The organism is Rhizobium sp. M1 (genome assembly GCF_002531805.1).
Lineage (GTDB): Bacteria > Pseudomonadota > Alphaproteobacteria > Rhizobiales > Rhizobiaceae > Rhizobium > Rhizobium etli_C.
The window spans coordinates 1-54,168 of the sequence record NZ_NWSW01000036.1 but is presented as its reverse complement, the minus strand read 5'-3'; the positions used below and the strand labels follow the sequence as shown (position 1 = coordinate 54,168).

Here is a 54,168-nt window from a genome sequence, read left to right as displayed (position 1 = left end):
TGGCGCGGCTTGCTTCCTCGTCGCGTCGCGCGCCGCCGAAAGCGGCGTCGAACTGGCCGGCATCGAGCGCCTGGCGCAGGCCCTCGGTCTTCATGATGTCGGTGAAGGCGGCCGAACCATGGGTGAAGGGCGTGATATTTTCGGCCGCACCGCGCGGATTGATATGCTCGATCAGGTCGAGGTCATACTTCTTCGCGGTCTCGTCGCGGAAGGCGATCATCTCGCGGAACTTCCAGCCGGTGTTCACATGCAGGAGCGGGAAGGGCACTCGGCCGGGATAGAAGGCCTTGCGCGCCAGATGCAGCAGCACCGAGGAATCCTTGCCGATCGAATAGAGCATGACAGGACGCTCGAATTCGGCCGCGACCTCGCGGAAGATATGGATGGATTCGTTTTCCAGCGCCTTCAGATGCGGGTCGAGCGGCGCCTTGGCGCTCTGCGGGTTGCTGAGTTCCGTATCCGGACGGCTATCGGGCATGTCTTACTCCAGGCTATCGGTCGTTTGCGGCTGCCCGCAAACAATTCTTTGATGTTGGCTTTCCCAAAGGCTGCGGCGGTCGCCGCGCCCTGATTGGGAAAGCCGTGAGGGTTGATTACTGCGCGGCGATCACCGAAGCCTCTTCGGCGACATGCAGGCCGCATTCGCGCTTTTCGTCCTGCTCCCACCACCAGCGGCCGGCGCGCTCCGGCTCGCCGGGCTTGATCGCCCGCGTGCACGGCTCGCAGCCGATCGAGGGATAGCCGCGGGCATGCAGCGGATTGACCGGCACGCCGTTGTCGGAAACGAAGGCCTTGATCGCCTCGGTGTCCCAATCGGCGAGCGGATTGACCTTCACGAGGTGCCGTTCGGCGTCATATTCGGCAAAGGGCGTCTCGGCGCGGTTGGCCGATTGGCCGCGGCGCAGGCCGGTGATCCAGATCGTTGCACCCTCGAGCGCGCGCGCAAGCGGCTTCAGCTTGCGCACGCCACAACAGGCATGCCTGGCTTCGACGCTCTCGTAGAAACCGTTGAGGCCGTATTTGGCTGCATAGGCGTCGATATCGGCCTTTTCGGGTGTGAAGCGCTGGATGTGGATGTCGTACTGGGCTTCCGTCTCTTCGATCAGCGACAGCGTCTCGGCAAACAGCCGGCCGGTCTCAAGCGTTGCGATGTCGATCGGCAGGCGGTGCGTGCCGATCTCGGCGCTGATCACCTGGTCCTCGATGCCGAGCGAGGTGGTGAACACTACGCGCCCGCCAAGGCCCGCCACCAGCGACAGGCGCCGGGCAAGGTCGAGACCCGCCAGCTTGTCGTTCAGCGCCTCGGCTTCCGCAATCGGCCCTTCTTCCGCAATCGTATTGTCAACAGTCATGGGAATCCTGTCCTTTGTTGAGCAGGAGTATCGCAGTTCGCGCATGCATCGCACAGAAAAAGGGATTTCGAAAGCTGCGGCCGCAGGAGCAAATATCTCTCCGAAGCTGCCGCAATGCAAAAAAACAGCCGCCCGGGGGCCAAAGTCCCCGCCGACAGCTTGTATGTCTACAAAAATAGTAGAGTTACACGCAGCCTGTCAATTCGAAATCTGAAGTGATGCCGAAAAAGGTGCGGAAGGCGGGGTTTTGGCGTAGATTGCAAGGGCTTGGCCGAGCGTAAAAAACAAGGCCAGAAATGCTTGTCCCTCAAGGCTTTCTCTAGCGCGTTCAAATTCCGTTCATGCTGGTTGTGCCATAGAGGCGAATGTACTCGTGAAGCGGCGCGGGATTGCGCGCCGCCTGTGTGTGTCGACGGTCTGAGATGATTACGCAAAAGGCGAAATATGCGCTGCGGGCGCTGACGGTTCTGGCGGATGCCGATGCCGACGAACCGGTGATGATTTCCGATATCGCCGCGCAGCAGAAAATTCCGAAGAAGTTCCTCGAACAGATCCTGCTTGACCTGAAACATCACGGCATCGTCGTCAGCCGCCGCGGCAAGCAGGGCGGTTATCTCCTCCTGAAACCCGCCCACACGATCACCTTCGGCGAAATCCTGCGCATCATCGACGGTCCGATCGCGCCGCTGCCGTGCCTGTCGATCACCGCCTACCGCAAATGCGACGATTGCGACGGCGAACAGACCTGCGAAATCCGCCACGTCTTCGCCAAGGTCGCCGACGCCACCCGCAAGGTGCTGTTCTCCACGACCATCGCCGATGCCGTCGGACCGAGGCACGGCGCCGAAGTCACCCGGTTGCTCGCCTGATCGACGTCCCTCGCTTCTTCCTGCAATTCCTTGAAATGCGCGATTGTTCAAGATGACGCGCGGTCGCGCCGCGCGTCATCGCGAGTCTGCGGGAATTATCTCGAGCTACGGCCTCAGACCTCCGATCGTATAGCCGCCATCAACGGTGATCTCTTGTCCGGTGACGAATTGGGCATCATCGGACAGCAGCCAGGCGACAGTCCCTGCTATATCCTCTGATGTCCCGTTTCGCCTGAGAGGTGTGTGGGCCGCCAGGCGTGCGGCAAAAGCCGGATCGATGACATCGTCCGCCATCGGCGTCAGGATAATACCTGGATTGATGGCGTTGACCCGGATGTTTCGAGGCCCTTGCTCCACCGCCAAGGTCCGCATCATGGCAAGCAACGCCCCCTTCGTGCTTGCATAGGCGCCCGCACCCGGCATCACCCCGCCCGCCGTCCACGAGGCATTGATGAGAATGCTGCCGCCTTCCAGGAAGGGCAGGCAGTGCTTGATCGTGAAGAAGGTGCCCCGAAGGTTGGTGCCGATCAGCACCTCGAAATCATCTGCATCAGTCGCTGCCAGGGGTTTGAATTCGCCCAGAACCCCGGCATTGGCGAAGACGGCGTCCAGCCGTCCGAAGCGTGCGATGGTCTTCTCGACGATCGCCGCTACTGCTGCATCGTCTGCGATATCGCCGGCAATCGCGATTGCCGCACCGCCCGATGTCTCGATCTCGAATAGCAACTGATCGAGCGGTGCGGGGCGCCGACCGACGAGGACGAGATTGGCACCTTCCGCCACCAAACGAAGCGCGGCGGCCCGCCCCATACCCGTTCCGGCACCCGTGATGAGAACCGTTTTGCCCGTAAACCGGGTCTGCGTCATGTCATGCTCCTTGAATGAATTGCGACATGGCGGTTGTAATTACGGCGCTGTTTCATGATAATACGGGAAAATATAGATACATTTGAAAGAAAAATTATCGAATGGGCCTTTTCGCTCGATGCAGGTATTCGTGACAACGGTGCAGGAAGGCTCGATGAGCGCGGCATCGGCAAGGCTTGGCATATCGCCGGCAATGGTCGGCCAACACGTGGCCGCGCTGGAGGAGCGGCTGGGTACCCGCCTCCTGAACCGAACCACGCGTCGCCAGAGCCTGACGGATTTTGGCAAGACCTATGTCGAGCAGTGCCGCGATATCCTGGAACGCGTGGCCATTGTGGATCAGGATGCGGAGGCATCGCAGACGAAGCCGCGCGGGTTGCTGCGGATCACGGTGCCGACGACTTTCGGGGCCGAGGTTTTAATGCCGGCATTGCAGCGTTATCGAGAGCTCGCCCCTGAGGTGATGCTGGATATCACGTTGACGGATCGCAACGTCGATATCGTGGAGGAAGGTTTCGATGTCGCGATCCGCATCGGAGACTTGCCCGACAGCCGCCTGATCGCACGTCATCTTGCGCCTTACCGAATGGTGATTTGTGCCTCACCGGATTACCTCGCTCGACATGGGCATCCTGGCCATCCAAGCGCGCTTTCCGGCCACGAAACCATCGGCTTTACCCCGGCAGCACGCTCGCCATGGAGGCTGTCGAAAGGCAAGGAAGAGGTCGAGGTCGTGCCCAGAATGTCGATCACCGTCAATAGTGGCCAAGCCGTGCGCATGGCCGCTAGGGCCGGTTTGGGTGTCGTTATGCAGCCGGCCATTCTGCTCGCTTCGGATATGCAGGCCGGCCTTCTCGTTCAGCTCTTCCCCGATTGGCATCTGCGTGAGCGGCCCATGTCACTCATCTATCACCGGGATCGGCGCATGACCCCACGCGTGAGAAGCATCATCTCATTCGTCGTTGCAGAATTCGGGGCAGAATCTGAGGGCCAGGCGGATCGCCTGGCGGAATGACATCATCCATGGGATCGGCGACGCATAGGCAGGACTTCTCTTTCTTCAAGATTTGGTGAAATGCCTTTTCTCGCCGCTGCGATGCTCCACCTGCCTGTTCATTCGGGTAGGGAGAAGATCCATGTTTGCATTTTCGACAAAGCATCTGCTGGCCGCCGTCGGTCTGTCGGCTGCCCTTGCGACGAGCGCTGCCGCTCATCACGGCTGGTCATGGGCCGAGGCGGACCAGATCGAGCTTCGCGGCACCATCGAGAAGATTTCCATGGGCGGGCCGCATCCGACGCTCGATGTCGCGACCGCCGATGACGGCGTCTGGCGTGTCGAGCTCGGCAATCCGCGCCAGACGGAGCGCTCCGGCTTCGTCGAGGGCGTCGCCAAGCCCGGCGATCAGGTGATCGCCCTCGGCAACCGTTCGCAGGATCGCAACGAGAAGCGGATGAAGGCCGTGCGCATCACCATCGGCGACAAGCGCTACGATATCTATCCCGATCGCATCCGGACGAACTGATCCGTCGTGATCGCCGTTCTCGAATGGCTGTCGGCCACGATGCCCGCGGTTGCGCTCCGGCGCTCCGCAACCCTCTACATGTTCGTCTATGCCGGGCATATTCTGGCGATCGGCCTTCTCGTCGGCGCCATCCTGCCGCTCGATCTCAGGCTCGCCGGCTTCTTTCGCAAAGTGCCGGCGGAGATCATCGCGCCGTTTCTGTCGCGCGCGGCGGGCATCGGCCTTGCCGCGGCCGTCGCCACCGGCTTCTGTCTCTTCAGCGTGCGGGCGGTCGAATATGCCGCCAATCCCGCTTTTCTCGCCAAGCTCGCCCTGATTGGGCTCGGCCTTCTCAATCTCCTTGCCGTCCAACTCGGGCAAGGGTGGAAGACGCTCATGACAACCGGCCTGATCCGGCCCGGCCTGCGCTTCTCCGCAGCCCTGTCGGCGGCAACCTGGATCGCCGCCCTATTGGCGGGGCGATGGATCGGATTTCTCTGAGGATATCCTCGATATGAAACGTCGCTATAGCAACTTGCTATCGCGGGATGATTGGGCTAAATTTGGCATAGCAAAATGCGATGGACGCTATTCCGGTTTATGCACGTCATCACACAGAAAAAGATCTGGGAGGCGAAAGACCGATGGCCTCAAGCGGCCAATGCTCTGGATACTTGGTATCGACTGATGAAGGCGGCGGAGCCGACAGACTTCGCCGACATGAAATCATTGTTTCCGGCAACAGATAAAGTCGGACAGCATCACGTATTCGACATTGGTGGCAATAAGATCCGCCTGATCGCGGTGGTGCATTACAAATTCAAGAAGATCTATATTCAGCGGATTATGGATCACGCGGAATATGACAAAGGAGCATGGAAGGGTTAGGCCGATGAGCGCACTTGTAAAACTCGTAAGCGAGCACTGGACGCATGTGGCTCCTCTTCTTGCCATGCCGATCAACGAGGCTGAGTATGATCGTCTGGTGGAGCAGCTTGATGAGATTCTCGCCGAAGTGGGTGACGATGACGATCATCCTTTGGCCTTGCTTGCGTCTCGCATGGCGGACCTTGTTGAGGCCTATGACGAGCAGAACCGGCCGATGCCCCCCGCGACCGGAGCCGATGCACTTCGTTATATTATGGAGGAGCGGGGCCTCAGCCAGTCCGAGGTGCCGGAAGTCGGCGCTCAGTCTGTCGTTTCCGAGATCCTCAGCGGGAAACGGCAAATCAATCTCAGGCAGGCGCGCGCGCTGAGCGAGCGATTTCTCCTGCCTGCATCAGTCTTTCTCTCGCTCTGACAGACGCTCACAGCGCTCAGCCGAGTTCCTGGGCAAGTCCGATGAGAAGCCCTTCAGGGCCACGGATGTAGCAGAGCCGATACGCGTCCTTGTACCGGACGACTTCGCCGACGAGCTGTGCGCCGCGGCTGCGGAGCCGTTCGAGCGTCTCGTCGATATCGTCGACGGTGAACATGGCGCGGAGGTAGCCGAGGGCGTTGACCGGGGCGTTGCGGTGATCCGCGACGACATCAGGCCTGAGGAAGCGGGAGAGCTCGAGCCGGTTGTGTCCATCCGGTGTGCGCATCATGGCGATCTCGACATGCTGATCGCCCAGTCCGGTCACGCGTCCGGCCCATTCGCCTTCGATCGTGGCCCGCCCTTCGAACTCGAGGCCGAGTTCGCGAAAGAAATCAATCGCGCCTCCAAGATCTTCGACGACGATTCCGACGTTGTCCATCCGCTTGAGCGCCATGTTTCCAGTCTCCCGAGTGTCGTTGCAACCTACAGGGTGTCGTCTGGTCTGACAACGGACGCTTGATCAGGCCCCGCCATCACCGGTCGCTGACCGCCGCCCTTGGATTGACCCAGGGTTCCTGGTTCGAGCGCGCCAGCGGCTGCTTGCCGAGAATGTGGTCGGCGGCCTTCTCACCGGTCATGATCGACGGGCCGTTGAGGTTGCCGTAGGTGACGTGCGGGAAGATCGAGCTGTCGGCGACGCGTAAGCCATCGACGCCGATCACCCGGGTCTGCGGATCGACCACCGCCATCGGATCGTCCTTGGCGCCCATCTTGCAGGTGCCGCAGGGGTGATAGGCGCTCTCCAGATGCTCGCGCAGGAAGGCGTCGATCTCTTCGTCGCTTTGCACACCTTCTCCTGGCTGGATCTCTGCCCCGCGATAGTCGTCGAAGGCCGCTTGCCCGAAGAGTTCACGGGTCAGCCGCACGCAGTGGCGGAATTTTTCCCAGTCCTCGGCATGGCTCATATAGTTGAAGCGCAGCACCGGATCGGCCTTGGGATCGGGCGAGCGCAGCGTCACGCTGCCGCGCGATTTCGACAGGTTGTAGCCGACATGCACCTGGAAGCCATGGCTTTTGGCGGCCGCCTTGCCGTCATAGCTGATCGCCACCGGCAGGAAATGGTACTGGATATCGGGTTGCTTCAACCCCGGTGCCGAGCGCAGGAAGGCGCAGGCCTCGAACTGGTTGGAAGCGCCGAGCCCACCCTTGGACAGCAGCCATTGCGCGCCCGCAACGCCCTGCCAGAACCAGGGCAGCCAGGAATAGAGCGACACCGGCTTGGTGCTCACCTGCTGGAAGTAGAATTCCATATGGTCCTGCAGGTTGGCGCCGACGCCCGGCCGGTCGGCCTTCACCGCGATGCCCATCTCTTTCAGATGCTCAGCCGGGCCAATGCCCGACAGCATCAGCAGCTTCGGCGAATTGAAGGAGGAGGCAGAGACGATTACTTCGCGGTTGGCCCTGACGACCTCGATCCTGCCGCCGCGTTCGATTTCGACGCCGGTCGCCCGGCCGTCCTCGATGATGATTCGGCGCGCCACACCGTAGACGATCCCGACATTGTCCCGCTTCAGCGCCGGTTTCAGATAGGCATTGGCGGCAGACCAGCGGCGGCCGGCAAAGATGGTCTGCTCCATCAGCCCGAAGCCTTCCTGCTTGCTGCCGTTATAATCCTCGGTCGTCTCGAAACCCGCCTGCTTGCCGGCCTCGATGAAGGCGCGGAACAGCGGATTGGTGAAGCCGCCACGCTGGACATGCAGCGGCCCATCGGTGCCGCGCCAGCCTTCCTCGCCGCCATGCGAATGCTCCATCCGCTTGAAATAGGGGAGAACGTCGGCATAGGCCCAGCCGCTGGCGCCAAGCTCCTCCCAGCGGTTGAAGTCCTCCGCATGGCCGCGCACATAGACCATGCCGTTGATCGAGGAGGAGCCGCCGATCACCTTGCCGCGCGGCGCGGTGATGCGCCGGTTGTTGAGGTTGGGTTCCGGCTCGGAAAGATAGCCCCAATTATAGCGCTTCATGCTCATCGGCCAGGCAAGCGCCGCCGGCATCTGGATGAACGGCCCGAAATCGCTGCCGCCCGCCTCGATGACGAGGACGGAATTCTTGCCGTCTTCCGACAGGCGATAGGCGAGGGCGGACCCCGCCGAGCCCGAGCCGATGATGACGAAATCTGCTTGCATGGTCCTGTCTTTCTCGATTTGCCCTTCGGCCGGCTGTTTGTTCGCCGCGCCTGCCCCTCATCCGGCTGCCGCCACCTTCTCCCCGCGCGCGGGGAGAAGGGATCATGCCGCAGCCTTTCCGTCCCCCGTGGGCCGTGCGTCTGGCACGTCCCCTCTCCCCGTCAGAACGGGGAGAGGGTTAGGGTGAGGGGCAGGCACGGCTGTTACTCAATAAGGCGCCGCCACCGGCCCCATGCCGACGTAAACCGTCTTCAGCTCGGAATAATGCTCCAGCGCCGCCAGCGAATTCTCGCGGCCGAAGCCGGATTGTTTCGAGCCGCCGAAGGGGATCTCGACAGGGCAGAGATTGTAGGTGTTGATCCAGAGCGTGCCGGCCTCCAGCCGGTCGACGACGCGGTGGGCGCGGGTGAGGTCGGCGGTGAAGACGCCGCCGGAGAGGCCGAATTCGCTGGCATTGGCGCGGCTGATCACCTCGTCCTCATCGTCGAAATCGAGCACGGACATCACAGGCCCGAAGATCTCTTCCCGGGCGATGGTCATCTCGTCGGTGACGTCGGCAAAGACGGTCGGCTGCACGTAATAGCCTTCGCCGGAGACGTTGTTGGGAATGCCGCCGCCGGCAATCAGCGTGGCGCCCTCGGCCTTGCCCTTCTCGATATAGGCGATCACCTTCTCGCGCTGCGCCCAGGAAACCATCGGGCCGATCTGCGTCGCCTCGTCCATCGGATCGCCGATCAGCATCGCCTCGGTGCGCACCTTCAGCCGCTTCAGGAACTCGGCCTTAACAGCCTTCTGCACGAAGACGCGGGTGCCGTTCGAGCAGACCTGGCCGGTCGAATAGAAATTGCCGAGCATGGCCCCGCCGACCGCCGAATCGAGATCGGCGTCGTCGAAGACGATCAGCGGCGACTTGCCGCCGAGCTCCATCGTCACATGCTTGAGGCTGCCAGCCGCCGCCGCCGCCACCCGGCGCCCTGTTGGCACCGATCCGGTCAGCGACACTTTGGCGACATCGGGATGGTTGACGAGCAGCGGCCCGGTGTCGCGGTCGCCCTGGATGACGTTGAAGAGCCCCTTCGGCAGCCCCGCCTCGTGCAGGATCTCGGCGATCTTCAGGGCGCCGAGCGGCGTGTTCTCCGACGGCTTGAACACCACGGCATTGCCTGAGATGAGCGCCGGCGCGCCCTTCCAGCAGGCGATCTGCTGCGGATAGTTCCAGGCGCCGATGCCGACGCAGACGCCGAGGGGGACACGCTTGGTATAGGCAAAATCCTGGCCGAGCGGGATATGCGAACCGTTGAGCCCGGCTGGTGCTACGCCGCCGAAGAATTCGAAGGCGTCGGCGCCCGAGGTCGGATCGGCGACGATCGTCTCCTGGATCGGCTTGCCGGTATCGAGTGTTTCCAGTTCGGAAAGCTCGCGGTTGCGTTCGCGCATGATATCGGCGGCGCGTTTCAAGATGCGGCCGCGCGCCATCGGGCTCATCGCCGCCCATTCCGGCTGGGCGCGCTTGGCCGCGGCGATCGCCTTCTCGACGATCGCAGGCGTTGCCGCGTGCAACCGGGCGATCACCTCGCCGGTGGCAGGATAGAGGCTCTCGATGACGGTGCCGTCGCTATCCTCGATATATTCGCCATCGATGAAGTGCGAGGCTTTCGGCTGGGCTTTCATGTCATTTGTCCCTAGGTGGTTCGATGTGGTCGTCCCTTCTCCCCCTGGGGGAGAAGGTGGCCCGCGGGGCCGGATGAGGGGGCGGCAGTCTCGGCCTTTCGGCCATTCGCTCCGGCGTCGGAGGCGCTGGCCAGAAGCGCGTTCACATAATCCTCCGTCAGCGCGATCGAGGCTTCGATGCCGATCGGCGCCGATTTCAGACTTTGCCTGATATAGAGCCCGTCGATCATCGCCGCAGCGCCCTCGGCGACACGTTCTGCGGCATCGGCCGGCAGTAGCGCCTTGAGATCGGCAAGCAGGTTGGAGCGCAGCCGCCGGGCATAGATCACCAGGAAGCGGCGCGTCTCCTCCGAGCGCTGCGCCTCAGCATAGAAAGCGAGCCAGGCGGCGATCGTCTCGGGCGCGAACTGGTCGGCATGGAAGCTGACGCGGATGATGGCCGAAAGCCGCTCGCGCGGCGTCCGCGCCGCCTTCAGCGCCGCCACCGTGTCGCGGCGCAGCTGCCGCAGCAGCGAGCGGATCGTCTCGATCAGCAACTGCTCCTTGCTGCCGAAATAATGATGGGCAAGGGCTGGCGACACGCCGGCCTGGCGGGCGATGTCGGACATGGTGACGGCAAGCGAGCCGTGATCGCCGATCACCCGCAGCGCTGCGTCGACAAGCGCCTTGCGGCGCACCGGCTCCATTCCGACCTTCGGCAAAACCGCCAACTCCCCTGAAATTTCAGCGAAAGCGCGTCGCGTCAAATATGAAGCATGCGACGCGCTTCAGCCCCTTGTTTTGATGCATGCGCTGTCCCGGAACCGCTGCACACGTCCGGGCGACAGGCAGTAGAGTATTTTTGATTGACTGATCAATCAATAAAAATCTTTCGCGTCTGACGCTGGTTCGGATCTTTTCGCGAGATTTTGCTGCAACATATTCAAAATCATCCGGGAGGTGCGTTATGACAGATGTCTTTGACGGAGTGCCGAAATCCCAGCTGCAGTCGAAATGGCTCTGGTTCGTCGGCCTCGGCGTGCTGCTCTTCGTCTGCGGGCTGATCGCTCTCGGCAATCTGATGCTCGCGACCGTCGTCTCCGTCTATTACGTCGGCATGCTGATGCTGTTCGGCGGCGTCATCTATCTCGTCCACGCCTTCCAGGTGCGCGGCTGGGATCACGTGCTCTTCTGGGCGTTGAGCGGCCTGCTCTATGTGCTGGCCGGCATCTGCGCCTTCGTCAATCCGATCCTGACATCGGCGGCGCTGACGCTGTTTCTGTCGCTCGCTCTGGTCATCGCCGGCGTCTTCCGCACCTGGGTCGGCAGGCGCATGAAGCCGGCCAAGGGCTGGGGCTGGATCGTCGCCAGCGGCGTTATCACCGCCCTTGCCGGTTTCGTCATCGCGCTCGGCTGGCCGGTCAACAGCCTTTGGGTCCTCGGCCTGTTCCTGGCTGCCGATCTCATTATCCAGGGCTGGACGATGATCGCCTTCGGCCTCGGCATCCGCAGCTGAAAGCTTTTTGATATGCCTGTTTTGACAAGGACATGACAGGGGATTAGACTGAAGGGGTTATGGACCGATCGCCAGCCGCGGGCGGTCCTCCAGCGATCGCCGCAAATGGTCATGCGTCCCCCAAAGGCAGGGTTCTGCCTGAATAAAAAAGGGAGGAAGTTCATGCCGATGGTCACCGTTTCCATCTCTCCGCAACAGGCAGCGGGCATCCGTGCCGCCGTCGATAATGGCGGCTACGCCTCGAGCAGCGAGGTCGTCCGCGAGGCGCTGCGCCTCTGGGACAGCGCCCGCAAGCTCGGCGAAATCAAGGCCGATCCCCTCGATGACGAGAGCGTTGCCTCGGGCGGCAGGTGCGTCGCCGACATGTTTGCCGATCATGAGGCGCAGCGCCGTCGCTCCGCCTGAGTAAGCCTCTGATTGCATGGGGGAATTCGAATAAACGCGGAACGCGCAGCGATGGTTCGCGTCTTTCACAAAACTTTCACACGGGCGAAAGGGTTCATTGATCCTTCTGCCGCATGGTCCTGGCTCAAGAAGAACAAATCACAGCGGAGCTCGGCCGAGATGAAAACCGGCACATCCCTGGCTGCCCCCGTCGAGCCCGACGTCCTGCGCCGTTATGCCAGCGACCAGATCGTCACCCTTGCCAAGCTTGTGGTCGAAAATGCCTTCCAGCCGATCGTCGAGGCCGGCACCGGCACGGTGTTCGGTTATGAATCGCTGATGCGCGGCCAGGAACGCATCGGCTTCGACACGCCGGCCGACATTCTCGACGAGGCCCATCGGGCCGGCCAGCTCTTACAGCTCGAACAGATGCTGGCGAGCCGCGCGCTTGCCAAATTCGCGACGCTGTCGAATTTCTCCAGCGCCACGCTCTTCCTCAATCTCGATGTCCGGCTGATCCCGCATGGCGAGCGCCTGGTCGAAAACCTGCTGCAGCATCTGAGGACCGCGAATATCCCGCCGTCTTCGATCTGTTTCGAATTCTCCGAGCGTTTCGACAATACCAGCGTGCCGGAATTCTCCGCCCTGGTATCGAAGCTGCGCAAGGCCGGCTTCAAGCTGGCGATCGACGATTTCGGCGTCGGTCACGGCGAAATGAAACTCCTATGCGATCATGCGGTCGATTATCTGAAGATCGACCGCCATTTCGTTGCCGAGATCGACCGCAGCCCGCGCAAGCGCCATCTCTTGAAGAGCATCGTCAACATCGCCCATGTGCTCGGCACCCGCGTCATCGCCGAAGGCATCGAGACCGAGGCCGAATTCATCGCCTGCCGCGAATATGGCGTCGACCTCGTCCAGGGCTGGTTCATCTCGCGGCCAACGACGCACATGTCGGAACTGGCGCCATCCTTCCCGCATCTGCAGGAGCTCGGGAAAAGCAAGCGGGGCAGCCAGTCGCTCGACGAGATCCTCATCCGCAAGCAGATCGAGCTCTTGCCGGCGGTCTACGAAAACGACACCATCGACAGCGTCTTCGAGCTTTTCCGCCGCAATCCGCGCCAGGCCTTCTTTCCCGTGCTCAACGCCAATAGCGAGCCGCGCGGCATCATCCACGAACATCACCTCAAGGAATATATCTACCAGCCCTTCGGCCGCGATCTCCTGAAGAACAAGATGTATGAGCGCAGCATTTCGCATTTCGTCGAGATGGCGCCGATCGTCGGCCTCGACAGCGATGCCGAGCATCTGATGACGATCTTCGCCAATATGGAAGGCAGCAACTGCCTGATCCTGACCGACAATATGCGTTATGCCGGCGTCGTCTCCGCCGCCTCGCTGATCAAGGTCATCAACGAGAAGCAGTTGAAGACCGCCCAGGACCAGAACCCGCTGACCGGCCTGCCGGGCAATCGCGCCATCCGCGATTTCATGCGCCAGTCCGGCCGCGACGGCGATGAGGTCCGCCATTTCTGCTACTGCGACTTCGACAATTTCAAGCCGTTCAACGATGCCTACGGCTTCCATCTCGGCGACCATGCGATCTCGCTGTTTGCCGCGCTGATGCGCCGTTATTTCTTCGCCGAGCGGCATTTCCTCGGCCATGTCGGCGGCGACGATTTCTTCATCGGCGTCGTCGGCTGGACGCAGGATGAGCTGACGGAAATTCTCGACCGGCTGATCAGCGATTTCCATGACGACGTGCTCGACCTCTATTCCGAAGAGCACCGCGCCGCCGGCCGCATCCTCGGCCACGACCGCACCGGCGCCGAAGCCCTGTTCCCGCTGATGCGCTGCTCGATCGGCGTGCTCGAACTGCCGGAAGGCCTCGTCATCGACGATATCAACCGCGTCAGCGCCGAAATCGCCGTCATCAAATCGGCCGCCAAGGAGAGCGAGGAGGGCCTCGCCTTCCACGTCCTGGGCGAGGCGAATTGACGCCCTTGCCGCTTCCAACCTTTCCAAGCCGGCGGTGCTGATTTAATTCCCCTGTTTTGGATCAGGGAGGATCGCACCATGCCATTGCCTCAGGAAATGCGTTTCGTCGATCTCAGCTCCTTCGGCGGGCCGGAGGTGATGACGATCGCCAAGTGCCCGCTGCCGGTGCCCGAAGAGGGGCAGGTGCTGGTGCGCGCCGAGGCGATCGGCGTCAACCGCCCCGACATTGCCCAGCGCCAGGGCAGCTATCCCCCGCCGAAGGATGCGAGCCCGATCCTCGGCCTGGAACTATCCGGTGAAATCGTCGCCGTCGGCCCTGGTGTCACAGATCATGCCGTCGGCGACAAGGTCTGCGGCCTTGCCAATGGCGGCGCCTATGCCGAATATTGCCTGCTGCCGGCCGGCCAGATCCTGCCCTTTCCCAAGGGCTTTGATGCGGTGAGGGCGGCGGCCCTGCCGGAAACCTTCTTCACCGTCTGGGCCAATCTCTTCCAGATGGCCGGGCTGACCGAGGGCGAGACGGTGCTGATCCATGGCGGCACCAGCGGCATCGGCACGACGGCGATCCAACTCGCCCGCGCCTTCGGCGCCGAGGTCTATGCGACGGCGGGCTCACGCGAAAAATGCGAGGCCTGTGAAAGGCTCGGCGCAAAACGGGCGATCAACTACCGCAGCGAGGATTTCGCCGCGGTGATCAAGGCCGAGACCGGCCAGGGCGTCGATATCATCCTCGACATGATCGGCGCTGCCTATTTCGAGCGCAACCTCGCCTCGCTCGCCAAGGACGGCTGCCTGTCGATCATCGCCTTCCTCGGCGGCGCCGTTGCCGAAAAGGTCAATCTCTCGCCGATCATGGTCAAGCGGCTGACGGTCACCGGCTCCACCATGCGCCCGCGCACGGCTGAGGAAAAACGCGCCATCCGCGACGACCTGCTCGCCGAAGTCTGGCCGCTGCTGGAGGCCGGCGCCGTCGCTCCTGTTATCCACAAGGTCTTTGCCTTCGAAGACGTGGTTGCGGCGCACCGGCTGATGGAAGATGGCAGCCATGTCGGCAAGATCATGCTGCGTCTGAGTTAGCGCATGATGCGCTAATTCAAAATGATAGAGTGTCCCTAGCGCTTCCTGTCGGGCGCGCGGCGATCTAGCGTCAGTGAAATGCCGACGGCCAACACGCCCGGCAGCGCCATCAACAGATAGAGCCAGTGCGCCGCCGACAGCGCGCCCGATGTGCCGCCCGGTTCGACGAGGCCGGCGCCATTGGCGATGACGCCGGCGAAGGCCGCACCGAAAGCGCCGCCGAGCGAACTCATCGTCGGGATCGCCGACGACGCCTTGTCCTGTTCGTTGCTGGCGACGAGTTTCAGCACCATGGCGACGAGATGCGCCCAGCCGAGGCCGATGCCGAAGCCCATCATGAAGATGGCGACCGCCGCCGGCACGATCAGCGGCAAATGCCCCTGCGGATTGTCCCTGGCAAGGAGGAGGGCGAGCGAAGCGGTCGCCGCCGTCTCGATCAACGCGCCGGCAACGATCGCCGCATGGGCTTGGCCGCCGGTCAGGGAGCTGCTGAGGAAGGCGGCGAAGGTCCAGCCGAGCGCCACCAGCGCCACGAGATAGCCCGACATCAGCGGTGTCACCCCATGCAGGCTCTGCAGGAAATAGGGAATGAAGACATCGCTGACGAGCACGACGGTCAAGGCGAGCATTGCCAGGTAGACACGGCAAATCGGCCTGGACAGGCTGACGGCGCCGGACGGCAGCAGCCGGTTGCGGCTTCGGGCCTCGATGAGCAGCATGGCCGATACCGCGATGACCGAGGCGGCGATAAGAGCGACTTTGATGGCTGTCGCCTCGATTGCGCCGGCGGCGCTGATCATCAGCACGGCGGCCAGAAGCAGCCCGATCTGGGCAACCGGCGTCTTGATCTGCTCGCGGTCGTCCTCGACCTCCGGCAAGAGCCGCGGCGCCAGCGCCGCCATCACGAGGCCGAGCGGCACGAGCACGATGAAGGCATAGCGCCAGCTGCTGCCGGTGGAAAAGAAGCCGCCGAGCGTCGGGCCGATGACGGTCGAGATCCCCCAGATCGCCGCGTAAAGCGTCGTGGCCTTCGGCCATAACGGTTCGGGATAGACGAAGCGGACGAAGGCATAGCCGAGGGCCGCAAGCGCCCCGGTGCCGAGCCCCTGCAGCGCCCGGCCGATCAGCACGACCGGCATTGACGGCGCGATTGCGGCAACCAAGCTGCCCACGCCGAAGACGAGGGCGGCGATCACATAGACGCCGCGCAGCGTAATCCCCCGCGGCCGCATGGCGACGAAGATCGAGCCGAGCACGGCGGCGGCGACGAACAGGCTTGTCACCCAGGAAAACAGGGCAAGGCCGCCGATGTCGCGTACGATCGAAGGGGCGATGGTCGCGGTGATGTAGCTCTCGACCGCATAAAGCGTCACGCCGCCGGCCAGCATCAGGGTTGCGGCCAGGTGTTCGGGAAGGAAGAGGCGGAAGACGGAGCTGACGTTCGGAATGGCGATGGTCTGGTCGATTTCGGACATGGGGCGATCCTCGACGTTTTTGCTGGCGGGAAATAATTTTCCAAGTTATAAATTGGAAAATTGCATGCCGTCCGGATTAAAACAAGACTTGACTTGGAAAATATGCGCCAATCGCCAGCCAACCGGATTCTGATCCTGATAAAGACCGAGGGTCCGCAGCTTGCCGCCGCAATCGGCGATGCGCTCGGCATCTCCGGCGAGGCCGCCCGCCAGCAGCTGGCGAGGATGGCGGAGGAGGGGCTGGTGGAGCCGGTGACCGTCGCCGCCGCCGGCCGGGGACGCCCGCGTCAGCTCTGGCATCTCACCGCGGCCGGTAACCGCCGCTTTCCCGACGGCCATGCCGAATTGACGGCAAACTTGCTCGCCACCCTCACCGAACAGCTCGGAGCCGCAGCGCTCGACACCGTCATCTCCGCCCGCGAGGCTGAGACGCTGGAGCGCTATCGCCAAGAGCTGGAGACTGCCGGCGACCTTGCCGCGCGCGTCGAGGGCCTTGCCGCCATCCGCACCCGCGAAGGCTATATGGCCGACAGCTGGCGGGAGGCCGACGGCTCCTTCACGCTGGTCGAAAACCACTGTCCGATCTGCGCGGCGGCCACCGCCTGCGCCGGCTTCTGCCGCTCCGAACTCGAAACCTTCCGCGCCGTCCTCGGCGCCGAGGTCGAGCGCAGCGAACACATCCTCGCCGGCGCCCGCCGCTGCGCCTACCGCATCACGCCGCGTTGAGGCCTGTCCCGCGCAGAGATCGCCGCCTGCCCCTCATCCGGCTGCCGCCACCTTCTCCCCGTAAACGGGGCGAAGGAACATGCCGCGCCCGCTCCGTTCCTACATGCCTCTCGTAGGGCATGTCCCCTCTCCCCGTAAAACGGGGAGAGGGTTAGGGTGAGGGGCAGACGGTTTTCGGTACAGCGCCACATGATGCCGGCGCCGCATTCCCTCCGCTGCTGCAGCGTTGACCATGCCGCGCACGAGCGGCTTTACATCTTAGGCCGGCTGCCGCACCTGCCGCCTGCTGCTTTCGAGATAAAGCAAGGCTGCGATCGATGCCAAGCCCGCGGCAGCGCCGACGAAGGCGGTGCCGGAATAATCGGTAACCGATGTGCCGAAGGCGAAAATTGCGGCGCTGATGCCGGTGCCGATGAAGGTATTGAGCGAGAGCAATGAGGTTCCGAGCCCCGGCCGGTCGGCGATCAGATCCTGCAGATAGGTGATCGGCACACTGAGGATCGCCGCCGCTCCGCAGGCGTTGAGAAGGAGCAGCGCATAGATGTGCCAGCGCGCCGAGGCGAAGCCGAGCAGCATCAGATAGGTGCAATAGATCAGCGCCCCGAAGGCAAGCACATGCACGGTGCGGAAGCGCCGTTGCGCCATCCCCCAGATGACCATGAACGGCATTTCGAGAAAGGCCGTCAGCCCGGCGATGAAGCCGACATCGACCACGGTTCCGCCGGCCGCATTCGTGATGATCAGCGGCGCAAGCATGCCGTTCAGCCGCTGCAGCCCGAACAGCAGCGCCATGACGATGACGCGCACCAGCACATAGGGCATGAATATCCGCTTCAGCGAAACCAGGAATCCGACGGGATCGGGGGCGGGGCCGGCCGTGCCGTTGCCCGGCGCGAAGAAGAAATACAGGCAGAAGCAGACGAGGCTTGCGAAGGCCGCGATCCCATAAGCCGGCGTCATCGACGTCGAATTGACGAGATAGAGGCCGATCAGCCCCGGCGCCAGCGCCCAGGAGCCGGAAAACAGCGCCCGCACCGTTGCCGTGACCGCCGCTGCCTCGCCGCGCTCGATCTGGTTGGTCCTGGCGCGCAGGCTGGCGAAAAGCAGCGAATAGGTGGAATTGCTCATCGGCACCAGCAACAGCGTCGAGACGATGAAGATCGCCGGGCTGTGGATGATCGCGATCGATCCGAAACCGAGCATGCCGGCGACCGAAAGTGCCAGCACCAGCGGCCGCCGCTCCTTCAGCCGGTCCGACCAGATGCCGAGCGTCAGGCTCGTGGTGACGTTGACGATCGCCGAGAAGAACACCAGCGCCGAATAGGTGCCGTTGCTGAGGCCCAGTTCATTGATGCCGATGATCGACTGGTAAGGCACGGTCGAGGCATAGGTGAAGGCGAGCGCGACGAGCGTCACGGTGGGAATGCGGATCCTGTTGTCGCGCAGAATCAAGGAAAGAGTGGATGACATTCGGGCGGTTCCTGATGCACCATCTTTAGCCGCGTCCGATGCATCAGAGAAACGATAGTTTTCGATCGTTTCAGTCAATTCCTGTGATGATTGCTGCGTCAGATCTGCGCCGTCAAACTGGAGAGCCAGAAATCGATTTGCCCTAAGGGAAGAACGCTTCCGAGGAAACCGGTCAGAACCGACGCAATCGATATCAAAGCCAACCCCAGAAGCGCTCCGAGGATGATTCCAACGCTTGTCCTTTTGGGTCGGCGCGCCAACCAGCACGCCAGACCGAGAGAGACGAGCGTGAAAAATACCCACAATATGGACGCTGAAATGGATAGACCTGATTGCAAGATGATACCTTCGAATGTGACTCGGTTGCAGGATAGCGTCGCTACGCGTCCGATCTCAAGGCTTGCATTCACGCGGCGCGGACATCAATACGGCTGGAGCCCAGCGCAAGATCTGGGATGACGGAGGTCGAGGCCGAATTGGCAGCATGCGCAATCATCCTCCTCCGCCCGGCATTACGGTTCTGCTCCAGAAGCCTCCCCACCCTCCGTCATGCTCGGCCTTGAGCCGAGCATCCACACCGCATCCATAAGGCCTGGGATGACCGGGTGTGTGGGCGCTTCGGCGTAAATGCGCGCCGTTCTGGCCGATTGACTCTACCAATTTTCTGCCTTTAGTGCTCGCTTGGGTTGATCATTTGGATGGGACGATGAAATTTCGTATTCTTGGCGTTGTCGCGCTTTCTTTCGCCGTTACAGGTTGCACGCACACAGCCCCCGACGGTCGGCCGCTCGTTCAGCACTTCTTTCGGAATCTCGTGATGAACGGATGTGGTTTCCAGATGACATGGGAATCGGCGAAAAAAGCCACAGATACGTTTAAGCCAGTCATCCCGACCGACAGAGAACGCCTGACCGACAGAGGCCTCATGAGGGCTGCAATCGCGGTTTGCGGCAAAGCGCAGTCCGGACGTAAGAGCAAAGCCATCGAAGTCGAGGTTCCCGACAGCGGCGGTGTCCTCAGGAAAATCGTCGTTGAAAGAGAATAGGCGCGGACTGCTCTCCATCCACCGTCGTCCTTCGGCTTGACCCCGGATCCATGCCGCTGCTGTTGGTGGATGCGGTATGGATGCTCGGCTCAAGGCCGAGCATGACGGAGGGGTTGGCTAAACCCGTTGGCTTTCGCGCCCTGACGCGTTATGCCTGCCGCATCCCGCCAGCACCAGGATGAGAGCCCATGACCAATCCCGTCGCCGTCGAAGTCACCCGTGGCCTGCTCGTCGAAAGCCGTCATCGCGGCGCGGTGGCGGTCGTCGATGGCGATGGCAGCCTCGTCTTCTCGCTCGGCGATATCGAAGCCGCCGTCTTCCCGCGTTCGGCCTGCAAGGCGATGCAGGCGCTGCCGCTCGTCGAAAGCGGTGCGGCCGACGCCTATGCTTTCGGTGACAAGGAACTGGCGCTCGCCTGCGCCTCCCATAATGGCGAGGACGAGCATGTGGCGCTTGCCGCCTCCATGCTGGCGCGGGCCGGCCGCAATGCCGAAGCGCTGGAATGCGGCGCCCATTGGTCGATGAGCCAGAAGGTCCTGATCCAGCAGGCCCGCACGCTCGAGGCGCCGACCGCGCTGCACAACAATTGCTCGGGAAAACATGCCGGCTTCATCTGCGCCTGCTGCCATCAGGATATCGATCCGAAAGCCTATGTCGGCTATGAGCACCCGCTGCAGGTCGAGATCCGCGCAACGATGGAAAGCCTGACCGGCGCCGTGCTCGGCGCCGAAAGCTGCGGCACCGACGGCTGCTCGATTCCGACCTATGCCGTGCCTTTGCGCAGCCTTGCCCACGGCTTTGCCAAAATGGCGACCGGCAACGGCCTGGAGCCTTTGCGCGCCAAGGCATCCCGCCGCCTGATCGAGGCCTGCATGGCCGAGCCCTTCTATGTCGCCGGCTCCGGCCGCGCCTGCACGAAACTGATGCAGATCGCTCCCGGCCGCATCTTCGTCAAGACCGGCGCCGAGGGCGTCTTCTGCGCCGCGATCCCGGAAAAGGGCATCGCCATCGCGCTGAAATGCGAGGACGGCGCAACCCGTGCTGCCGAAGCCATGGTGGCCGCCACGCTCGCCCGCTTCTTCGAGACGGAAGACGGCGTGCATGCCGCCCTGACGGGTTTTGCCGCGACTTCGATGCGCAATTGGAACGGCATCCATGTCGGCGATGTCAGGGTTACCTCGGCCTTGGCCGAATGACTATGCCGCGGCGATCGTGACGTTGAGATCGCGATAGGGTTTCAGCCGCTCGTCGCTCATCTCCGCCGGCACGATCAGCCCGGCCACCTCGGAAATTGCAAGCACCGGGCAGGGCGAGACGAGGTCGAACTTCTCCTGCGTCAGAAGCACATGGGTTTCGGCCGAGCAGCGGGCGATATGGCGTTTGATCGCCGCTTCCTCGAAATCGCCGGTGGATAGCCCGTGCACCGGATGGGCGGCGGTGACGCCGAGGAAGAACAGGTCGGGGCGCAGCTGCGAGATCGCCGCCATCGCCGCCGCCCCCGTCGCCACCATCGAATGTTTGTAGAGCCGTCCGCCGGCAAGGATCACCTCGGCCGTCGGATGGTGCTCCAGTTCGGCGGCGATCGTCGGGCTGTGGGTCGCAACCGTCAGCGGCATGTCGCGCGGCAGATGCCGGGCGATCTCCGCCGTCGTCGTGCCGCCGTCGAGAAAGATCATCTGCCCCGGCTTGACCATCGCGGCCGCCGCCGCCCCGAGCCGCGCCTTGATCTCGGACGAGACACTGCGCCGCGCGGTGAAATCGGGCAGATCGGGTGAAAGCGGCATCGCTCCGCCATGCACGCGTTTCAACAGCCCCTCCGCCGCCATTTCCCTCAAGTCGCGCCGGATCGTGTCCTCCGAAAGCGAAAAATCCTCGGCGACGCGCTTGGCGATCACTTGGCCGTCACGGCGCAGAATATCGAGAATGAGGGTTTTGCGTTGTGATGTCAGCATGGGCTCTCTGCACGAAATTGAACGAGGTGGCGTAATCTTGCACGAAATGACTCGACATTCAAGAAATATCGTGCATTTTCACGATATCCCGTGCATGAGGCCGGGAGTGCTCAGTGATGGAGTGAAAGATGCTGATTTTGATTGCCGGGCCTTACCGGTCGGGAACGGGCGACGACCCGGAAAAGATGGCCGCCAACCTGAAGCGGCTGGAGGAGCCTTCGCACAAGCTGTTTGCCGCCGGCCACGTGCCGATGATCGGCGAATGGGTGGCGCTGCCGATCTGGCATGCCGCCGGCGGCAGATCGGTCGGCGACGCGCTCTACGAGGAAATCTTCCATCCGGTCGCCGGCCGGCTGCTTCAGCTCTGCGAGGGTGTGCTGCGTCTGCCTGGCGATTCCAAGGGCGCCGACAACGACGTGCGCATCGCCAGGGAACGCGGCATCCCGGTCTGGCACCGGCTGGAGGATGTACCGGGCTGCGGCTGAGGGCGAGAGTTCGTGGGTGTGGGCTGCCCCTCACCCTAGCCCTCTCCCCGTAAAACGGGGAGAGGGGACGTGCCCTGCGCTAGGTCGGTGAGGAACTGAGAGCTCGCCGCTTGTCCCCTTCGCCCCGTCAGAACGGGGAGAAGGTGCCGGCAGGCGGATGAGGGGCGTCCCACCCAGTGTCAGAACAGCAATCCGCTAGTTTCAGCATCTCGACGGCTGCGCTATATCACTTCTCGAAAGGGAGACGAGAACCATGCTGACATTGTATTACGCCTCGGGAACCTGCGCGCTGGCAAGCCTGATCGCCCTGGAAGAATCCGGCCTTGCCTTCGAAACGAAGAAGCTCAGCTTCGCCAATGGCGAGCAGCGTTCGCCGGACTATCTGAAGATCAACCCGAAGGGACGCGTGCCGGCGCTGATCACCGACCGCGGTGTGCTGACCGAAACGCCGGCGATTCTCGGCTTTATCGCCGAAAGCGCGCCGGCCGCCAAACTGGCGCCGCTCGGCGATGTTTTCGAGATGGCGCGGCTGCAGTCCTTCAACAGCTATCTCTGCTCGACCGTGCATGTGAACCATGCCCATCGCCGGCGCGGCTCCCGCTGGTCCGACGATCCCTCAGCGATCGAGGCGATGAAGGCGAAGGTGCCGCAGAATATGGCCGATTGTTTCACCCTGATCGAAGAGACGATGTTCAAAGGTCCCTGGGTGATGGGCGAGACCTATTCGCTCGCTGACCCCTATCTCTTCGTCATAACCGACTGGCTGCCGGCCGACGGCGTCGATCCCGCCCGCTTCGCAAAGGTCAGCGATCACCACGCCCGCATGCTGCAGCGCCCCGCCGTTCAGCGCGCGCTCGCTTACGATCGGGGTTGATGGCTAAACCTGAAGCCCGCGGGGCAGGGTGACCGCCGAATCCCGGAGGTCATGCCCAGGTCTCCCAGGGATCGATCACCGATGCGCCCATATCATTGAAATCGCCGACATTGCGGGTGACGACGATCAGATCATGGACGATGGCGGTCGCGGCGATCAGCCCGTCGATGTCGCCGCGCGGCCGGATCGCGGCGATTCGGCCCCATTCCACGGCGATCTGATCTGTTACCGGAAGGATGCGGGCGCCGTGGTCATGGCGCAACTTGCGCAGCCACTCGGCAAGGTGGGCTGCGGCCTTCGGATCCGACTTCTGTTTGAGGGCAATGCCGCGCATGATCTCGCCAAGGGTCAGGGCGCTCAGGTGGATGCTCAGCGGGTCGACGGAGCGCAGCCAGGCAACCGCCTGCGGCGTGCCGCGCCGCGCCTCCGAGACGATGTTCGTATCAATCAGATACATCAGAAGGTCACGCCGCGGCTAGGGATCTTCGCCCGCGTTTCCACCGCGTCGGCAAGCTCGTCGTCCCAGGCAGGGCCGCCCAGCAGATCGTCGACCAGCGTCGGGCGGCCGGCGCGCAGGGCGTCGTAATCGCGGGCGGACAAGACGACAGCCGCGCGCTCTCCGCGCAACGTAACCACCTGCGGCCCCTCATCTCGCGCCCTCTGTACCACTTTCGAGAACTGGTTCTTGGCGTCCTGCAACTGCCATTCCATGCGACGTCTCCTGGCTAGACTGTCTAGCTATCTAGGCCCGAAAAGGCGGCGGGTCAATGCGCGTGTCATTGGATCCGCCCCTCAGCGCAGTACCGCCCGACCTACTTCCGCTCGACAGCCAGCACGATCGGCATGGCCCAGTTGGCCTCGGAAATCGGCCAGCGGAGCAGGCTTACTCTATCGCCGTCCGCCTGAGACTCCCACCTTGCGTAGAATTTTTGCCGATAGCCATTCAGCCGAACACTCCGGCAGGCGAGAGGACCGCCGTCAAGATTGAGTGCGACCTTGAGCTTGAGCGGCGAGGTCTTGAGAAACTCTGCCAGCCGGTCGAGGGAAAAGAACGCGTCCTTTGTCGTCCCGATGACGACACGCCCCAAATCGTCCTTGGCGACAAAGGTACGGTTCGCCAGCCAGCGGCTTTTCACATTCACATGCGTCTGCCCGTCATCGCCGATCAGGAGCGGATAGGAGACCATGGCGTTCGACGCGCCGGCAAAAGCTGCCTGCCAGTCTTGATGCGTCAGATCGCGGATATCGGCCGTGTCTTTGCCGGCAATGAAGGCGCCCGCCTTCGCGTCATATTGCTGAGGACCCATCGCAATGCCCTCGCTGACGAAAGGCGTGTCGGGCCTGCCATGCATGTCATAATAGCTGCCGTTTACGATGAGCACGGCGTTGGGCAAAGCCTTTTCCCATTCGTCGATGCCGGTATCGCCCGCAGCCGCATTATGCGTGACGAATCGAAAGCGGGCCGGGTCAACTCTGCTGAGAAAGATCCGATCGACTTCGCGGCCATCGGCAAGAACCGGCAGCTCCGCCACCTCGAAGCCCGTCTCCGGCTCCTGCCAGGTGAGCGGCCCGGGCAGAACGGCCGGGATCACGGGGCTCAACGCCAAACGCATGGAGGCGGAAAGGCGCTCGTCGTCAGGTTTCATGTCGGTCCAATAGGTTCCACCGCGCCGCAGGACGGTGTTGAAACCGTAGACACCCGCGAGCTGCCAGAGCCAGCCGGCGCCGACGATAATCACGACCGTTAAAATTGCGAGGAGTCCGAATAGAATTTTTCGAATTGCGGGCACTGAAAATCTCTTTGCTGAAACAGATAGGCTTGGCGACGCCGGGATTGACGTGGTGTCGGGCGAATGCAGGTGGCAAGTAAGGTTTTTCTACGGCGGAAGCGATGCCTTCGTGTCGAGCAGCGCATTCAGCCTTCCGGCTGACGCCCGAAACGATAGGCCAGCTTCTTCGGCGCCCGGAACAGCCAGGCGCCGATCAGCCGCAGCCGCAATTCCTCGTCGCCGATCAGGGCGGCGCGCAGCGGCAGATGCGGCCAGCCGACATAATGATCGGTCTGGAAGTAGATGTCGGGCGCCATTTCCAGGAGATGATCCTTGTCGTCGAGCGAAATCGAGATGACGATCGTCTCGGGGTTTTTCACCGCCACAAAACTCTTGCCGGCAACCTTCAGCGCCGGATTGCCATAGGAGGTGCTCTCCTCGACGTCGGGCAGGCCGGCCTCCGCCGCCAGCCGCTTCAAGCGCTCGAAGATAAGGTCGACTTCGCCGGCCATTGTCCCGCCCTTTTTCTCGGACGGAGCCTAGCATAGTTTCACGCGCATTTCGCCAGCGCGGGTCTCTCCTGCGGGTGAATGACGATCTCCGCGCCGAGCGGCAGATCGGCGAGTTCGCGCAGCGACATACGCTGGACGTCGGGATGGCGCAGCGGATCCTCCTCCCAGGTCGGGGTATTGGCAGGTTGCGTGCTGCTGATACCAGCAATAGGCTTCAAGAAAAACTTCAGCAACGACACGGCAGGCCTCGCTTTCTCCAGCGGTGCTGGATCATGATCCTATGCTGCAATGTCGGCTTGCGCGGACGGATTTTCAATTGAGTTTACCGCGGCGCTGCTATAGAAAAACTATATGAAGAACCTCAACACGGTCCATCTCAACGGCCTCAGGGCGCTGGAGGCGGTCGGCCGTCTCGGCTCGTTGCAGGCGGCCGCCGACGAGCTTGGCGTCTCGGTCGGCGCCGTCAGCCAGCAGGTGATCAAGGCTGAGGCGCAACTGGGGCAGGTGATCTTCGAGCGCACCGCCCGCGGCATGATCGTTACCGAAGCCGGCCGGCCGGTGCTTCATGCGCTCGACGAGGGTTTTGCCCGTCTTTCGGCGGCGGTGTCGATCGCCAGCCGCAAGGACGATACGATCCTGACCATCTCGGTGGCCCCGGTTTTTGCCGCCCGCTGGCTCGTCTGCCGGCTCGATCGTTTCGCCGAGCGCCATCCCGACATCAAGCTGCGGCTGGACGCGACCACCAATCTCGTCAGTCCGGCGCTCTGCGATGTCGATATCGGCATCCGCGTCGGCACCGGCAAATGGCCTGACGTGAAGGCCGAACTGCTGCTGCCACAAGAGGTCTTTCCGGTCTGCTCGCCGGAGATGGCGGCGAAATTGAAAGAGCCCGCCGATATCCTCGCCCTGCCTGCCATCATCGATGGTCGCGCCATGTTCAACTGGGAGGTCTGGATGCGCGAGGCGGGGCTATCGGGCGCGACGCTTGCGACCCGCCACGTCTTCAACGATGCCTCGCTCTGCCTCGATGCGGCGATTGCCGGCCAGGGCGTCATGCTCGCCTGGCAGACGCTTGCTGCCTTCGCGCTTGCCGAAGGCCGGCTGGCGGCCCCCTTCGGCATTCGGGCGCGCACCGGCTTCGGCCATTATTTCATCACCGCCGAGGGTGCGCGCGAGCCGAAGAAGGTCAAGGATTTCAAGGCCTGGATCCGCGAGGAAATGGCCGGCACGCTCGCCTTGTTTCGATAGATCAGACCTCGACCGGCTCCTTGCTGCGCGCTGCCTGCATCGCCTTGTAGGCGGGACGCGATTGGCAGCGCTCGATCCAGGCCTTGATATCAGGATGGGCGTCGAACAGCGCCGTCTCGCTCTGGGCGTAGCGCAGCACCTCGGCGATGTTGAGATCGGCAACGGTGAAGCGGTCGCCGACGATCCACTGCCGACCGGCAAGATGGCCTTCGAGCGCCGCAAGTGGTCGGCGCAGCCCGTAGCAGGCGGCGGCGATCGCTTCCTTGCCCTCTTGGCTGTTTTCGAGCCCGTTATCATAGGTGAGCACGATCCTGACCGAATGCGGTTCGACCTGCGAGGCCGCCCAGATCGTCCACATCGTCAGCAATCCGTCTTCTTCGACGGTTTGTCCGGCAAGCGGCCCGCCATGTTTGTGGGCGAGGTAGAGGTTGATCGCCAGCGACTCGTGCATGACGAGGTCGCCGTCGCGAATGCTGGGGATCTGCGCCATCGGATTGACGGTAGCGAAATCGGGCGAGTGGGTGTTGAGCGGCGCTTCCTCGGAGAGCGGATCGGCGAGCCGCCTTGCCTGCAGCACCGGCACGGAGCGGAATTCGAGCCCGAGTTCATGCGCCATCCAGTAGACGCGCGAGGCGCGCGATCGATAGACTCCGTAGATTGTCAGCATGGCCATACCCCTCCGATGTATCGGAGAAACCGTAAACGCCGGACCTCTCCCGGAAAAGTCCTCGCCGCTGATGGGACGATGAAAGCTTTTGATGCGGCTGCGTAATGCCGGAAATCGCCGGCGGTCGGAAGCACATTTCGGGGTCTGGGGAACAATGAGAAGGCCGGCGGGTTCGACCCTAAAAGCAGGGGCGCGTGCTGAGACAGGAGGAATGTCATGACGGGGAAGAAGACGCATGAACAGCAGCTTCGCGTCATCGAAAAACGCGAGAAAACGGCAAATGCCGACAAAGATTTCGACGCCGCAGCGGATCTGCAGCGCAATGCGCAGGCGAGGCAGGCGCATCGGAAAGGCAATGATTTGAAGCCCGCCCCGGATGCGGGCAGCGACGATCGCACGATTATGCGCGGCCGCAATCAGGAAAGCGAACATAAGAAGGGAGGCGGTCGTTCCTGAAGGACAAAGGAGCCTGAAGGACAAAGGAGAAAGATAAAGGAGAATGTCATGACTTTGACATTGATCAGCAAGGCCTTTGCGCAGGATCAGCCGATCCCGAAGAAATATGCGCGCGCCGGCGAGAATCTCTTTCCACCGCTCGCCTGGAGCGGCGCTCCCGTCGAGACCAGGAGCTTTGCACTGGTGGTCGAGGATCCGGACGCCCCGCGCGGCACTTTCCGCCATTGCGGCATCGCCAATATCCCGGCGCAGTGGACGGCACTCGGCGAAAGCGCCGATACCGCACCGGAGCAGGCGCCGCGCTTCTACAAGAACGATTTCGGCAATGCCCGTTACGACGGCCCGCAACCGCCGCAAGGCGATCGCCCGCACCACTACATCTTCCGCCTCGCCGCCCTCAACGTGCCGACGCTTTCGATTCCGGATGCCGCCGGCATCAGCGCCATGTGGGCGGAGGCAAGGAAACACGCATTGGCGGAAGCGAGCGTGACCGGCACCTATCAGACGCAGTAACCAAGGGTGTGGCAATGCCTGCTCCACGCGGGGGCAACCGGCAATAGCGCGAAGCGACTTGCCGGGAGTTGCGTCAAGCCGAAGATCAATCCCAGCGAAGGTGCCGGCGAGTTAGGCGCGGCGCAATTCCTTGATATCGTCCGGATGCCGATCGAGCATTCGAAAAAGGTTGACCACAGCGGGTGGCGGACTGACTTTTCCGGTCTCATAGCGTGAGAACGCATTGTGCCCACCGCCGGTCAACGCCGATGCTTCAGTCTGATTGATGCGGAGTTTCTTGCGAATTCGACGCAGATCCTCGCCGACCGCTTGCCTATCCTGCAAGACCAGCGCATCGCCGGCTTGAGCATAACGTTCCGCACTGGGATGGTCATACTCGATCTCGCCGCATGAGCCGCAACGAAAACCCGACAAACCGCCGACCTCCGCTTTCAGATCGCGAAACGTAACTTGATGGGTTTCATCGAAGAATGGCGTCATTTCGGACTTTGCGTCACAGCAAACACAGATCCTGGCCATTGCTACAACTCCTTGAATTGGATGACGGGTGCGCCATCCTCCCTCAGCGTGACTTTGACATAAGCTTTACCAACAGGCGTATTGGCGTGATAAACATCCTGCCAAACGGTGCTGTCTTTATAAGTCGTCATCGACTTATAAAGATGGCCGCTCTTGAGCGCGCAGATGACGTCGATCATTTCCGAAACGGTGAGCCCATTGCCCTCCCGCCGTCGATGGCACTTTTGGTGAAGGCTGCCGCCCTCCGATCCATGACAACGGCGATGACGGTGGCGAGATTATAGTGAGCCCTGCGTTTCTCCACAACTAAATTACCCTCTCAGGGTAAAATTTCAAGTGCGCATAGCAATGGCTCAAAATGAGGTCTCCTAAAACGCCGCGGGTTGCATATAACAGCCGCTACTTCACAGGAGTGAAGCAAAAACAAAGAGATATAGTATCCCTGTGTCGCTGAGAAGCAATCCTCTTCTCAGGACACGCGGTTTCGCTCGACGGTGAGCTGGGCATAGGGTGAGTCGCCGTCCGCCAGCTCGCCGGAGACTTTTTTCTCCCACTCGAAGCCGAGAACCGCGCCGTCCGTGGTTTCCTGGAAGACATTGTCGGTGATGACGGCGGTACCGGCGCCGGCGGCGACCGAGACGGCGCAGCCGACCGGGGCCTTGCGCACGACATTGCCGCTGACGACGACATTGCGCAGATAGGCGCCCCAGCCGATCTGCAGTCCCCAGCGCGGCGCGCCCTCGATCACATTGGCCGACACCAGCGTATCGGCCTCCGCTGCAATGCCGATGCCGAAGCCGACCTCGTGCTGGTAGGGGCCTTTCAGCGTCAGGTTGCGCACGACATTGCCGGTGACGCTCGCGAGCCTGCCGCCTTCGTCGAAATTGGCGATCGAAATGCCGTTCGCCGCCCCGTCGATCAGATTGGCGGAGACCACAGCACCCTCGAAGGCGAATTCGACATAGATCGCCGTCTCGCCGGAGCGCCGGCACTGGTTGCTGTTGATCTGGATGTTCGAGGCCGAATTGGCGCGGATCGCCGTAAAGGCGCAGTCGGAAATATGGTTATTGACAACCATCACCCCGTCGGCGCGGAAGATGTTGATGCCGTTGCCGTTCTGGCCGGTGCCGCCGTCATTGGCGCGGATGTTGGAAATCCGGTTGCCGGAAACGACCGTGCCGTCTTCCGCCTTCTTCCAGCGATGCACGAGAATGCCGCCATTGCCGCAATCGGCGATCGTATTTCCGGTGACCGAAAGATTGGCGGAATCGACCGCGTAGAGCCCGGCTTGGGCCGCACCTGAGATGCGGCTGCGCTCGATCCGTCCGCCGCAACGCTCCAACTGCAGGCCGTGCTTGCGGCTGCCGCCGATTTCGCAATTGTCGATCAGCACCTCGTCGACGCCGGTAAATTGCACCAGCCCGCCGGCATAATCGCCGAGCCAGCGGTTGCCGCCGTCGATGACGAGATTGGAAAGCTCGATGCGCCGCACATTCTCGGCCGCGAAGAGATGGCCTTCACCTGTATAGACGATCCGCGAAGCGCCGGGCACACCCGTGATGCGGGTATTGTCGGGCAAGGTGAGATTGGAGATCCGGTAGGTGCCGGGCGGCAGGAAGACCGGCACGTTCTCGGCCGCCGCCTGTTTGATGATCTGCTCCAGGTTGCGGGCCTTGCGGTCGCCGCTTTCGGGAATGGCGCGATATTCCACCGCATCGATCGCACCGCGCAAATCGGGCTGGGCAGCAGCCGTCAGCGGCGAGGCAAACGCGCGCGACGTCCCGCCCGCAACCGCCGAGGCGGCGAGAAAGAGAAGCATGTCGCGGCGTGAAGGCATTCCGGGCGCTCCTGTCATGGCCCGCCTCTAGCAGGAAACGTGCCATCCCGCCTGTCTTCTTTTGGCACACACCTTTCCCCGGCGCGCGAAATTACGGTTGCCGCCGAGGTTGAGGGCAGGATCTCGCCGCTTATTTTGGCGTGTTGTTCACTCTTTCACTTAAGCAAGCCGAAGGACTTCAGGACTACTTTGAAGGGAAATGACGACTGCGGGGCCGGGGAGAATGGGGTAATGCACGAACCAAGTGCCAGGCGATGGGAATCGGCCGAGGCCCTGACGGCCGAAACGCGGCGCTTCGTTGCCGCGACCGAGGCAATGATGGCGTCGACCGCCCACCACCTCTCCGAAGGCGTCGAGAACCTGCGCCTGAAAGCGATCATCCACGAACTGCCGGATTTCCTCTACGTCAAGGATCGTGACAGCCGCTTCGTCTTCGCCAATGCCGTCACCGCCAGCAACCTTGGCTTCGGGAGTGCCGATGAGATCACCGGCAAGCGCGATTTCGACCTGTTCGATTTCGAGGTGGCGCGCCGTCATTTCGATATCGAGCAGCAGATCATGGCGACCGGCCAGGCCCGGATCGACATGGAGGAAACGGTCGTTCTTCCCGGCAGCCCCAGGCCGGTCTGCCGGCTGACCTCGAAGATTCCGCTGCGCAACGATCGCGGCGAAATCATCGGGCTGATCGGTGTTTCCCGCGATATCACCGAACGCAAGCTCCAGGAAGATCTCCATCGCGGCCAGGCGAAACTGCTCGAAATGATCGCCCGCAACGAGCCGTTGCCGATGATCCTCGAAGCGCTGGTGCTGATGATCGAGGCGCAGCTGACCGGCATCGACGGATCGGTGCTGCTGCTCGACAGCGAGGGCACCAGGCTCTATCACGGGGCAGCTCCCAATCTGCCCGGCGGCTACAGCCGCCTGATCGACGGCGTCACCATCGGCCCCAAGGTCGGCTCCTGCGGCACCGCCGCCTGGCGCGGCCAGACCGTGATCGTCGAGGACGTGATGAGCGATCCGCTCTGGGAGGATTTCCGCGCGCTGATTGCCCCCTTCGGCTTCCGCTCCTGCTGGTCGACGCCGATCGCCACCTCTGAGAATAATGTGCTCGGCACCTTCGCCCTCTATTCCAGGGAAGTCCGCCGTCCCACCGAGCATGAAATGAAGCTGGTGGCGCTCGCCACCCACATCGCCGGCATCGCCATCGAGCGCAAGCGCGTCGATGACCGCATCCATTTCATGGCTCATCATGATGATTTGACCGGCCTGCCGAACCGCGCCTTCCTGAAGGAACGGCTGGCCAGCATCCTCGATCAGGCCCGGCGCAACAACCGCAAGGTCACCGTCGCCTATATCGATCTCGACAATTTCAAGGACGTCAATGACGGCCGCGGCCACGCCGCCGGCGACGAAGTGCTGAAGGAGATCGCCACCCGCATGGCCAACAGCGTCCGCGCCTCGGATATGGTGGTGCGGCTCGGCGGCGACGAATTCCTCGCGGTGCTCGTCCACCAGTCGAGCCACGACGCCGGCATCGCGCGGCGCCTGCGCGAATTGCAGAAGGCGATCAACCGGCCGATGCGCGCCGAGAGCGGTGACATCGCCATCACCTCGAGCATCGGCGTTGCCGCCTTCCCCGTCGACGGCGCAACCGCCGAAGAACTCCTCGCCAATGCCGATCGCGCGATGTACCGGGCCAAGCAGCTCGGCCGCAATACGCTGCAGCATCACGATGGCGCCGGCACACCGGTCGGCATGCCGCTCGGCGAGCAGGAGGAGCTCCACCAGGCGATAACAGGCGATCAGCTGTTCCTGGAATATCAGCCGCAGGTCGATGTCGCCACCGGCCGCATCACCGGCATCGAGGCACTGGTCCGCTGGAACCATCCGGCCAAGGGCAGGGTGCCGCCGGTCAATTTTATCCCGCTCGCCGAGGAGACCGGCCTCATCGTTCCCCTCGGCCTCTGGGTGCTGAACGAGGCCTGCCGCCAGGCGCGCGCCTGGCAGGATTTGGGCCTGACGCCGCTGACCATCGCCGTCAACGTCTCGGCCAAGCAGTTCGCCGATCCGGATTTCGCAAGCCATGTCGCCGAGGCGCTGGAGCGCCACGGCCTGCAATCCCATTGGCTGGAGCTCGAGGTCACCGAAAGCGTGGTGATGCAGGATGCCGAACGCGCGCTTGCGATGATGGCATCGCTGCGGGCGCTCGGTGTGCGCCTGTCGATCGACGATTTCGGCTCCGGCTATTCCAGCCTTGCGGCGCTGAAGACCTTCCCCTTCGACCGGCTGAAGATGGATCGTTCGCTGGTCGAGGCGCTGCCGGGCGACAAGACCGCCGTCGCCATCGCCTCGGCGGTGATTTCGCTGGCGCAGACGCTGAAGCTTTCGGTGCTTGCCGAAGGCGTCGAAACCGATGCCCAGATGGATTTCCTGCGTCACGCGCGCTGCGAGGAGGCGCAGGGCTATCGCTTTTCCAAGCCCGTCTCTCCGGAAGAGATCCCGGCATTGCTGCGGGCGCGGGACCTCTGAACGTCATTTCATAAGCCTGCTGATCGCCGCGATCTAAACTCGAATGATATTGAGGCGCAGAGCACTGACGACTGCCTGCGTTCTTGTCGTACAGCCGAGCTTCTTGATCGCGCTGCCGATGTGATTGTTGACCGCATTTTCGGTGAGATCGAGAAGCTTTGCAATTTCGTTGCCCTTCCTGCCGCCGGCGGTGAGCCTGAGACAGTCCAGTTCGCTCCGCGTAAACTCGATGGGTTTGTGCTTCTCGTTCAATGTGAGCTGCGAGAGCCGGTCATAGATGAGAGTGGCGATGAACAGGAGCTTCGCCATTTCGATCATGCTGAAATTCCGAGAACCCGAAATCGACATGGCGCCACGTCCGCCCGCCGCGTCGTGAACGGGGAAATAGGCCCCTTTTTCCATGCCATATCGGTTGAACAGCTCGATGACCGTCGACTTCTTGCCTCCTCCACGATTGGTATTGATCGCTTCGACATCATAGTTGAAGGGGCTGGTCGACCTCATCATCCGGCGGATGACCGGGCTGTCGATCATCAGATTATGGGCATCATAGTAATCCACCATTTCCGCCGGCCAATTGGTGATGATCTTGGTCGCGCCGATCTCAACTATGTCGACCGTCGGCAGTGTCATGAACAGGAAAGCATTCATTCCAAGGTCCTGTGTGAGGCCCTTCATATATTTGAACACTTCGTAATGCGTCTTGAAGCCTGCAGCGACTTCCTCAATTCGATTGAACTCATCCTCGAGCATCATGTCTTTCTCCGATCAACAATCGCATCCAGCGCTTCGCGGCCGACGTGTCCAGCAACTGATTCTGCACGCTCGAAGGACGATGAAATATGCACTTGCAGCGGGAAAACAGAAAGGCCGTTCACCGCCGGAAATACGGAGATAAGGGGCGGATGATTGCTTAACAAAGAGTAAACCGTTCTTAGAATTTTCAGGGCGGCGCAGGTGGAAAAAGCGCTGTCTTCACGCTCGAAATCCCCGCCGGAACTTGCTGTGTCGAAGCCGACCTTTCGGAGAGCTTTGTTCAAATAACTGATTTTATTTGTAATTCTTGTGCTTTTGGGTTCAGCAGCGGGGGCTGCTGTCGGGGCAAAGGTGGGGTTAATGCAAACTTAAAGAATTTATCGGATTCTATTCCCAGATCGCTCATCCAACGCAAGTCCGGTGGGGTCGCGGCATTCATTCGCTTAAGAGCTGAGTTAGGGGGACAGCATGAAGACACTAGGATTCGGCTTCGGTTCGGATGCCAAGGCCGTACTGGCGGCGATGAGCAGGTCACAAGCCATCATCGAGTTCGACCTCACCGGCAAGATTCTGACGGCCAACGCCAATTTCTGCGCCGCGCTCGGCTACGAATTGTCAGAGATTGTCGGCCAGCACCACCGGATGTTCGTCGAGCCGGCAGAAGCCTCGTCGTCCGACTATCGCGAGTTTTGGGCAAAGCTCAGCCGAGGCGCGTTTGATCAGCGCCAATACAAGCGCATCGGCAAGGGCGGCAGGGAAATCTGGATTGAAGCTTCCTACAATCCCGTCTTCAGTGGCGGAAAGCCGTATAAAGTGGTGAAATTCGCGACCGATATCACCAAGCAGAAACTGCAGAGCGCCGAAGATGCCGGCAAGATAAACGCGCTGTCGCGCGCCCAGGCTGTTATCGAATTCACGCCGAAAGGAGAGATTCTGACAGCGAACGAGAATTTCCTGTCGGCGCTCGGTTATCAGCTTGCCGAGATCCAGGGCCGCCACCATTCCATGTTCTGCGAGAGCGCCTACGCAAACAGCGAGGATTATCGCCGGTTCTGGGAGCGCCTGGCAGCGGGTGAATTCGTGGCGGATGAGTTCCTGCGCATCGGCAAGGGCGGCAAAAGGATCTACATCCAGGCCACCTACAATCCGATCCTCGACATGAACGGTAAGGTGTTCAAGGTCGTCAAATTCGCGACTGACGTTACTGCCCGCGTCAACAATGTCGATCAGCTTGCGGCATCTTTGATGGGCCTGGCCGGCGGCGATTTGACCCAGGAGGTCGCAACACCATTCATTCCGACACTGGAAAGGCTCCGCACCGATTTCAACGCCGCGGCCACCAAGCTGCGCACAGCGATGCAGGTCGTGGCTCAAAACGCGACGGGCATCGCTGCCAGCGCCCAGCAGGTTCGTTCAGCCTCGGACGATTTGTCGAAGCGTACGGAACAGCAGGCGGCTTCCGTCGAGGAAACCGCAGCCGCCCTTGAAGAGATCACCACAACAGTCTCCGATTCGAGCAACCGTGCCCAGGAAGCCGGCCAGCTGGTTCGAAGGACCCGCGAGAACGCCGAGCGTTCCGGCGCGGTGGTCCGCAGCGCCGTCGATGCGATGGGCAAGATCGAGACATCGTCCGCAGAGATCGGCAACATCATCGGCGTCATCGACGAAATCGCCTTCCAGACCAATCTCCTGGCACTGAACGCGGGCGTCGAGGCGGCGCGCGCGGGCGATGCCGGCAAGGGTTTTGCGGTGGTCGCGCAAGAGGTTCGCGAGCTTGCTCAGAGATCGGCCAAGGCGGCAAAGGAGATCAAGGAGCTGATCGGGGCCTCCAACGAGCACGTGAAGCGCGGAGTGACGCTGGTCGGCGAAACCGGCAAGGCTCTCGAAGAGATCGTCGCCCAGGTTCAGCAGGTCAACAGCAATGTTCTTGCGATCGTCGAGAGTTCAAAGGAGCAGGCGACGGGGTTGAAGGAAATCAACACTGCGGTAAACACCATGGACCAGGGCACGCAGCAGAATGCCGCTATGGTCGAGGAATCGACGGCTGCCGCACATAGCCTCGCCAAGGAAGCCGACGCGCTTTTCCAGCTGCTGGGCCAGTTCAATATCGGCGGCCAAGCCTCGCGCCAGCAGCGCCCCGCCGTGGCAACTGCCGCTTCCAGGCCCGTCGCATCGGCACCGCGGGCAATGGCTGCAAAAGTGGGCGCAGCCTTCCATGGCAACGCGGCAGTCGCCGGCGGCGACTGGGAGGAGTTCTGAGGCGAGTGGCGCTCCGCCTCATTCCAGGAGCCGTCCGATCGTCTCGATCTCATTCGTCCAAATGCCTGCCGCATAGTTTTGCGGCAGTCGCGCCAACTGCGCGGGGTCGTCGATACCGGTGGAAAACTCACCGCCTCGATAAGGGCCGAGCACGAAAACTTCGGTGCCGGCATCCTGCATCCGGTTGAGGAAACGGTCCGGCCAGCCCCAGAGCCAGGGCGCGATATTGATCGGCACCAGCATCATCCGCTGCTTGCAGGCATCCGGCAGCAGGCCGGTCCAGCCATAGCCGATATAGCCGGTGAGGCAGCCCTTCAGGCTCTGGCGCGAGGCGGTCTTGATATCGGGCACGCGCCGGCGGATGACGTCGATCGGCTCGTCGCCGCCATAGACGATGATCTCGGCCCGTCGTGCCGCCGAAAGCCCGTTGAGCACGGCGGCGAGCTTTTCGCCCTCGGACGGATCGCGGCTCTTGACGTTGATCAGGAAACGCCGATCCGGAAAGGTCGACAATACCTCGGCAAGCGTCGGCATCATGCCGATGCCGCGGCCGCGAAAGGGAAAGCTCTTGCCGCCATCGGCGGTGTAGCCATAGCCGATGTCGAGCTTCTTCATGTCGGCCATCGCATGCTCGCGGGTGACACCGTGGCCGTCGGTGCGGCAGTCGAGCGTCCAGTCGTGGAAGACGGCGAACTGCCCGTCCGTCGCCGGGTGCACGTCGATCTCGACGATATCAGCGCCGGCGGCAAAGCCCGCCTGCATCGAGCGGATGGTATTCTCGAGATAATCGTGTTTCGGCGGCAGCATGCGGCTCGCCGTGCAGGTGTCATTCTTCAGATCGGTCTCGTCGAAGCGCTGGGCGATGCCGCGATGGGCGAGCAGCACCGGCTTTCCCGGCCGATGTTCGGCAAGCAGGCTGGTATTGTTGAGGTAGATGCCGGCCGCGGCGAGCGCGATTGCGCCGGCGCAATAGAAAAGCTTCCTGCCCATATTGCTCCCCCTGATTGCATCGAAGGTCGCAACAGCTAGAAAGCGATTCTGGTTGTTCTTGGGCTGTTTTCCGGCTTTTCTATGCTGGCCGCCGATAAACCCGAAAGGACTGTCATCGCCATGGAACGACACGACGACGAGCTCATCCATTTCGAAGCCCACGGCGCTGCCCCCTTGCCGCCGGCCGCAGTCGAAGGCCATGTCGGGCGCGAGGGCGCCCGCATCTGGTATGCGAGCTACGGCGCCGGGCCGGCCGTCATCCTGCTGCACGGCGGCCTCGGCCATAGCGGTAACTGGGGCTATCAGGTCCCGGCGCTGCTCCAAAGTGGCCGCCGCGTCGTCCTGATCGACAGCCGCGGTCATGGCCGCAGCACCCGCGATGCCCGTCCCTATACCTATGAACTGATGGCCGCCGACGTGCTTGCCGTCATGGACGAACTCTCTCTGGAACAGGCGGCATTCGTCGGCTGGAGCGACGGCGCCTGCATTGCCCTGATCCTCGCCGCGGCGGCGCCATCGCGTGTCGAGGGCGTCTTCTTCTTCGCCTGCAACATGGATCCGAGCGGCACACGGGAATTCGTTGCGACCCCGGTCATCGACCGATGCTTCAGCCGCCACGCCAAGGATTATGCGGCCTTGTCCGCCACGCCGGACGATTTCAATGCCTTCGTCGAGGCGGTGAGCCTGATGATGCGCACCGAGCCGAACTATCAGGCCGACGACCTCGCCCGCATCGGCGTGCCGGTCGCGATCGTGCTCGGCGAACACGACGAATTCATCAAAGCCGAACATGCCGAATATCTCGCCAGCAGCATTCCGAATGCTCAGATGATCTACTTGCCCGGCGTCAGCCATTTCGCGCCGCTGCAGCGTCCCGCGCAGTTCAACGCCGCAATTTTATCCTTCCTCGACGGGATAAGGTGATGAAGCTCGCTTCCTCTGGCCTCGCGCCCATTTCCCGCTATCTCTTGCGGTATGAGAGCTGACGCGCTGCTTTATCCCGCCCCGGAAGGGCTCTATTGCCCGGAAGGCGGCTTTTATGTCGATCCCGTGCGGCCGGTCGAGCGGGCGCTCGTCACCCACGGCCATTCCGATCACGCCCGGCCGGGCCATGTGAACGTGCTCGCCACCCGCCAGACGCTCGACATCATGCGCCTGCGTTACGGCGACGGCTTCTGCGCCAGCGAGCAGATTGCCGGTTTCGGCGAGGAACTGCTGATCAACGGCGTCAAGGTGAGCTTTCATCCCGCCGGCCATGTGCTCGGCTCGGCCCAGATCGCCATCGAGAGGAACGGCACCCGCATCGTCGTTTCCGGCGATTACAAGCGCCGCCCCGACCCGACCTGCGCGGCCTATGTGCCGGTTGCCTGCGATGTCTTCATCACCGAGGCGACCTTCGGCCTGCCGGTCTTCCATCATCCCGATCCGCTCGACGAGACCGGCAAGCTGCTGGCCTCGCTCCGGCAATTTCCCGAGCGCACCCATCTCGTCGGCGCCTATGCGCTGGGCAAGGCCCAGCGGGTCATCCGGCTGCTGCGCGATGCCGGCTACGTCGAGCCGATCTATATTCACGGCGCCATGGAGAAGCTCTGCGATTATTATGTCGGGCAGGGCATCGATCTCGGCGAGCTGCTGCCGGCGACCATCGAAAGCAGCGACAAATCCGCCTTCAGGGGCGCCGTCGTCATCGGCCCGTCCTCGGCCTTCGCCGACCGCTGGGCGCGCCGCTTCAACGAACCGCTGCCGGCCTTCGCCTCCGGCTGGATGATGGTGCGCCAGCGCGCCAAACAGCTCGGCGTCGAACTGCCGCTCGTCATCTCCGATCATTGCGACTGGCCGGAACTGACCGAAACGATCCGCGAGCTGCACCCGGCCGAGGTCTGGGTGACCCACGGCCGCGAGGAGGCGCTGGTGCGCTGGTGCCAATTGCAGGGCATCAAAGCCAAACCGCTGCATCTGGTGGGTTATGAGGATGAGGCGGATTGAGATGAGTTGCGTGCTGGATCAAAATCCCTCCCCAACCCCTCCCCACAAGGGGGAGGGGCTTAACGTGTCGCGCCGTCCCGTCGCAAAATCACTGCCGGGAACGCTGAGGCCGAAAGAGGGCAGGGCAGTGCCGCGGGTTAGTCCCTCTCACCTGTGGGGAGGGGTTGGGGAGGGGTCTTTTTGCCAAGCCCGGAGGCCGACATGAAAGCCTTTGCCGACCTCCTCGACCGCCTCGTGCTCACCCCCAGCCGCAACGGCAAGCTGAAGCTGCTGACCGACTATTTCCACGATACGCCTGATCCCGACCGCGGTTATGGGCTTGCCGCCATTGCCGGCACGCTGGAGGTGCGCAACGTCAAGCCGGCCATGCTGCGTGAACTGGTGCTGGAGCGCATGGACGAGGTGCTGTTCCGCTATTCCTACGATTATGTCGGCGATCTCGCCGAAACCATCTCGCTGGTCTGGGATAATGAACGGGATATCGACCGCTCGGCCCTTGCCCAGCCGCGCCTCGGCGAGGTCGTCACCCGCATGAACGGGCTCGGCCGCACCGAAGTGCGCGGCTATGTCCGCGATCTGCTCGACCGGTTGGACTCCTCCGGCCGCTTCGCCTTCATCAAGCTTGCGACCGGCGCCATGCGCATCGGCGTCTCCGCCCGCCTCGCCAAGCAGGCGTTGGCCGATCTCGGCGGCAAGGACGTCACCGAGATCGAAACCCTCTGGCACGGCCTGCAGCCGCCTTACGAGACGTTGTTTCAATGGCTGGCGGGCGGCGGCGACAAGCCGGCGCTGGCGACACCGGCGATTTTCCATTCCGTCATGCTCGCCAATGCGGTGGAGGAGGGGGATCTTGCCGGCCTCGTCCCGGGCGACTACGCCGCCGAATGGAAATGGGACGGCATCCGCGTCCAGCTTTCCCGCTCCGGCGATCGGCGCAAAATCTATTCGCGCTCCGGTGACGATATCTCCGGCGCCTTTCCCGATATTCTCGATGCGATCAATTTTTCCGGCGTCGTCGACGGCGAGCTGCTGGTCGGCGGCACCGCCCGCTCCAACAGCCCGACGCGCACCTTCTCCGACCTGCAGCAGCGGCTGAACCGCAAGACGGTGACGGCGAAGATGCTCGATGACTACCCCGCCTTCATCCGCGCCTATGACCTGCTGTTTGACGGCGAGGAGGATATTCGCGGCCGCGCCTATGTCGATCGCCGCGAGCATCTGGCCGGGGTCATCGACCGCGCCCCCCATGACCGTTTCGATCTCTCGCCGCTCGTGCCTTTCTCGTCCTGGGAGGAGCTCGACGCTTTGCGCGCCGCCCCGCCCGATCCGGTCATCGAGGGGGTGATGATCAAGCGGCGCGACAGCATCTACCAGGCCGGCCGCATGAAAGGCCCCTGGTTCAAGTGGAAGCGCAATCCTTATAACGTCGATGCGGTGCTGATGTACGCCCAGCGCGGCCACGGCAAGCGTTCGAGCTACTATTCCGATTTCACCTTCGGCGTCTGGGCCGACGACGAGGACGGCGAGCAGCTGGTGCCGGTCGGCAAGGCCTATTTCGGTTTCACCGATGCCGAGCTCGAGCTGCTCGACAAGTTCGTGCGCAACAACACCACCGAGCGCTTCGGGCCGGTGCGGGCCGTGCGCGCCGACAGGGATTTCGGCTTCGTCGTCGAGGTCGCCTTCGAGGGCATCAATCGCTCGACGCGGCACAAATCCGGGGTGGCCATGCGCTTTCCCCGCATCGCCCGCCTTCGCCCCGACAAGCCTCCCTACGAGGCCGACCGGCTGCGCACGCTGATCGCCATGATCGAGGCCAAGCCCGGGTGAGCCGGTGGGCCTGCGCAACAATGACGCAGGGCGATATTTTCAACAGGATGTGTATTGGCGCCAGCGCGTTTTCCGGTGCAAATCTTGCGGGCCGGGGAAATGATTTGGGTGCTGCGTCATGAGCTCGCATGAACAAAATTCCTTTTCCCGGCAACGCCGTGCCGTGCTGGCCGGTCTTGCCGGCGCGCTCGTCCTGCCGCGCATAGCGGCCGCTTTCGATGTCCCGGATGAACCACGCCTTGCCAGGCACGATTACGCCGAGGTCCGCCGCCACTTCCGCACGAAGCTCCTGCAGAAGGGGCCGGCGCCCGATCAATACGAACCGCTGGCCGCGGCTGCCGACGCCGAGAAGATCTTCTACCGCTCCGGCTATGGCGGCGAGCTGGAACTGGTCGCCTGGGTGTCGAAATACAAGCGCGACCGTGCGGCGAAGCCCGCCGTGCTCTTCCTGCATGGCGGCAATGCCATGGGCACCGGCCATTGGCAGCTGATGAAGCCCTATATGGATGCCGGCTATGTCGTGATGATGCCGTCGCTGCGCGGCGAAAACGGCCAGAGGGGCAATTTCTCCGGCTTTTACGACGAGGTCGATGACGTTCTCGCCGCCACCGAGCGGCTGGCGCATCTGCCGGGCGTCGATCCCCAGCGCCTGTTCATCGCCGGCCATAGTATCGGCGGCACCCTGACCATGCTGACGGCGATGAGCACCCATAAATTCCGCGCCGCCGCGCCGATTTCCGGCAATCCGAACGCCTTCCGCTTCTTCAGCCGCTATCCTCAGGACATTCGCTTCGACGACAGCAATGCGCATGAATTCGAGGTGCGTTCGGCGCTCTGTTACGCCCACAGCTTCAAATGCCCCATCCGGGTGGTTCACGGCACGGAAGAGGCGCATTTCAACGACCGCGCCGACCTGCTCGCCCGCCGTGCCCGCGCCGCCGGCACTCATATCGAAACCGACACCGTCGCCGGCAACCACACCTCGGCGCTGCCGGCCGAGATCGAACAGAGCATCCGCTTCTTCCACGGGGTGGCGGCCTGATTTCGCCGCCGCTTCAAATGGAGGGCGATCGGCCCTATATTGCTAGAATGACGACGGATGCAGAAACCATGATCGTGCCGAACGACTTCCCCGAGTTGAGATCGCTCGCTTGGAATCGCGATCCCGCGCGCGCCATGCCTGCCAACGAGGCCTTCGCGCTTTATGAGCGGAATTGGCGTTTCATCGATACCGGCAGGTTGACCGAACGGGAGAAGCAGCTGATCCGCGATCTCACAGCGACATACGGCAACGGCGTCCTGCTCGTCTCCTGATTTTCCGTTTTTTTATCCTTCACCTTTAGGCTGGACGGAAATTGGGTGGTCATCATGGAATTCAGACGTCCGGAACATCGCACCATCGCTGCGGCCCTTCGGCTGGTGGAGGCTGATTTTTTGTTGGCCAACAAGTGTTGGTTTGCCGGCGGAACAGCCATTGTCATGCATCTCGATGAATATCGGTTGTCGCTCGATGTCGATTTTCTCTGCGCGGATGGCGAGGGATATCGCGTCTTGCGTATGGCGGCGGTCGAAAGCGGAGTAGGAGCTTTTTTTGGGGCGCCGGTCACGACGCTCAGGGACTTCAGGACAGACCAATACGGGCTGCGTACGGTCCTTACCCTCGAAGGCCAGCCTATTCGCTTCGAAATCGTGCGCGAGGCGCGGATCGCACTTGAAGGTAGTTTCGATTCGCGACTGAACGTTCCAACGCTGTCGCTGCCCGATACGTTCGCCGAAAAACTGCTCGCCAATGCTGACCGCTGTCAAGACCGGTCTGTGGCCTATCGCGATGCTATCGATCTCGGCATGCTTCTCACCCGCTATGAGGAGATTCCCGCTGTTGCCGTTCGGAAGGCGACGGAAGCTTATGGCCAGGACATTAAACGCAAGATCGGCTGGGTTCTCACCAGGCTTGAGGACGAGACGGAATTGAAACATGCCGCAAGCGTTCTGCAGATGGACGGCGATCTTGCGGTACAGGCGATCACCGCCCTTCGCGGCGAAGCGCAGCGGCTCTGGTCGTTTTAATCTCGCGGCTTTTCCCGCGCCCACACCAGCCTCGCGCCAGCCGCGGATGCCATCGTCGCGGCAGATATCGCTGTCTCGCCGATCGTTGATAAGGGTGGTTCGATGAATTTTCTGCGCCGGGTCTTCCCGATTGCCGGGCTCGTGATGGTCGCTGCCTCGCTCAGCGGCTGCAACATCCTCATTCCCGATGTCGCCGCCGATTCGCCCGCCCGCTTCGTCCAGGAAACTTCGCCGGTCTTCTATCAGCCGCCCGGCGTCGATCCGCGCCGGGTGCGGCCGATCCCCGATCAGCCGGTGCCGCAGACGCGCGAGCTTTACAAGACCCAGTTCCACCAGACCTATGGCCTGCCGGTCACCAATCCGGTGCATGCGGCGATGTATGGCGAGCTGCGCGACGAGGATTTCACCCTGCCGTCGATCCCGGTTAGCCGCGTGCAGCCGCAATTCCTGCGCCAGGAGGTCGATTACCAGACGACCGAGCGTCCCGGCACCGTCGTCGTCGATACCAAGGCGCGTTTCCTTTATTTTGTCGAGGGCAACGGCAAGGCGATGCGCTATGGCGTCGGCCTCGGCCGCGACGGTTACGCCTGGTCGGGCCGCGGCGTCGTCCAGTGGAAGCAGAAATGGCCGCGCTGGACGCCGCCGGCCGAAATGGTCTCGCGCCAGCCCGATGTTCGTGCTTTTTCCGCCGAAAACGGCGGCATGAACCCGGGGCTCCAGAACCCGCTCGGCGCGCGCGCCATGTACATCTTCAAGGACGGGCAGGATACGCTCTATCGCATCCACGGCACGCCCGACTGGCAGTCGATCGGCAAGGCCACATCGTCCGGCTGCGTGCGCATGCTGAACCAGGACGTCGTCGATCTCTATGATCGCCTTCCCGCCAAGGCCGAGATCGTTGTGATGTAGCGCTGCAACAGCGCTGCCCATATCGTCCGCTCCATCAGGAACACGTCTGCGTGAAGCTATGGTTTATTTGGCGCAAGCCGATAGATTTCCTTATGTCGTTATCCCAGGATTCCCGCATCAAAAGGAAATCAGTCCCGCGTCATGAGTTCCGATAGACATCTTTCCCGCCGTAGCTTTCTTTCCCTTTCGGCTCTGACCGCAGCCTCCGCGCTCACCGGCTGCGCCTCCTCCGCCAACACCGTGACATCGGGCGACACGTCGATCATCTACCGTTCGCCCATGCGCCTGTTTCAGTCGCCGGGAGCGTCGAGCGTGCCGAGCGGGCCTGAGCTTGCCGTCATGTACGGCCCGGTCGAGGACGGCGGTTTCCTCATTCCCGCCGTTCCCTATGAAGAGATCGATCCGCGCTACTATCGCCAGCGCGTCGTCGATCCCACCGGCCAGCCGCCCGGCACCATCGTCGTCGATACGCCGTCGCGCTTCCTCTATCTCGTCCAGGCCGATGGCATGGCGATGCGTTACGGCGTCGGCATCGGCCGCGAAGGATTTGCCTGGCAGGGATCGGGCGTCATTCAATGGCGTCAGAAATGGCCGCGCTGGAAGCCGCCGAACGAAATGGTCGCCCGCCAGCCGGAACTCGTCAAATATTCGATCGAGAATGGCGGCATGGAGCCCGGCCTGAAGAACCCGCTCGGTGCCCGCGCGCTCTATAGCTTCTCGAACGGCGAGGACACGCTCTACCGCCTGCACGGCAATCCCGACTGGCGCTCGATCGGCAAGGCCGTCTCCTCCGGCTGCGTCCGGCTGCTGAACCAGGATATCATCGATCTCTATGACCGCGTTCCGACGAAGGCGCCGATCGTCGTCTGGCAATGATGCCGCCGGGGCGGCCGCCGGCCGGCCGCCTCTGCCTTTCTTCCGCCTGGCAATTCCCCGCTCGGAAAAGTTTTATTTCTGATTTAGCATTGCTTAATTCGACAAAAGGCCTACATGGTGCCTATCGAATTTTGCTTGTGACCTTTGTCCATGCGCCCTAAGTGCGCTTCGTCAGATCTCGTCTCAACATCGATATTGCCCGCGGACATCCTTCCCGGGCGCACACAAACGGTTGAAAGGAGATCGTTATGAATTCAGGCGTCGTCAAGTGGTTCAATGGTACCAAGGGTTTCGGCTTCATCCAGCCCGATGATGGTTCCACGGACGTTTTCGTCCACATTTCGGCAGTCGAACGCGCCGGCATGCGCGAACTCACCGAAGGTCAGAAGGTCCGTTACGACCTCGTTCGCGACAAGCGCTCGGGCAAGAACGCGGCCGACAACCTTCAGGCCGCATGATTTGTCATTCGCCCTACAGCGCCGCGCGTCTTTTTAAGACTGGCAAAGGACGCTGTAGCATTTTGGCTGGCCACGGATGTGACAGCGAGCTGACCACGGATGTACTGGCAGCGAGCTTACCAAACTGGCAGCGGAAGGGCTGAGTGACGGGAAGAGGTCGGGTCCGCGCCCGGCCTTTTTGCTTTGATCGCGGTCTTAGATCGACCAATTGAACAGCCGAAGAGTTGAGGGACACTGCAATGGGCAGGCCAAACTACAAAGTCGGCGACACGATAGTGCTGAAATCCGGCCTCACGCGCACCGCGAAAGCCGAGAAGCGATGCCGGATCGCCAGCATTCTGCCCAACGACCACGGGCATGTGCAATATCGCGTCCGGTTTGACGCCGAGAATTTCGAACGCCGCATCACCGAGGCCGACATCGATACCGGGAAATCACCATGCGAGGCGTCCCCCGAGGCGGTGACCAAGTCGGACGGCGCCGGGTCCTGGCTCAAATCTTCGAGCATCAGGATCGGGAAATAGCCCCGCGTTTTATTATCGACAGTGCGGCGTCGCCGCCGAAGAAAGGATATCATCTTGCAGGTACTCGTCAGGGATAACAACGTCGATCAGGCACTGCGCGTGCTCAAGAAAAAGATGCAGCGGGAAGGTCTGTTCCGGGAAATGAAAGCGCGCAGCGCCTTCGAGAAACCCTCCGAGAAACGCGCCCGCGAAAAAGCCGAAGCCATTCGCCGCCAGCGCAAGCTTGCCCGCAAGAAGCTGCAGCGTGAAGGCCTGCTGCCGGCGCCGAAGAAGGTTCTTCGCGCCCGCTAACCCGGCCGTGAACAACGGCCCGGCCGCGGCATCGCGGCCAACGTGGAACCCCGGCCGGCCGTGGATTGCGGCCCGGCCAAGGAATCACGGCTTGCACTGCGGAGCCATGGTTCAAACACTGTCGTTACCTGGGAAAGGGGCACATGACCGCCACCAAGGGAGAATTCTTCAATCCCGCCAAGCTGTCGCCCCGCGACAAGGCGGAAGCGACCGATCACACGGCGCGCGCCATCATCGCGGCCGAGGCCTCCGCCCGCGACAAGAAGACGGAAAAGCTGAAGGCGTTGCGCCTGCAGCAGGCGGCCGAGGCGGAAGCGGAAGCTGCGCCGGCAAAGAAGCGCCGGCCGTCGGCCAAACACGCTCAGCGGCGGCCTTGATCCCGCCCAGCAGGGGTCGTTAAAGCCCGTCACGCAAAAACTGTGCAGCGGTTTTGCGGCAACGACATGCGTGAAAATAAAGAGCTAAAGCGCAGGAAGCGAATCTGAAAGATCGCGATGCGCTTTAAGCATGTCGCGCAAAAGTGTGCGCGGTTTTGCGGCAACGACATGCGTAAAATAGAGAGCTAAAGCGCAGGGAGCGAATCTGGAAGATCGCGATGCCCGCTTTAGCGCCGTCAGCCGCCGGCGAGGCCGGCCCGGCCGAGATTGGCTCGCAGCCGATGCAGCATGTCGCGCATCTCACCCAGTTCCTCCAGTGTGCAGCCGGCGGCTTGTCCGATCGCCGTCATGATCGTATCGACCTCGGCCTTCATCGCCTGGCCCTTCGGGGTCAGCGACACGATGACCTGGCGCTCGTCGCGCAGGTCGCGGATGCGCTTGATCAGCCCGCTTTGTTCCAGCCGTTTCAACAATGGCGACAGCGTGCCGGAATCGAGGTCCAGCTGCTCGCCGATCGTCTTCACCGGCAGTTCGCTGCGCTCCCACAGCACCAGCATCACCAGATATTGCGGATAGGTGAGGCCGACCCTGTCGAGGATCGGCTTGTAGGCGCGGGTAAAGGCGTGTGCCGTCGCGTAGACCGCGAAGCACAGCTGCTTTTCCAGCCGCTTCTCCTCCTCCGGTATCTCCATCGTCTTTGCCGTTTGCGCTTTCATATCCACCATCCCAGAGCGTGATGCCGAAAAGTGTGAGCGGTTTTCGGACGACATCATGCTCTCACTTTTACATAGAGCAGGATTCAGATTTTAGGCCGAGCCGGCCTGAAATCGTCCCGCCCTAAGGCTGCGATTGTCTTCTTTTCGACGCCGAAATGCAATTTGCAAAATTCACTTGCGTGCAATTTAATTGTGCGATATTGAAAATCCAACCCCGATCGAAGGGCCAACCAAAGGAGATTGTCATGCCTATTCTCTATACGACCCAAGCCTCTGCCACCGGCGGCCGCGCCGGCCGCGCCGTTTCCGATAACGGCGTCCTGGACGTGACGCTGACCGTTCCCAAGGAACTCGGCGGCGACGGCGCTACCGGCACCAATCCCGAACAGCTTTTCGCCGCCGGCTATTCCGCCTGCTTCCTCGGTGCCCTGAAATTTGTCGCGGGCCAGCAGAAGGTCAAGATTCCGGAGGAAACGACGGTCTCCGCCAAGGTCGGCATCGGCCCGCGCGAAGACGGCACCGGCTTCGGCATCGACGTGGCGCTGACCGTCAACATTCCCGGTCTCGACCGCGAAACCGCCGAAAAGCTCGCCGCCGCCGCCCACATCGTCTGCCCCTACAGCCACGCCATGCGCACTTCGACCGAAGTTCCGGTCACGGTTGCCTGATGGAATAAGCAGCCGGAAGATCGGCGAGGCGGCCCCTCATCCGCCTGCCGGCACCTTCTCCCCGTAAACGGGGCGAAGGGAGCAAGCCGCAAACTCTCCGTTCCCCACAGGTCTGTCGCAGGGCACGTCCCCTCTCCCCGCGCGCGGGGAGAGGGTTAGGGTGAGGGGCAGCCGTTGGTGCAATCGAGCAGCTGCGGACTTGCTCGACCAATGGCGGACTGACGTTCGGCTCGCCCTACGCGCCTATCGCCCGTTCGCTTCGCGGTCCAGCCGGTTTCACCGTCTCGTCCGTCATCCCCGACACCGCCTGCAGATCCTGCCGCAGCCGCGCGGAACTTCCATCCGGGAGCTTTTGGTCGAGCGCCGCATGCGTCTCTTTCCAGATCGGCAGCGCTCTTGCCAGCACCGCCTTGCCTTCGCCGGTGAGCACGAGCAGGCGGCCGCGCCGGTCCTTCGGATTTTCCATCACGCTCACCCAGCCCTTGCGCTGTAAGGGCTTCAGCGCCGCCGTCAGCGTCGTCTGGTCCATGGCGAGCAGGGCTGCGACCGGCCCCATCGGCGGCGGCTCCGGCCGGTTCAGCGACATCATCAGCGAAAACTGCCCGTTGGTCAGTCCCGCGGGCCGCAATGCGTCGTCGAACAGCCGGGCGAGCGCCCGCGCCGCTCGTTGCGCATGCAGGCAGAGGCAGGTGTCGCGCACCAGCAGCGTTGTAGAAAAAGGAATTTCAACCGAATTTGACATGGCCATTTTATATTGATATCAATCTTTCTAGTCAAGGAGAAGGAGATGGGCCGGCTCGCCGGCGACGCCGGAGGAGGGCGCATTCCATGCAGAACGAAGTTGTTTCCCGCGAGCAATGGCTGGAGGCCCGCCGCGCTCTGCTCTTGAAGGAAAAGGAGGCGACGAAGCTGCGCGACAGCGTCAACGCCGCCCGTATGGCGCTGCCCTGGGTGAAGGTCGACAAGGATTATGTCTTCGATACGCCCGAGGGAAAGAAGTCGCTCGCCGATCTCTTCGACGGCCGCAGCCAGCTGCTGATCTATCATTTCATGCTCGGCCCGGATTGGGAGGCCGGCTGCCCCGGCTGCTCTTTCCTCGCCGATCACGTCGACGGCGCCCTGCCGCATCTCAACCATCACGACGTCACCTGGGTCGCCGTTTCGCGCGCGCCGCTTGAGAAGATCGCCGCCTATAAGAGGCGGATGGGCTGGAAATTTCCCTGGGTCTCGTCCTTCGGCAGCGATTTCAATTTCGATTATCACGTTTCTTTCAGCCCCGAGGACCTTGCCAAAGACAAGGTCTTCTACAATTTCACTGCTATTGAGCCGGCAGAGGCCCACGACGAACTGCCGGGCCTCAGCGCCTTCTACCGCAACGACAAGGGCGAGGTCTTCCATACCTATTCGAGTTATGCCCGCGGGCCGGAGGAACTGATCGGCACTTTGATGATCCTCGACCGCGCGCCGAAGGGCCGCAACGAGCAGGGCACGATGAATTTCGTGCGCCGCCATGACGAATATGAGGACGCCCAAACGGCGCCATCCTGCTGTCACTGAGCAGGCACATGATGCCGAAATCCGTGGGGCGGTTTCCGGACGACGCCATGCTCTTGGAACAGGCGTCGCCATCACCTGAAGGGAGAAGAGGATGATGAAGACGGCTGAAGTGCTGAAGGAACATTCCTTCCTGGAACGACTGGTCGGCGACTGGAGCGTCACCGCACCCGAGATGGGCGGCAGCGACGACTGGACGGAGACCGTCCGCTCGCTGCACGGAATCTGGTTCGTCGCCGAAGGGCACGGCCGCATGCCCGACGGTAAACAGGCCACCACGATCCTGACGCTCGGCTACAACGCCGAAAAGGGCAAGTATGTCGGTAGCTGGATCGGCTCGATGATGGACTTCATGTGGGTCTATGAAGGCGAGGTCGATGCCTCCGGCAACGTGCTCGACCTCTATACGACGGGACCCGACTTCAATGGCGAGGGCCTGGCCGATTACCGCGAGCAGATCACCTTCATCAACCCCGATCACCGCACCTTCACCTCCAGCGCCAGACAGGCCGACGGCTCCTGGAAGCAGTTCATGGAAGCGCATTACACCCGCAAGATCTGACAATCACGGCGCCGCAAGCATCGCAGAGGCGTCAGAAAAGGGAGAGTTCTATGTCCAAGACGCATGGAAAGTTCATCTGGTGCGAGCTGATGACCCCCGACACCGCAGCCGCCGCGAAATTCTACAGCTCCGTCGTCGGCTGGACCACCTCGGAAATGAAGGTCGAGGGCATGCCGACCTATACGGTCTTCGAGGCGAACGGCATTGGCGTCGGCGGCCTGATGGAATTTCCGGCCGAACTCGAAGGCCAGGGCATTCCGCCGAACTGGACGGGTTATGTCGGCGTCGATGACGTCGACCAGTCGGCAAAGGATTTCGCTGCCAATGGCGGGGCTGTCCGCCGTCCGCCGGAAGACATCCCGACCATCGGCCGTTTCGCCGTCGTCGCCGATCCGCATGGCGCGGTGCTCTGCATCATGACGCCGGCGCCGATGGAACAGAGCTGGCCTGAACTCGCCTTCGACGCGCCGGGCAACATCGGCTGGCGCGAGCTTTATTCCGGCAACGGCAAGGACGCGCTTGCCTTCTATACCAAGCTGTTCGGCTGGACCAAGGACAGCGAGATGGATATGGGCGCGATGGGCGTCTACTACATCTTCGCCCATGACGGCCGGCAGACCGGCGGCATGATGACCAAGCCCGACAACATGCCGATGCCCTTCTGGTGCTATTATTTCATCGTGCCCACCCTCGATGCCGCGATCGAACGCGTCACCTCGGGCGGCGGCAAGGTCGTCAACGGCCCGATGGAAGTCCCCGGCGGCAGCTGGATCATCCAGGCCACCGACCCGCAGGGCGCCTTCTTCTGCCTGGTGGCGCCGAAGCGGTAGGTTTTGGCCTCTTTGGCGTCGTGCCGGCAGCCCCCTCATCCGCCTGCCGGCACCTTCTCCCCGAGGGGAGAAGAGACTCGCGGCGACGTCTCGATTCTCCCTTCTCCCCTCGGGGAGAAGGTGCCCGTAGGGCGGATGAGGGGGCTGCACGGCACCCCTCACCATCCATCACCCCTCACATCCATCACCCGCCACCGAAGCAAAGAACCCTTCCGGGCTCTCCACTTCCACCAGCCGCCTCTTCTCGATCAGCCAGAAGCGGTTGCCCACCGCCCGCACAAAGCTGCGGTCGTGCGATACCAGCAGGCAGCTCGCCTCCTGCGCCATCAGCTCGCTTTCGAGCGCTTCCTGTCCCTCGATGTCGAGGTGGTTGGTCGGCTCGTCGAGCAGATAGAAGTTCGGTTCGGTCAGCCGCAGCACCAGCATGCCGAGCCGTGCCTTCTGGCCGCCGGAGAGCTGGCCGATCGGTTTTGTCTGCATGTCGATCGTCATGCCGGCGCCGGCCAGCAGGGCGCGCGCCCTGTGGTCGCCGACATCGAAACGGCGGATGATCGTGCCGATCGGCGTATCGCCGTCGGCAAGATCGGCAAGCGCCTGATCGCCATAGCCGAGAACCAGCGACGGCGTCGCCTTGATGCCGTCTGCCGTCGTCTCCGGCCTTTCGACCGCCTGTTTCAGCATCGACACCAGCCGCGACTTGCCGGCGCCGTTAAGGCCGAGGAGCACGATGCGGTCGCCCTGGCAGATGAATTGCCGGCCGGTCCTGAACAGCAGCGTTCCATCCGGCGTTGTCACCGCCGCATCCTCCAGCGTCACCAGCACCTTGGCATGCGTGCCGCGGTTGGCAAGCCGGATGGCGCCGGCCGAGCGCTCCAGATGCGCCGGTTTTGCCGCATCCTCCAGCTTCTCCGCCCGCTGCTTCAGCTGCTTCGTCTTAACGACGAGCAGGTCGCTGCCGGAATTGATGCCGATATTGTTGAGCTTGGCCGCCTGCTTTCGCAGCTGTTCCGCCGTCTTCATATCGCGCTCGTAGCGCCGCGCTTCGGCGGCGTCGGCCTTATCGAGGGCGGCGCGCGCCCTGCTGTAGGGGAGGGCAAAGACCGGCGATTGTTCCGGCCGCAGGAACAGCGTCCGGTTGGTCGTCGCATCGAGAAAGGCGCGGTCATGGCTGGAGAGGATCACCGGCACGTCGCGCGGCAGCGCATTCAGCCAGCTTTCCAGCTGCGCGATCTTTTCGAGATCGAGATGGTTGGTCGGCTCGTCGAGCAGAAGTACGTCGGGTTCGCTCACCCAGGTACGGGCCAGCATGGCAAGCCGCTGCCAACCGCCGCTCAACTGCTGCAGCGGCCGCCGCCGCGTGGCCTCCGGCACCTCGAGCGATTCCAGCACGACGTCGACGCGCCAGCTCTCGCTTTCGGCCTGATCGGCCGGCAGAGCCTGCAGCACCGCATCGTAAAACGCCGTGTCGAAAAGAGCGGCCGGCACATTCTGGGCGACATGGCCGACGGTCAGCCCGCGCGCCTTGGTGATTTCGCCCTCGCTCGGCTCGAGCGCGCCGGTGATGCAGGCAAGCAGGGTGGACTTCCCGCGCCCGTTGGCGGCGACGAGGCCGATGCGGTCGCCGGCATTGACGACGAGGTTAAACTTGGAAAACAACGGGTTGCCCAGCGTCACGCCGAGGTTGCGGATAGTGATGAGTGTCATGATCGTTCTCTGGTCTTGACCGGTAGGGGCGCATCCGGGGCATCAGCCATCACGGAATTGCGCCTTTCAGGCCCGGGACGTTACAGAAATGCGCGCAGCTTGGAGACGGCGCCGCATTGGCCACGAAGGGCAGACCAGGAAGAGATGTCGAGAAACGGTCTCTGGTCAGCCCTGCAAACGCATTTGCAGGGCGTCGACGGGACCACGCTGGCGATGATGCCGGAAGTAAGTTTGCATAGCGTGATCCTCCTTTCTCGAATGGGTTGCAGGATGGAAATACCATTGCCGGCAAAAAGAGGCAAGAGAATCGCCGGTGCGGCGCCCAAGAGAGCCTCATGCTGAGGTGCCCCGCAGGGGCCTCGAAGGACGGGGCGGGTGCGCTGACGCCGCTGGGTGCAAGGAGCGGCGTCGGAGCGTGTCCTTCGAGGCTCCGGCCTTCGGCCTGCGCGCCTCAGGATGAGGGAGGTTGGTGGGTGCCGCGCCTCCCGAAAGGCGGAGGGAATGGAGAGGTGTCGCTGGCGGGAGGCAGCGCTGCTCCCCCTAAAATCACCCACCCACACTGGCAGCCAATTCCAGCCGACGCTCTATTCCGATACTTTCGACAAACGTCTCGTCATGGCTGACGACGATGAGCGCGCCGTCATAAGCACGCAGCCCGGCCTCGACCGCAGCGATCGAGCCGATGTCGAGATGGTTGGTCGGCTCGCCGAGGACCAGGAGCGTCGTCGTGCCCAGAAGCGTCGCAATGGCTCACCATATCTGCACCAGCATTGCGCCGTTCAGAAGTCATTGGCGGCAAAGGTTACTTATTTCTCCAACCTTTTGCCGCAGGTCCGCAAGGGCTTTGCCAGCCAGTTCGGTGCCCAATTGTTTGTACGTCGTGGTGTCGGCCATCTTCTCGGTCATACAGGTGCAATAGGTTTGGATTTGCTGCTGGGTAATAGCTTGGTTGAGTGAGGCCTGCTTCTGAACGCACGCAAACTGGGTGTCAGCTATGAATGATCTTCGAGCTTCGCCATCGATTGCTTCGTCGCGAGAGAACACAAGCTCTCCGTAGGTAAAAAGGCCGACGAAAATTGTGACAAAGACCGCCGCGAACGTGATTGCCCCCCGAATGGCACTTGCGTTCGACTTAGCTTGCCCCCTTTTGAAAACGTTTCGTATGGCTGCAATCACAACAAATAATAGTGGAGCGGCGAGAACCTGCCCACCTAAAGCGCCAATCGTTTCCGCACTCCGAGTGTGGGCGTAGCTTGCTAATTCAAAGCCTCGACCGTTCGCGACCTGAAGTAACAAGGCGGCAGCGCTAACGCCAATGCCAATATTGGCACTTCTCCAAAGGCTCCACTTTTGGGCTGCACGATGCCCGATCGCCTCTTCCATAGTCATGCCCTTCTCCTCTAAGCCGCCGCTTTCATAGGTTGAATGCGTTATATATTGCAAGTATGGCATCGCTTTCGAACTAGCGAGATGAAGCCTTTTCATGGCGAAACGGGCTAGTGGAGCAATCGAGATTGAGCGAAGACTTGATGGCAGGCCCGAAAGGCAAAAATGCCTTGGGGCAGCCGTCGGAGCATCATCGCTGATCTGCGAAGGCTGGCCGATCTGGCGGAAGTAAGTGGTGACGGGGTTTCCGCTGTCGGGGCGCTGAAGCTTGCATGGAACATCACGTATCATGTCCCTGCCAACGAGGCGGCCTTCCATCGATATCGTCATTGACGTTGGGGAGGTTGCCGCCGCGCTCGCGGCCCGCTTCAGCCCGGAAGATGTCGCCAGCATTGCCGCGACCGTGGCCGATCTGCGTCAATACCGCCTCGAACTGATCGAGGCAGAACGGGAAAACCGCCACCGTTCACTGATTGCCACTACCGTCCATAGGGATGCAAGAAGCAGTGTTGCAGAGTGCTTCGAGGCTACGCCCTTTGGGCTTCGCACCTCAGCATGAGGGACGTTGGCGGATGCCGCGCTCATAACTGCGGGCGTGACAGATGCGCCGTCCCACGAGAGCCTCATCCTGAGAGCCTGTGAATGTTTGGTGG

At 62.3% G+C, this 54,168-nt stretch carries 63 protein-coding genes and 1 pseudogene (1 of these 64 only partly in view); 37 read left to right on the top strand and 27 right to left on the bottom strand.

Annotated features, from left to right (window positions below; genetic code table 11):
- Both cysD and CO655_RS27615 read right to left on the bottom strand, forming a co-directional pair.
- Positions 1-478: the 5' portion of a sulfate adenylyltransferase subunit CysD gene (gene cysD, locus CO655_RS27620; RefSeq protein WP_010034611.1), read on the bottom strand. The gene continues 476 nt to the left of window position 1, outside the view; the window shows 478 of its 954 coding nt (coding positions 1-478); it begins with the start codon at positions 476-478; its stop codon lies off the left edge, out of view.
- 115 nt (positions 479-593) lie between these two features.
- Entirely contained in the window at positions 594-1,352 is a 759-nt protein-coding gene (locus CO655_RS27615) for a phosphoadenylyl-sulfate reductase (RefSeq protein ID WP_097667463.1), read from the bottom strand.
- Between the two features lie 422 nt (positions 1,353-1,774).
- On the opposite strand from CO655_RS27615, the gene CO655_RS27610 reads away from it, so the two are divergent.
- Positions 1,775-2,221 (top strand): Rrf2 family transcriptional regulator, encoded by a 447-nt coding sequence (locus CO655_RS27610; protein ID WP_010034604.1) that lies wholly within the window; start codon positions 1,775-1,777, stop codon positions 2,219-2,221.
- A gap of 105 nt (positions 2,222-2,326) precedes the next feature.
- Here the strand turns inward: CO655_RS27610 and CO655_RS27605 are convergent, their stop codons facing one another.
- Positions 2,327-3,088 carry an SDR family NAD(P)-dependent oxidoreductase gene (locus CO655_RS27605; protein ID WP_097667462.1) on the bottom strand — a complete coding sequence of 254 codons (762 nt, stop codon included), beginning with the start codon at positions 3,086-3,088 and terminating at the stop codon, positions 2,327-2,329.
- Between the two features lie 118 nt (positions 3,089-3,206).
- On the opposite strand from CO655_RS27605, the gene CO655_RS27600 reads away from it, so the two are divergent.
- From CO655_RS27600 to CO655_RS27580, 5 genes are all read left to right on the top strand, one after another.
- Entirely contained in the window at positions 3,207-4,103 is an 897-nt protein-coding gene (locus tag CO655_RS27600) for a LysR family transcriptional regulator (protein ID WP_097667461.1), read from the top strand.
- 121 nt (positions 4,104-4,224) lie between these two features.
- Entirely contained in the window at positions 4,225-4,611 is a 387-nt protein-coding gene (locus tag CO655_RS27595; protein WP_010034601.1) for a DUF6152 family protein, read from the top strand.
- Between the two features lie 6 nt (positions 4,612-4,617).
- Positions 4,618-5,091 carry a DUF6644 family protein gene (locus tag CO655_RS27590; protein ID WP_097667460.1) on the top strand — a complete coding sequence of 158 codons (474 nt, stop codon included), beginning with the start codon at positions 4,618-4,620 and terminating at the stop codon, positions 5,089-5,091.
- Between the two features lie 99 nt (positions 5,092-5,190).
- A complete protein-coding gene (locus CO655_RS27585; RefSeq protein WP_097667468.1) occupies positions 5,191-5,478 on the top strand; it encodes a type II toxin-antitoxin system HigB family toxin in 288 nt (95 codons plus the stop codon).
- 4 nt (positions 5,479-5,482) lie between these two features.
- Positions 5,483-5,890 carry a transcriptional regulator gene (locus CO655_RS27580; RefSeq protein ID WP_097608201.1) on the top strand — a complete coding sequence of 136 codons (408 nt, stop codon included), beginning with the start codon at positions 5,483-5,485 and terminating at the stop codon, positions 5,888-5,890.
- 16 nt (positions 5,891-5,906) lie between these two features.
- Here CO655_RS27580 and CO655_RS27575 read toward each other — a convergent pair whose 3' ends face one another.
- The 4 genes from CO655_RS27575 to betI all read right to left on the bottom strand — a co-directional run bounded on the left by CO655_RS27575 (position 5,907) and on the right by betI (position 10,430).
- Positions 5,907-6,344, bottom strand: coding sequence for a VOC family protein (locus tag CO655_RS27575; RefSeq protein ID WP_097608200.1), 438 nt, complete (start codon positions 6,342-6,344; stop codon positions 5,907-5,909).
- A 79-nt stretch (positions 6,345-6,423) separates the two neighbouring features.
- Complete coding sequence (gene betA / locus CO655_RS27570) at positions 6,424-8,073, bottom strand: choline dehydrogenase (protein WP_097667459.1); 1,650 nt, start codon at positions 8,071-8,073, stop codon at positions 6,424-6,426.
- A gap of 207 nt (positions 8,074-8,280) precedes the next feature.
- Complete coding sequence (gene betB, locus CO655_RS27560) at positions 8,281-9,744, bottom strand: betaine-aldehyde dehydrogenase (protein ID WP_097667458.1); 1,464 nt, start codon at positions 9,742-9,744, stop codon at positions 8,281-8,283.
- Between the two features lie 11 nt (positions 9,745-9,755).
- Complete coding sequence (betI, locus tag CO655_RS27555) at positions 9,756-10,430, bottom strand: transcriptional regulator BetI (RefSeq protein ID WP_097667457.1); 675 nt, start codon at positions 10,428-10,430, stop codon at positions 9,756-9,758.
- Between the two features lie 260 nt (positions 10,431-10,690).
- Between betI and CO655_RS27550 the strand changes: the two genes are divergently transcribed.
- From CO655_RS27550 to CO655_RS27535, 4 genes are all read left to right on the top strand, one after another.
- Positions 10,691-11,239: an HdeD family acid-resistance protein gene (locus tag CO655_RS27550; protein WP_010032768.1), complete on the top strand. Its 549-nt coding sequence runs from the start codon at positions 10,691-10,693 to the stop codon at positions 11,237-11,239.
- Between the two features lie 162 nt (positions 11,240-11,401).
- Positions 11,402-11,644: a ribbon-helix-helix protein, CopG family gene (locus CO655_RS27545; protein WP_010032767.1), complete on the top strand. Its 243-nt coding sequence runs from the start codon at positions 11,402-11,404 to the stop codon at positions 11,642-11,644.
- Positions 11,645-11,803: 159 nt separating this feature from the next.
- Positions 11,804-13,621, top strand: a complete 1,818-nt coding sequence (locus CO655_RS27540) for an EAL domain-containing protein (RefSeq protein ID WP_176539313.1) — start codon at positions 11,804-11,806, stop codon at positions 13,619-13,621.
- Positions 13,622-13,699: 78 nt separating this feature from the next.
- Entirely contained in the window at positions 13,700-14,698 is a 999-nt protein-coding gene (locus CO655_RS27535) for an NAD(P)H-quinone oxidoreductase (protein WP_097667455.1), read from the top strand.
- 35 nt (positions 14,699-14,733) lie between these two features.
- Here CO655_RS27535 and CO655_RS27530 read toward each other — a convergent pair whose 3' ends face one another.
- Entirely contained in the window at positions 14,734-16,173 is a 1,440-nt protein-coding gene (locus tag CO655_RS27530; RefSeq protein WP_097667454.1) for an MFS transporter, read from the bottom strand.
- Between the two features lie 102 nt (positions 16,174-16,275).
- Between CO655_RS27530 and CO655_RS27525 the strand changes: the two genes are divergently transcribed.
- Positions 16,276-16,899 carry a metalloregulator ArsR/SmtB family transcription factor gene (locus CO655_RS27525; protein WP_097667453.1) on the top strand — a complete coding sequence of 208 codons (624 nt, stop codon included), beginning with the start codon at positions 16,276-16,278 and terminating at the stop codon, positions 16,897-16,899.
- 258 nt (positions 16,900-17,157) lie between these two features.
- Here CO655_RS27525 and CO655_RS27520 read toward each other — a convergent pair whose 3' ends face one another.
- The gene (locus CO655_RS27520) at positions 17,158-18,369 is read right to left on the bottom strand and encodes an MFS transporter (RefSeq protein WP_097667452.1); all 1,212 of its coding nucleotides are present in this window, start codon (positions 18,367-18,369) and stop codon (positions 17,158-17,160) included.
- A gap of 706 nt (positions 18,370-19,075) precedes the next feature.
- Here CO655_RS27520 and CO655_RS27510 point away from each other — a divergent pair.
- Both CO655_RS27510 and CO655_RS27505 read left to right on the top strand, forming a co-directional pair.
- Positions 19,076-19,414 carry a hypothetical protein gene (locus tag CO655_RS27510; RefSeq protein ID WP_010029430.1) on the top strand — a complete coding sequence of 113 codons (339 nt, stop codon included), beginning with the start codon at positions 19,076-19,078 and terminating at the stop codon, positions 19,412-19,414.
- Between the two features lie 188 nt (positions 19,415-19,602).
- Positions 19,603-20,610, top strand: a complete 1,008-nt coding sequence (locus CO655_RS27505; protein ID WP_097667451.1) for an asparaginase — start codon at positions 19,603-19,605, stop codon at positions 20,608-20,610.
- On the opposite strand, the gene CO655_RS27500 is transcribed toward CO655_RS27505, so the two are convergent.
- A complete protein-coding gene (locus CO655_RS27500; protein WP_097667450.1) occupies positions 20,611-21,366 on the bottom strand; it encodes a DeoR/GlpR family DNA-binding transcription regulator in 756 nt (251 codons plus the stop codon).
- Positions 21,367-21,494: 128 nt separating this feature from the next.
- Here CO655_RS27500 and CO655_RS27495 point away from each other — a divergent pair, with 128 nt between their 5' ends.
- Both CO655_RS27495 and CO655_RS27490 read left to right on the top strand, forming a co-directional pair.
- The gene (locus CO655_RS27495; RefSeq protein WP_097582755.1) at positions 21,495-21,851 is read left to right on the top strand and encodes a DUF4406 domain-containing protein; all 357 of its coding nucleotides are present in this window, start codon (positions 21,495-21,497) and stop codon (positions 21,849-21,851) included.
- 253 nt (positions 21,852-22,104) lie between these two features.
- Positions 22,105-22,725: a glutathione S-transferase family protein gene (locus CO655_RS27490; RefSeq protein WP_097608183.1), complete on the top strand. Its 621-nt coding sequence runs from the start codon at positions 22,105-22,107 to the stop codon at positions 22,723-22,725.
- Positions 22,726-22,774: 49 nt separating this feature from the next.
- On the opposite strand, the gene CO655_RS27485 is transcribed toward CO655_RS27490, so the two are convergent.
- The 5 genes from CO655_RS27485 to CO655_RS27465 form a co-directional block, all read right to left on the bottom strand.
- A complete protein-coding gene (locus CO655_RS27485) occupies positions 22,775-23,182 on the bottom strand; it encodes a type II toxin-antitoxin system VapC family toxin (protein WP_097667449.1) in 408 nt (135 codons plus the stop codon).
- The gene (locus CO655_RS27480) at positions 23,182-23,436 is read right to left on the bottom strand and encodes a type II toxin-antitoxin system Phd/YefM family antitoxin (RefSeq protein WP_097608180.1); all 255 of its coding nucleotides are present in this window, start codon (positions 23,434-23,436) and stop codon (positions 23,182-23,184) included. Before CO655_RS27480 ends, CO655_RS27485 begins: the two co-directional genes overlap by 1 nt.
- Positions 23,437-23,537: 101 nt before the next feature.
- Positions 23,538-24,515, bottom strand: coding sequence for a phosphodiester glycosidase family protein (locus CO655_RS27475; protein WP_097667448.1), 978 nt, complete (start codon positions 24,513-24,515; stop codon positions 23,538-23,540).
- A 125-nt stretch (positions 24,516-24,640) separates the two neighbouring features.
- Positions 24,641-25,006, bottom strand: a complete 366-nt coding sequence (locus CO655_RS27470) for an MmcQ/YjbR family DNA-binding protein (protein ID WP_097667447.1) — start codon at positions 25,004-25,006, stop codon at positions 24,641-24,643.
- A 38-nt stretch (positions 25,007-25,044) separates the two neighbouring features.
- The gene (locus CO655_RS27465; RefSeq protein WP_097667446.1) at positions 25,045-25,245 is read right to left on the bottom strand and encodes a hypothetical protein; all 201 of its coding nucleotides are present in this window, start codon (positions 25,243-25,245) and stop codon (positions 25,045-25,047) included.
- A gap of 112 nt (positions 25,246-25,357) precedes the next feature.
- Between CO655_RS27465 and CO655_RS27460 the strand changes: the two genes are divergently transcribed.
- The gene (locus CO655_RS27460; protein WP_097667445.1) at positions 25,358-26,254 is read left to right on the top strand and encodes a LysR substrate-binding domain-containing protein; all 897 of its coding nucleotides are present in this window, start codon (positions 25,358-25,360) and stop codon (positions 26,252-26,254) included.
- Between the two features lies 1 nt (position 26,255).
- Here CO655_RS27460 and CO655_RS27455 read toward each other — a convergent pair whose 3' ends face one another.
- Complete coding sequence (locus CO655_RS27455; RefSeq protein WP_097667467.1) at positions 26,256-26,921, bottom strand: glutathione S-transferase family protein; 666 nt, start codon at positions 26,919-26,921, stop codon at positions 26,256-26,258.
- Positions 26,922-27,137: 216 nt separating this feature from the next.
- Between CO655_RS27455 and CO655_RS27450 the strand changes: the two genes are divergently transcribed.
- Positions 27,138-27,377, top strand: a complete 240-nt coding sequence (locus tag CO655_RS27450) for a hypothetical protein (RefSeq protein ID WP_097608175.1) — start codon at positions 27,138-27,140, stop codon at positions 27,375-27,377.
- Positions 27,378-27,425: 48 nt separating this feature from the next.
- A complete protein-coding gene (locus CO655_RS27445; RefSeq protein ID WP_097667444.1) occupies positions 27,426-27,890 on the top strand; it encodes a YbhB/YbcL family Raf kinase inhibitor-like protein in 465 nt (154 codons plus the stop codon).
- A 111-nt stretch (positions 27,891-28,001) separates the two neighbouring features.
- Here the strand turns inward: CO655_RS27445 and CO655_RS27440 are convergent, their stop codons facing one another.
- From CO655_RS27440 to CO655_RS27430, 3 genes are all read right to left on the bottom strand, one after another.
- Positions 28,002-28,409 carry a type II toxin-antitoxin system MqsA family antitoxin gene (locus tag CO655_RS27440; RefSeq protein ID WP_097667443.1) on the bottom strand — a complete coding sequence of 136 codons (408 nt, stop codon included), beginning with the start codon at positions 28,407-28,409 and terminating at the stop codon, positions 28,002-28,004.
- Positions 28,410-28,411: 2 nt separating this feature from the next.
- On the bottom strand, positions 28,412-28,588 hold the full coding sequence (locus CO655_RS34485) for a type II toxin-antitoxin system MqsR family toxin (RefSeq protein ID WP_245423930.1): 177 nt from the start codon (positions 28,586-28,588) through the stop codon (positions 28,412-28,414).
- Positions 28,589-28,878: 290 nt separating this feature from the next.
- A complete protein-coding gene (locus tag CO655_RS27430; protein WP_097667442.1) occupies positions 28,879-30,246 on the bottom strand; it encodes a TIGR03808 family TAT-translocated repetitive protein in 1,368 nt (455 codons plus the stop codon).
- Between the two features lie 231 nt (positions 30,247-30,477).
- Between CO655_RS27430 and CO655_RS27425 the strand changes: the two genes are divergently transcribed.
- Positions 30,478-32,775 (top strand): EAL domain-containing protein, encoded by a 2,298-nt coding sequence (locus CO655_RS27425; protein WP_097667441.1) that lies wholly within the window; start codon positions 30,478-30,480, stop codon positions 32,773-32,775.
- A 33-nt stretch (positions 32,776-32,808) separates the two neighbouring features.
- Here the strand turns inward: CO655_RS27425 and CO655_RS27420 are convergent, their stop codons facing one another.
- Complete coding sequence (locus tag CO655_RS27420; RefSeq protein ID WP_097608170.1) at positions 32,809-33,531, bottom strand: LuxR family transcriptional regulator; 723 nt, start codon at positions 33,529-33,531, stop codon at positions 32,809-32,811.
- Positions 33,528-33,815 (bottom strand): hypothetical protein, encoded by a 288-nt coding sequence (locus tag CO655_RS33615; protein WP_141514369.1) that lies wholly within the window; start codon positions 33,813-33,815, stop codon positions 33,528-33,530. Before CO655_RS33615 ends, CO655_RS27420 begins: the two co-directional genes overlap by 4 nt.
- A 184-nt stretch (positions 33,816-33,999) precedes the next feature.
- On the opposite strand from CO655_RS33615, the gene CO655_RS27415 reads away from it, so the two are divergent.
- Positions 34,000-35,790, top strand: coding sequence for a PAS domain-containing methyl-accepting chemotaxis protein (locus tag CO655_RS27415; protein ID WP_097667440.1), 1,791 nt, complete (start codon positions 34,000-34,002; stop codon positions 35,788-35,790).
- A gap of 18 nt (positions 35,791-35,808) precedes the next feature.
- Here CO655_RS27415 and CO655_RS27410 read toward each other — a convergent pair whose 3' ends face one another.
- Entirely contained in the window at positions 35,809-36,780 is a 972-nt protein-coding gene (locus CO655_RS27410; protein ID WP_097667466.1) for a glycerophosphodiester phosphodiesterase family protein, read from the bottom strand.
- A 120-nt stretch (positions 36,781-36,900) separates the two neighbouring features.
- Between CO655_RS27410 and CO655_RS27405 the strand changes: the two genes are divergently transcribed.
- From CO655_RS27405 to CO655_RS27350, 12 genes are all read left to right on the top strand, one after another.
- Positions 36,901-37,704, top strand: coding sequence for an alpha/beta hydrolase (locus CO655_RS27405; protein ID WP_097667439.1), 804 nt, complete (start codon positions 36,901-36,903; stop codon positions 37,702-37,704).
- Positions 37,705-37,755: 51 nt separating this feature from the next.
- The gene (locus CO655_RS27400; protein WP_097667438.1) at positions 37,756-38,766 is read left to right on the top strand and encodes a ligase-associated DNA damage response exonuclease; all 1,011 of its coding nucleotides are present in this window, start codon (positions 37,756-37,758) and stop codon (positions 38,764-38,766) included.
- A 201-nt stretch (positions 38,767-38,967) separates the two neighbouring features.
- The gene (locus CO655_RS27395; protein WP_097608167.1) at positions 38,968-40,593 is read left to right on the top strand and encodes a cisplatin damage response ATP-dependent DNA ligase; all 1,626 of its coding nucleotides are present in this window, start codon (positions 38,968-38,970) and stop codon (positions 40,591-40,593) included.
- A 118-nt stretch (positions 40,594-40,711) separates the two neighbouring features.
- Positions 40,712-41,635 (top strand): alpha/beta fold hydrolase, encoded by a 924-nt coding sequence (locus CO655_RS27390; protein WP_097667437.1) that lies wholly within the window; start codon positions 40,712-40,714, stop codon positions 41,633-41,635.
- 47 nt (positions 41,636-41,682) lie between these two features.
- Entirely contained in the window at positions 41,683-41,907 is a 225-nt protein-coding gene (locus tag CO655_RS27385; RefSeq protein WP_097582789.1) for a hypothetical protein, read from the top strand.
- A gap of 54 nt (positions 41,908-41,961) precedes the next feature.
- Positions 41,962-42,660 (top strand): nucleotidyl transferase AbiEii/AbiGii toxin family protein, encoded by a 699-nt coding sequence (locus CO655_RS27380; protein ID WP_010031764.1) that lies wholly within the window; start codon positions 41,962-41,964, stop codon positions 42,658-42,660.
- 102 nt (positions 42,661-42,762) lie between these two features.
- Complete coding sequence (locus CO655_RS27375) at positions 42,763-43,569, top strand: L,D-transpeptidase (RefSeq protein WP_097608165.1); 807 nt, start codon at positions 42,763-42,765, stop codon at positions 43,567-43,569.
- 141 nt (positions 43,570-43,710) lie between these two features.
- The gene (locus tag CO655_RS27370; RefSeq protein ID WP_097667436.1) at positions 43,711-44,445 is read left to right on the top strand and encodes a L,D-transpeptidase family protein; all 735 of its coding nucleotides are present in this window, start codon (positions 43,711-43,713) and stop codon (positions 44,443-44,445) included.
- A gap of 248 nt (positions 44,446-44,693) precedes the next feature.
- Positions 44,694-44,903, top strand: a complete 210-nt coding sequence (locus CO655_RS27365; protein ID WP_004676036.1) for a cold-shock protein — start codon at positions 44,694-44,696, stop codon at positions 44,901-44,903.
- 239 nt (positions 44,904-45,142) lie between these two features.
- The gene (locus CO655_RS27360; RefSeq protein WP_097608163.1) at positions 45,143-45,427 is read left to right on the top strand and encodes a cold-shock protein; all 285 of its coding nucleotides are present in this window, start codon (positions 45,143-45,145) and stop codon (positions 45,425-45,427) included.
- Between the two features lie 54 nt (positions 45,428-45,481).
- On the top strand, positions 45,482-45,718 hold the full coding sequence (gene rpsU / locus CO655_RS27355) for a 30S ribosomal protein S21 (protein WP_003569533.1): 237 nt from the start codon (positions 45,482-45,484) through the stop codon (positions 45,716-45,718).
- Positions 45,719-45,861: 143 nt separating this feature from the next.
- Positions 45,862-46,095, top strand: coding sequence for a hypothetical protein (locus CO655_RS27350; protein ID WP_097667435.1), 234 nt, complete (start codon positions 45,862-45,864; stop codon positions 46,093-46,095).
- A 236-nt stretch (positions 46,096-46,331) separates the two neighbouring features.
- Here the strand turns inward: CO655_RS27350 and CO655_RS27345 are convergent, their stop codons facing one another.
- On the bottom strand, positions 46,332-46,820 hold the full coding sequence (locus tag CO655_RS27345; RefSeq protein WP_097608161.1) for a MarR family transcriptional regulator: 489 nt from the start codon (positions 46,818-46,820) through the stop codon (positions 46,332-46,334).
- 236 nt (positions 46,821-47,056) lie between these two features.
- Here CO655_RS27345 and CO655_RS27340 point away from each other — a divergent pair, with 236 nt between their 5' ends.
- Positions 47,057-47,479, top strand: coding sequence for an organic hydroperoxide resistance protein (locus CO655_RS27340; RefSeq protein ID WP_064681889.1), 423 nt, complete (start codon positions 47,057-47,059; stop codon positions 47,477-47,479).
- 235 nt (positions 47,480-47,714) lie between these two features.
- On the opposite strand, the gene CO655_RS27335 is transcribed toward CO655_RS27340, so the two are convergent.
- Positions 47,715-48,221, bottom strand: a complete 507-nt coding sequence (locus CO655_RS27335; protein WP_097667465.1) for a MarR family winged helix-turn-helix transcriptional regulator — start codon at positions 48,219-48,221, stop codon at positions 47,715-47,717.
- Between the two features lie 86 nt (positions 48,222-48,307).
- On the opposite strand from CO655_RS27335, the gene CO655_RS27330 reads away from it, so the two are divergent.
- The 3 genes from CO655_RS27330 to CO655_RS27320 all read left to right on the top strand — a co-directional run bounded on the left by CO655_RS27330 (position 48,308) and on the right by CO655_RS27320 (position 50,425).
- Positions 48,308-49,036 (top strand): thioredoxin family protein, encoded by a 729-nt coding sequence (locus CO655_RS27330; RefSeq protein ID WP_097667434.1) that lies wholly within the window; start codon positions 48,308-48,310, stop codon positions 49,034-49,036.
- A gap of 91 nt (positions 49,037-49,127) precedes the next feature.
- Positions 49,128-49,595 (top strand): DUF1579 domain-containing protein, encoded by a 468-nt coding sequence (locus CO655_RS27325; protein ID WP_097608535.1) that lies wholly within the window; start codon positions 49,128-49,130, stop codon positions 49,593-49,595.
- Between the two features lie 50 nt (positions 49,596-49,645).
- A complete protein-coding gene (locus CO655_RS27320; protein ID WP_097667433.1) occupies positions 49,646-50,425 on the top strand; it encodes a VOC family protein in 780 nt (259 codons plus the stop codon).
- A 168-nt stretch (positions 50,426-50,593) separates the two neighbouring features.
- Here CO655_RS27320 and CO655_RS27315 read toward each other — a convergent pair whose 3' ends face one another.
- The 3 genes and pseudogenes from CO655_RS27315 to CO655_RS27300 all read right to left on the bottom strand — a co-directional run bounded on the left by CO655_RS27315 (position 50,594) and on the right by CO655_RS27300 (position 53,806).
- Positions 50,594-52,129: an ABC-F family ATP-binding cassette domain-containing protein gene (locus tag CO655_RS27315; protein ID WP_097667432.1), complete on the bottom strand. Its 1,536-nt coding sequence runs from the start codon at positions 52,127-52,129 to the stop codon at positions 50,594-50,596.
- 546 nt (positions 52,130-52,675) lie between these two features.
- Positions 52,676-52,912 (bottom strand): annotated as a pseudogene (locus tag CO655_RS34480) (ABC transporter ATP-binding protein); the annotation flags it as partial.
- Positions 52,913-52,915: 3 nt separating this feature from the next.
- Positions 52,916-53,806: a hypothetical protein gene (locus CO655_RS27300; protein WP_176539312.1), complete on the bottom strand. Its 891-nt coding sequence runs from the start codon at positions 53,804-53,806 to the stop codon at positions 52,916-52,918.
- On the opposite strand from CO655_RS27300, the gene CO655_RS34020 reads away from it, so the two are divergent.
- Positions 53,805-54,074, top strand: coding sequence for a hypothetical protein (locus CO655_RS34020; protein WP_176539311.1), 270 nt, complete (start codon positions 53,805-53,807; stop codon positions 54,072-54,074). The genes CO655_RS27300 and CO655_RS34020 overlap by 2 nt on opposite strands.
- Positions 54,075-54,168: the final 94 nt, after the last annotated feature.

Coding starts and splice junctions, on each gene's coding strand:
- CO655_RS27340 (WP_064681889.1), top strand. CDS start 47,057: ATGCCTATTCTCTATACGACCCAAGCCTCTGCCACCGGCGGCCGCGCC.
- CO655_RS27455 (WP_097667467.1), bottom strand. CDS start 26,921: ATGCTGACAATCTACGGAGTCTATCGATCGCGCGCCTCGCGCGTCTAC.
- CO655_RS27365 (WP_004676036.1), top strand. CDS start 44,694: ATGAATTCAGGCGTCGTCAAGTGGTTCAATGGTACCAAGGGTTTCGGC.
- CO655_RS27400 (WP_097667438.1), top strand. CDS start 37,756: ATGAGAGCTGACGCGCTGCTTTATCCCGCCCCGGAAGGGCTCTATTGC.
- CO655_RS27605 (WP_097667462.1), bottom strand. CDS start 3,088: ATGACGCAGACCCGGTTTACGGGCAAAACGGTTCTCATCACGGGTGCC.
- CO655_RS27585 (WP_097667468.1), top strand. CDS start 5,191: ATGCACGTCATCACACAGAAAAAGATCTGGGAGGCGAAAGACCGATGG.
- CO655_RS27300 (WP_176539312.1), bottom strand. CDS start 53,806: ATGATACGTGATGTTCCATGCAAGCTTCAGCGCCCCGACAGCGGAAAC.
- CO655_RS27545 (WP_010032767.1), top strand. CDS start 11,402: ATGCCGATGGTCACCGTTTCCATCTCTCCGCAACAGGCAGCGGGCATC.
- CO655_RS27530 (WP_097667454.1), bottom strand. CDS start 16,173: ATGTCCGAAATCGACCAGACCATCGCCATTCCGAACGTCAGCTCCGTC.
- CO655_RS27410 (WP_097667466.1), bottom strand. CDS start 36,780: ATGGGCAGGAAGCTTTTCTATTGCGCCGGCGCAATCGCGCTCGCCGCG.
- CO655_RS27480 (WP_097608180.1), bottom strand. CDS start 23,436: ATGGAATGGCAGTTGCAGGACGCCAAGAACCAGTTCTCGAAAGTGGTA.
- CO655_RS27470 (WP_097667447.1), bottom strand. CDS start 25,006: ATGGCCGGCGAAGTCGACCTTATCTTCGAGCGCTTGAAGCGGCTGGCG.
- CO655_RS27575 (WP_097608200.1), bottom strand. CDS start 6,344: ATGGCGCTCAAGCGGATGGACAACGTCGGAATCGTCGTCGAAGATCTT.
- CO655_RS27325 (WP_097608535.1), top strand. CDS start 49,128: ATGATGAAGACGGCTGAAGTGCTGAAGGAACATTCCTTCCTGGAACGA.
- CO655_RS27580 (WP_097608201.1), top strand. CDS start 5,483: ATGAGCGCACTTGTAAAACTCGTAAGCGAGCACTGGACGCATGTGGCT.
- CO655_RS27415 (WP_097667440.1), top strand. CDS start 34,000: ATGAAGACACTAGGATTCGGCTTCGGTTCGGATGCCAAGGCCGTACTG.
- CO655_RS27485 (WP_097667449.1), bottom strand. CDS start 23,182: ATGTATCTGATTGATACGAACATCGTCTCGGAGGCGCGGCGCGGCACG.
- CO655_RS27425 (WP_097667441.1), top strand. CDS start 30,478: ATGCACGAACCAAGTGCCAGGCGATGGGAATCGGCCGAGGCCCTGACG.
- CO655_RS27315 (WP_097667432.1), bottom strand. CDS start 52,129: ATGACACTCATCACTATCCGCAACCTCGGCGTGACGCTGGGCAACCCG.
- betI (WP_097667457.1), bottom strand. CDS start 10,430: ATGGAGCCGGTGCGCCGCAAGGCGCTTGTCGACGCAGCGCTGCGGGTG.
- CO655_RS27380 (WP_010031764.1), top strand. CDS start 41,962: ATGGAATTCAGACGTCCGGAACATCGCACCATCGCTGCGGCCCTTCGG.
- CO655_RS27510 (WP_010029430.1), top strand. CDS start 19,076: ATGAAATTTCGTATTCTTGGCGTTGTCGCGCTTTCTTTCGCCGTTACA.
- CO655_RS27505 (WP_097667451.1), top strand. CDS start 19,603: ATGACCAATCCCGTCGCCGTCGAAGTCACCCGTGGCCTGCTCGTCGAA.
- betA (WP_097667459.1), bottom strand. CDS start 8,073: ATGCAAGCAGATTTCGTCATCATCGGCTCGGGCTCGGCGGGGTCCGCC.
- CO655_RS27345 (WP_097608161.1), bottom strand. CDS start 46,820: ATGGTGGATATGAAAGCGCAAACGGCAAAGACGATGGAGATACCGGAG.
- CO655_RS27370 (WP_097667436.1), top strand. CDS start 43,711: ATGAGTTCCGATAGACATCTTTCCCGCCGTAGCTTTCTTTCCCTTTCG.
- CO655_RS27420 (WP_097608170.1), bottom strand. CDS start 33,531: ATGATGCTCGAGGATGAGTTCAATCGAATTGAGGAAGTCGCTGCAGGC.
- CO655_RS27595 (WP_010034601.1), top strand. CDS start 4,225: ATGTTTGCATTTTCGACAAAGCATCTGCTGGCCGCCGTCGGTCTGTCG.
- CO655_RS27330 (WP_097667434.1), top strand. CDS start 48,308: ATGCAGAACGAAGTTGTTTCCCGCGAGCAATGGCTGGAGGCCCGCCGC.
- CO655_RS27450 (WP_097608175.1), top strand. CDS start 27,138: ATGACGGGGAAGAAGACGCATGAACAGCAGCTTCGCGTCATCGAAAAA.
- CO655_RS27335 (WP_097667465.1), bottom strand. CDS start 48,221: ATGTCAAATTCGGTTGAAATTCCTTTTTCTACAACGCTGCTGGTGCGC.
- CO655_RS27540 (WP_176539313.1), top strand. CDS start 11,804: ATGAAAACCGGCACATCCCTGGCTGCCCCCGTCGAGCCCGACGTCCTG.
- CO655_RS27445 (WP_097667444.1), top strand. CDS start 27,426: ATGACTTTGACATTGATCAGCAAGGCCTTTGCGCAGGATCAGCCGATC.
- CO655_RS27405 (WP_097667439.1), top strand. CDS start 36,901: ATGGAACGACACGACGACGAGCTCATCCATTTCGAAGCCCACGGCGCT.
- CO655_RS27495 (WP_097582755.1), top strand. CDS start 21,495: ATGCTGATTTTGATTGCCGGGCCTTACCGGTCGGGAACGGGCGACGAC.
- CO655_RS27520 (WP_097667452.1), bottom strand. CDS start 18,369: ATGTCATCCACTCTTTCCTTGATTCTGCGCGACAACAGGATCCGCATT.
- CO655_RS27550 (WP_010032768.1), top strand. CDS start 10,691: ATGACAGATGTCTTTGACGGAGTGCCGAAATCCCAGCTGCAGTCGAAA.
- CO655_RS27375 (WP_097608165.1), top strand. CDS start 42,763: ATGAATTTTCTGCGCCGGGTCTTCCCGATTGCCGGGCTCGTGATGGTC.
- CO655_RS27460 (WP_097667445.1), top strand. CDS start 25,358: ATGAAGAACCTCAACACGGTCCATCTCAACGGCCTCAGGGCGCTGGAG.
- CO655_RS27500 (WP_097667450.1), bottom strand. CDS start 21,366: ATGCTGACATCACAACGCAAAACCCTCATTCTCGATATTCTGCGCCGT.
- CO655_RS27600 (WP_097667461.1), top strand. CDS start 3,207: ATGCAGGTATTCGTGACAACGGTGCAGGAAGGCTCGATGAGCGCGGCA.
- CO655_RS27490 (WP_097608183.1), top strand. CDS start 22,105: ATGCTGACATTGTATTACGCCTCGGGAACCTGCGCGCTGGCAAGCCTG.
- CO655_RS34020 (WP_176539311.1), top strand. CDS start 53,805: ATGTCCCTGCCAACGAGGCGGCCTTCCATCGATATCGTCATTGACGTT.
- CO655_RS27350 (WP_097667435.1), top strand. CDS start 45,862: ATGACCGCCACCAAGGGAGAATTCTTCAATCCCGCCAAGCTGTCGCCC.
- CO655_RS34485 (WP_245423930.1), bottom strand. CDS start 28,588: ATGATCGACGTCATCTGCGCGCTCAAGAGCGGCCATCTTTATAAGTCG.
- betB (WP_097667458.1), bottom strand. CDS start 9,744: ATGAAAGCCCAGCCGAAAGCCTCGCACTTCATCGATGGCGAATATATC.
- CO655_RS27430 (WP_097667442.1), bottom strand. CDS start 30,246: ATGCCTTCACGCCGCGACATGCTTCTCTTTCTCGCCGCCTCGGCGGTT.
- CO655_RS27385 (WP_097582789.1), top strand. CDS start 41,683: ATGACGACGGATGCAGAAACCATGATCGTGCCGAACGACTTCCCCGAG.
- CO655_RS27320 (WP_097667433.1), top strand. CDS start 49,646: ATGTCCAAGACGCATGGAAAGTTCATCTGGTGCGAGCTGATGACCCCC.
- CO655_RS27395 (WP_097608167.1), top strand. CDS start 38,968: ATGAAAGCCTTTGCCGACCTCCTCGACCGCCTCGTGCTCACCCCCAGC.
- CO655_RS27525 (WP_097667453.1), top strand. CDS start 16,276: ATGCGCCAATCGCCAGCCAACCGGATTCTGATCCTGATAAAGACCGAG.
- CO655_RS27615 (WP_097667463.1), bottom strand. CDS start 1,352: ATGACTGTTGACAATACGATTGCGGAAGAAGGGCCGATTGCGGAAGCC.
- CO655_RS27390 (WP_097667437.1), top strand. CDS start 40,712: ATGAGCTCGCATGAACAAAATTCCTTTTCCCGGCAACGCCGTGCCGTG.
- CO655_RS27440 (WP_097667443.1), bottom strand. CDS start 28,409: ATGGCCAGGATCTGTGTTTGCTGTGACGCAAAGTCCGAAATGACGCCA.
- CO655_RS27360 (WP_097608163.1), top strand. CDS start 45,143: ATGGGCAGGCCAAACTACAAAGTCGGCGACACGATAGTGCTGAAATCC.
- CO655_RS27610 (WP_010034604.1), top strand. CDS start 1,775: ATGATTACGCAAAAGGCGAAATATGCGCTGCGGGCGCTGACGGTTCTG.
- CO655_RS27535 (WP_097667455.1), top strand. CDS start 13,700: ATGCCATTGCCTCAGGAAATGCGTTTCGTCGATCTCAGCTCCTTCGGC.